Source organism: Paenibacillus sp. LX16 (genome assembly GCF_036252815.1).
GTDB classification, from domain to species: Bacteria; Bacillota; Bacilli; order Paenibacillales; family Paenibacillaceae; genus Paenibacillus; species Paenibacillus polymyxa_B.
In genome coordinates, this window is sequence record NZ_CP141152.1 from 2542672 (window position 1) to 2600342 (window position 57671).

General features: G+C 44.7%; 51 protein-coding genes and 1 pseudogene (2 of these 52 only partly in view). 36 read left to right on the forward strand and 16 right to left on the reverse strand.

The genetic code is table 11. The features are described from left to right. From T3H97_RS11465 to T3H97_RS11480, 4 genes and pseudogenes are all read left to right on the forward strand, one after another. On the forward strand, nt 1–3924 hold the final stretch of the coding sequence (locus T3H97_RS11465; RefSeq protein WP_328802583.1) for a non-ribosomal peptide synthetase. 7290 nt of this gene lie to the left of the window's left edge; the window shows 3924 of its 11214 coding nt (coding positions 7291–11214); its start codon lies beyond the left edge, outside the window; its stop codon occupies nt 3922–3924. Nucleotides 3925–4189: 265 nt separating this feature from the next. Beyond that, on the forward strand, nt 4190–6091 hold the full coding sequence (locus T3H97_RS11470; protein WP_328802584.1) for a serine hydrolase domain-containing protein: 1902 nt from the start codon (nt 4190–4192) through the stop codon (nt 6089–6091). 98 nt (nt 6092–6189) lie between these two features. Continuing rightward, nucleotides 6190–9225 (forward strand): endonuclease, encoded by a 3036-nt coding sequence (locus T3H97_RS11475; RefSeq protein WP_328802585.1) that lies wholly within the window; start codon nt 6190–6192, stop codon nt 9223–9225. 322 nt (nt 9226–9547) lie between these two features. Further along, nucleotides 9548–9675, forward strand: a pseudogene (locus tag T3H97_RS11480) (GNAT family N-acetyltransferase); the annotation flags it as partial. Nucleotides 9676–10030: 355 nt separating this feature from the next. Here T3H97_RS11480 and T3H97_RS11485 read toward each other — a convergent pair. Continuing rightward, nucleotides 10031–10567: a TetR/AcrR family transcriptional regulator gene (locus tag T3H97_RS11485; RefSeq protein WP_025721149.1), complete on the reverse strand. Its 537-nt coding sequence runs from the start codon at nt 10565–10567 to the stop codon at nt 10031–10033. A 287-nt stretch (nt 10568–10854) separates the two neighbouring features. Between T3H97_RS11485 and T3H97_RS11490 the strand changes: the two genes are divergently transcribed. Next, nucleotides 10855–11646: an SDR family NAD(P)-dependent oxidoreductase gene (locus T3H97_RS11490; protein ID WP_025721146.1), complete on the forward strand. Its 792-nt coding sequence runs from the start codon at nt 10855–10857 to the stop codon at nt 11644–11646. A gap of 435 nt (nt 11647–12081) precedes the next feature. Here the strand turns inward: T3H97_RS11490 and T3H97_RS11495 are convergent, their stop codons facing one another. After that, nucleotides 12082–12435, reverse strand: coding sequence for a hypothetical protein (locus tag T3H97_RS11495; RefSeq protein WP_272640611.1), 354 nt, complete (start codon nt 12433–12435; stop codon nt 12082–12084). A gap of 365 nt (nt 12436–12800) precedes the next feature. Here T3H97_RS11495 and greA point away from each other — a divergent pair, with 365 nt between their 5' ends. Continuing rightward, complete coding sequence (greA, locus tag T3H97_RS11500; protein ID WP_272640612.1) at nt 12801–13280, forward strand: transcription elongation factor GreA; 480 nt, start codon at nt 12801–12803, stop codon at nt 13278–13280. A 132-nt stretch (nt 13281–13412) separates the two neighbouring features. On the opposite strand, the gene T3H97_RS11505 is transcribed toward greA, so the two are convergent. Further along, nucleotides 13413–13952: a transcription repressor NadR gene (locus T3H97_RS11505; RefSeq protein ID WP_328802586.1), complete on the reverse strand. Its 540-nt coding sequence runs from the start codon at nt 13950–13952 to the stop codon at nt 13413–13415. Next, complete coding sequence (locus T3H97_RS11510; protein ID WP_103047506.1) at nt 13949–15103, reverse strand: IscS subfamily cysteine desulfurase; 1155 nt, start codon at nt 15101–15103, stop codon at nt 13949–13951. The genes T3H97_RS11505 and T3H97_RS11510 overlap by 4 nt, the downstream gene beginning before the upstream one ends. Before the next feature lie 165 nt (nt 15104–15268). On the opposite strand from T3H97_RS11510, the gene nadA reads away from it, so the two are divergent. From nadA to T3H97_RS11530, 4 genes are all read left to right on the forward strand, one after another. Beyond that, on the forward strand, nt 15269–16375 hold the full coding sequence (gene nadA, locus T3H97_RS11515; protein ID WP_328802587.1) for a quinolinate synthase NadA: 1107 nt from the start codon (nt 15269–15271) through the stop codon (nt 16373–16375). Nucleotides 16376–16500: 125 nt separating this feature from the next. Next, nucleotides 16501–16830 (forward strand): hypothetical protein, encoded by a 330-nt coding sequence (locus tag T3H97_RS11520; protein WP_223830783.1) that lies wholly within the window; start codon nt 16501–16503, stop codon nt 16828–16830. Next, the gene (gene yidC / locus T3H97_RS11525; RefSeq protein ID WP_328802588.1) at nt 16796–17629 is read left to right on the forward strand and encodes a membrane protein insertase YidC; all 834 of its coding nucleotides are present in this window, start codon (nt 16796–16798) and stop codon (nt 17627–17629) included. Before T3H97_RS11520 ends, yidC begins: the two co-directional genes overlap by 35 nt. 600 nt (nt 17630–18229) lie before the next feature. Further along, nucleotides 18230–18904, forward strand: coding sequence for a phosphatase PAP2 family protein (locus T3H97_RS11530; RefSeq protein WP_134902317.1), 675 nt, complete (start codon nt 18230–18232; stop codon nt 18902–18904). A gap of 41 nt (nt 18905–18945) precedes the next feature. Here T3H97_RS11530 and T3H97_RS11535 read toward each other — a convergent pair whose 3' ends face one another. Then, nucleotides 18946–19596 carry an undecaprenyl-diphosphatase gene (locus T3H97_RS11535; RefSeq protein WP_328802589.1) on the reverse strand — a complete coding sequence of 217 codons (651 nt, stop codon included), beginning with the start codon at nt 19594–19596 and terminating at the stop codon, nt 18946–18948. A 147-nt stretch (nt 19597–19743) separates the two neighbouring features. Here T3H97_RS11535 and T3H97_RS11540 point away from each other — a divergent pair, with 147 nt between their 5' ends. After that, nucleotides 19744–20454, forward strand: coding sequence for a response regulator transcription factor (locus tag T3H97_RS11540; RefSeq protein WP_328802590.1), 711 nt, complete (start codon nt 19744–19746; stop codon nt 20452–20454). After that, entirely contained in the window at nt 20454–21830 is a 1377-nt protein-coding gene (locus tag T3H97_RS11545; RefSeq protein ID WP_328802591.1) for a sensor histidine kinase, read from the forward strand. The genes T3H97_RS11540 and T3H97_RS11545 overlap by 1 nt, the downstream gene beginning before the upstream one ends. An 81-nt stretch (nt 21831–21911) precedes the next feature. Here T3H97_RS11545 and T3H97_RS11550 read toward each other — a convergent pair whose 3' ends face one another. Further along, nucleotides 21912–22385 (reverse strand): C40 family peptidase, encoded by a 474-nt coding sequence (locus tag T3H97_RS11550; protein WP_025721127.1) that lies wholly within the window; start codon nt 22383–22385, stop codon nt 21912–21914. Nucleotides 22386–22738: 353 nt separating this feature from the next. On the opposite strand from T3H97_RS11550, the gene T3H97_RS11555 reads away from it, so the two are divergent. Both T3H97_RS11555 and T3H97_RS11560 read left to right on the forward strand, forming a co-directional pair. Then, nucleotides 22739–23752: a glycosyltransferase family 4 protein gene (locus T3H97_RS11555; protein WP_328802592.1), complete on the forward strand. Its 1014-nt coding sequence runs from the start codon at nt 22739–22741 to the stop codon at nt 23750–23752. Between the two features lie 26 nt (nt 23753–23778). Next, a complete protein-coding gene (locus T3H97_RS11560) occupies nt 23779–24525 on the forward strand; it encodes a succinylglutamate desuccinylase/aspartoacylase family protein (protein ID WP_328802593.1) in 747 nt (248 codons plus the stop codon). Nucleotides 24526–24627: 102 nt separating this feature from the next. Here the strand turns inward: T3H97_RS11560 and T3H97_RS11565 are convergent, their stop codons facing one another. After that, nucleotides 24628–25971, reverse strand: a complete 1344-nt coding sequence (locus tag T3H97_RS11565) for a sugar phosphate nucleotidyltransferase (protein WP_328802594.1) — start codon at nt 25969–25971, stop codon at nt 24628–24630. Nucleotides 25972–26030: 59 nt separating this feature from the next. After that, entirely contained in the window at nt 26031–26867 is an 837-nt protein-coding gene (locus T3H97_RS11570) for a DUF6492 family protein (protein WP_328802595.1), read from the reverse strand. A gap of 208 nt (nt 26868–27075) precedes the next feature. On the opposite strand from T3H97_RS11570, the gene T3H97_RS11575 reads away from it, so the two are divergent. Then, nucleotides 27076–27951 carry a YheC/YheD family protein gene (locus tag T3H97_RS11575; RefSeq protein WP_328802596.1) on the forward strand — a complete coding sequence of 292 codons (876 nt, stop codon included), beginning with the start codon at nt 27076–27078 and terminating at the stop codon, nt 27949–27951. Nucleotides 27952–28037: 86 nt separating this feature from the next. Here the strand turns inward: T3H97_RS11575 and T3H97_RS11580 are convergent, their stop codons facing one another. Continuing rightward, the gene (locus tag T3H97_RS11580) at nt 28038–28520 is read right to left on the reverse strand and encodes a DinB family protein (protein WP_328802597.1); all 483 of its coding nucleotides are present in this window, start codon (nt 28518–28520) and stop codon (nt 28038–28040) included. Between the two features lie 137 nt (nt 28521–28657). Here T3H97_RS11580 and T3H97_RS11585 point away from each other — a divergent pair, with 137 nt between their 5' ends. Both T3H97_RS11585 and T3H97_RS11590 read left to right on the forward strand, forming a co-directional pair. Beyond that, nucleotides 28658–29206, forward strand: a complete 549-nt coding sequence (locus T3H97_RS11585) for a CGNR zinc finger domain-containing protein (RefSeq protein WP_328802598.1) — start codon at nt 28658–28660, stop codon at nt 29204–29206. Nucleotides 29207–29401: 195 nt separating this feature from the next. Beyond that, nucleotides 29402–30181, forward strand: coding sequence for an ABC transporter ATP-binding protein (locus T3H97_RS11590; RefSeq protein WP_250261452.1), 780 nt, complete (start codon nt 29402–29404; stop codon nt 30179–30181). A gap of 17 nt (nt 30182–30198) precedes the next feature. Here the strand turns inward: T3H97_RS11590 and T3H97_RS11595 are convergent, their stop codons facing one another. Together T3H97_RS11595 and trhO are read right to left on the reverse strand one after the other, a co-directional pair. Then, nucleotides 30199–31125, reverse strand: a complete 927-nt coding sequence (locus T3H97_RS11595) for an AEC family transporter (RefSeq protein ID WP_272640888.1) — start codon at nt 31123–31125, stop codon at nt 30199–30201. Between the two features lie 209 nt (nt 31126–31334). After that, nucleotides 31335–32228 (reverse strand): oxygen-dependent tRNA uridine(34) hydroxylase TrhO, encoded by an 894-nt coding sequence (gene trhO / locus T3H97_RS11600; RefSeq protein ID WP_165179719.1) that lies wholly within the window; start codon nt 32226–32228, stop codon nt 31335–31337. Between the two features lie 210 nt (nt 32229–32438). Between trhO and T3H97_RS11605 the strand changes: the two genes are divergently transcribed. The 3 genes from T3H97_RS11605 (at nt 32439) to T3H97_RS11615 (ending at nt 37416) form a co-directional block, all read left to right on the forward strand. After that, a complete protein-coding gene (locus tag T3H97_RS11605) occupies nt 32439–33728 on the forward strand; it encodes a glycoside hydrolase family 27 protein (protein WP_328802599.1) in 1290 nt (429 codons plus the stop codon). A 257-nt stretch (nt 33729–33985) separates the two neighbouring features. Beyond that, nucleotides 33986–35029: a carbohydrate kinase family protein gene (locus T3H97_RS11610; protein WP_061830151.1), complete on the forward strand. Its 1044-nt coding sequence runs from the start codon at nt 33986–33988 to the stop codon at nt 35027–35029. A gap of 647 nt (nt 35030–35676) precedes the next feature. Continuing rightward, nucleotides 35677–37416 (forward strand): proline--tRNA ligase, encoded by a 1740-nt coding sequence (locus T3H97_RS11615; RefSeq protein WP_328802600.1) that lies wholly within the window; start codon nt 35677–35679, stop codon nt 37414–37416. Here T3H97_RS11615 and T3H97_RS11620 read toward each other — a convergent pair. Further along, entirely contained in the window at nt 37413–38159 is a 747-nt protein-coding gene (locus T3H97_RS11620; RefSeq protein ID WP_328802601.1) for a spermidine synthase, read from the reverse strand. The two genes, T3H97_RS11615 and T3H97_RS11620, sit on opposite strands and share 4 nt — an antisense overlap. 236 nt (nt 38160–38395) lie before the next feature. Between T3H97_RS11620 and T3H97_RS11625 the strand changes: the two genes are divergently transcribed. The 4 genes from T3H97_RS11625 (at nt 38396) to T3H97_RS11640 (ending at nt 41393) form a co-directional block, all read left to right on the forward strand. Beyond that, nucleotides 38396–39115, forward strand: a complete 720-nt coding sequence (locus T3H97_RS11625) for a YebC/PmpR family DNA-binding transcriptional regulator (RefSeq protein WP_013310214.1) — start codon at nt 38396–38398, stop codon at nt 39113–39115. A 170-nt stretch (nt 39116–39285) separates the two neighbouring features. Beyond that, on the forward strand, nt 39286–39870 hold the full coding sequence (locus T3H97_RS11630) for a TetR/AcrR family transcriptional regulator (protein ID WP_328802602.1): 585 nt from the start codon (nt 39286–39288) through the stop codon (nt 39868–39870). A gap of 165 nt (nt 39871–40035) precedes the next feature. After that, nucleotides 40036–40464 carry a nuclear transport factor 2 family protein gene (locus T3H97_RS11635; RefSeq protein WP_250261447.1) on the forward strand — a complete coding sequence of 143 codons (429 nt, stop codon included), beginning with the start codon at nt 40036–40038 and terminating at the stop codon, nt 40462–40464. A gap of 74 nt (nt 40465–40538) precedes the next feature. After that, a complete protein-coding gene (locus tag T3H97_RS11640) occupies nt 40539–41393 on the forward strand; it encodes an NmrA family NAD(P)-binding protein (RefSeq protein ID WP_328802603.1) in 855 nt (284 codons plus the stop codon). A gap of 82 nt (nt 41394–41475) precedes the next feature. Here the strand turns inward: T3H97_RS11640 and T3H97_RS11645 are convergent, their stop codons facing one another. The 4 genes from T3H97_RS11645 to T3H97_RS11660 all read right to left on the reverse strand — a co-directional run bounded on the left by T3H97_RS11645 (nt 41476) and on the right by T3H97_RS11660 (nt 44393). After that, nucleotides 41476–42666: an oxalate decarboxylase family bicupin gene (locus T3H97_RS11645; RefSeq protein WP_328802814.1), complete on the reverse strand. Its 1191-nt coding sequence runs from the start codon at nt 42664–42666 to the stop codon at nt 41476–41478. Between the two features lie 88 nt (nt 42667–42754). Beyond that, nucleotides 42755–43234, reverse strand: coding sequence for a Cys-tRNA(Pro) deacylase (gene ybaK / locus T3H97_RS11650; protein ID WP_250244980.1), 480 nt, complete (start codon nt 43232–43234; stop codon nt 42755–42757). Nucleotides 43235–43251: 17 nt separating this feature from the next. Further along, on the reverse strand, nt 43252–43587 hold the full coding sequence (locus T3H97_RS11655; protein WP_328802604.1) for a ribosomal protein L7/L12: 336 nt from the start codon (nt 43585–43587) through the stop codon (nt 43252–43254). Nucleotides 43588–43691: 104 nt separating this feature from the next. Further along, a complete protein-coding gene (locus T3H97_RS11660) occupies nt 43692–44393 on the reverse strand; it encodes a GntR family transcriptional regulator (RefSeq protein ID WP_328802605.1) in 702 nt (233 codons plus the stop codon). 218 nt (nt 44394–44611) lie between these two features. Between T3H97_RS11660 and dpaL the strand changes: the two genes are divergently transcribed. The 12 genes from dpaL to T3H97_RS11720 form a co-directional block, all read left to right on the forward strand. After that, entirely contained in the window at nt 44612–45832 is a 1221-nt protein-coding gene (gene dpaL, locus T3H97_RS11665; RefSeq protein WP_328802606.1) for a diaminopropionate ammonia-lyase, read from the forward strand. Nucleotides 45833–45871: 39 nt separating this feature from the next. Next, nucleotides 45872–47122: a Zn-dependent hydrolase gene (locus T3H97_RS11670; protein WP_328802607.1), complete on the forward strand. Its 1251-nt coding sequence runs from the start codon at nt 45872–45874 to the stop codon at nt 47120–47122. Between the two features lie 301 nt (nt 47123–47423). Beyond that, entirely contained in the window at nt 47424–48332 is a 909-nt protein-coding gene (locus T3H97_RS11675; RefSeq protein WP_103047530.1) for an ROK family protein, read from the forward strand. Nucleotides 48333–48367: 35 nt separating this feature from the next. After that, nucleotides 48368–48976, forward strand: coding sequence for a DUF1349 domain-containing protein (locus T3H97_RS11680; protein ID WP_328802608.1), 609 nt, complete (start codon nt 48368–48370; stop codon nt 48974–48976). A gap of 209 nt (nt 48977–49185) precedes the next feature. Continuing rightward, the gene (locus tag T3H97_RS11685; protein ID WP_103047575.1) at nt 49186–50601 is read left to right on the forward strand and encodes a glycoside hydrolase family 1 protein; all 1416 of its coding nucleotides are present in this window, start codon (nt 49186–49188) and stop codon (nt 50599–50601) included. A 306-nt stretch (nt 50602–50907) separates the two neighbouring features. Further along, the gene (locus tag T3H97_RS11690) at nt 50908–51288 is read left to right on the forward strand and encodes a VOC family protein (RefSeq protein WP_103047532.1); all 381 of its coding nucleotides are present in this window, start codon (nt 50908–50910) and stop codon (nt 51286–51288) included. Between the two features lie 99 nt (nt 51289–51387). Beyond that, nucleotides 51388–51975, forward strand: a complete 588-nt coding sequence (locus T3H97_RS11695; protein ID WP_328802610.1) for a sugar O-acetyltransferase — start codon at nt 51388–51390, stop codon at nt 51973–51975. Nucleotides 51976–52129: 154 nt separating this feature from the next. Continuing rightward, nucleotides 52130–52681, forward strand: coding sequence for a phosphodiesterase (yfcE, locus tag T3H97_RS11700; protein WP_103047534.1), 552 nt, complete (start codon nt 52130–52132; stop codon nt 52679–52681). Between the two features lie 118 nt (nt 52682–52799). Next, the gene (locus T3H97_RS11705; RefSeq protein ID WP_103047535.1) at nt 52800–53831 is read left to right on the forward strand and encodes an agmatine deiminase family protein; all 1032 of its coding nucleotides are present in this window, start codon (nt 52800–52802) and stop codon (nt 53829–53831) included. A gap of 29 nt (nt 53832–53860) precedes the next feature. After that, entirely contained in the window at nt 53861–54736 is an 876-nt protein-coding gene (aguB, locus tag T3H97_RS11710) for an N-carbamoylputrescine amidase (RefSeq protein WP_025721082.1), read from the forward strand. Nucleotides 54737–54877: 141 nt separating this feature from the next. Next, a complete protein-coding gene (locus tag T3H97_RS11715) occupies nt 54878–55408 on the forward strand; it encodes a hypothetical protein (protein WP_103047536.1) in 531 nt (176 codons plus the stop codon). A gap of 281 nt (nt 55409–55689) precedes the next feature. Next, nucleotides 55690–57671 carry the 5' portion of an NAD(P)/FAD-dependent oxidoreductase gene (locus tag T3H97_RS11720; protein ID WP_328802611.1) on the forward strand. Its footprint extends 40 nt past the window's final position, so only the first 1982 of its 2022 coding nucleotides appear in the window; its start codon is at nt 55690–55692; its stop codon lies off the right edge, out of view.

Consider the following 57671-nt stretch of genomic DNA (forward strand, 5'->3'; position numbering starts at 1 on the left):
AGTGTGGAGGGCTTGGACAGCCTCTTATCTGAAATGGGTGCGGCAGGTGAGATCGACAATGTATATGCACTGACCCCCATGCAGAAAGGGATGCTGTTTCACAGCCAGCTAGATAGTCAAGCAGCTGCGAATGACGCATATTTTGAGCAGGTATCTTATGATATGCGAGGTCAGATGGACATTCGGGCTTTTGCAGAAAGCCTGAATATTCTGGTTCGACGACATGAGGCACTGCGTACACATTTTTATTTTGGCAGAGATACGGAACCGTTGCAGGTGGTGTATCGAAATCGGGATTGCGGCTTTCAATATGAAGATTTACACCATCTGGATGAGGATGAAATAGATTCCTGGGTGGAAAATTTCAAGCTACAAGATAAAGCACGAGGCTTTGATCTGCGTCGGGATGTCCTGCTGCGTGTAGCGATTTTACGTACCGGAGAAGACAGCTATCATTTTGTATGGAGCTTCCATCATATCGTCATGGACGGCTGGTGTCTGTCCCTTATAAATAAAGAAGTGTTTGAAAGCTATGCAGCACTTCAGGAGGGCAGAGTACCAGAGCTGGCACCGGCAGTGCCGTACAGTCGCTTTATTGAATGGCTGGAAGCGCAGGATCGCAAGGCGGCAACCGACTACTGGAACAGCTATTTATCCGGATATGAGCAACAAACAGCATTACCAGCTGTAAAATCCGGTCGCAAGAGTGGAGGCAACACGGCTAGTGATTGGGTTGCGGTTTTGAAACGTGAGTTGACCCTCCGGGTGGAGGAGACGGCTAAGCGATATCAGGTGACCATGAATACATTATTACAAACTGCATGGGGGATTGTGCTGCAAAAATATAACAACCACAGTGATGTCGTATTTGGCAGTGTCGTCTCAGGTCGTCCATCGGATATTATCGGGGTAGAGGATATTATCGGCTTGTTCATTAATACCATTCCTGTTCGCATTCTTAGTGAGGCAGGGGAATCTTTTGCAGAAGTTATGAAGAAAACGCAGGAGCAGGCGCTGGCTTCTCATGCGTATGATACGTATCCACTGTTTGAGATTCAGGCATTGACCGACCAGAAACAGGATTTAATTAACCATATTATGGTGTTTGAAAATTATCCGGTGGATGAGCAGGTCGAGGAACTGGGAAGTGACGGGCAGGAAACATTCCCGATTTCCAACGTGGTGGCTGCAGAGCAGACTAACTATGATCTGAGCGTAGTCGTTATGCCGGGAGAATGCATCAAGATTCGTTTTATGTATAACGCGTTAAGTTATGATCAAACAGGCATTAAGCGTCTGCATGAACATTTTGTGAATCTGTTGGAGCAAGTTTTGCTTAACCCGCATGTTTGCGTAGAAGAGCTGGAACTGGTTACAGCGGCGGAAAAACAACAAATTACAGGAGAGTTTAATGACACTGCCTCTGCATATCCAAGCAATCACACGATCCAAAAACTGTTTGAGGAGCAGGCAGAGCGTACGCCGGATCATATTGCTGTAGCTTTGGGTCATCAATCATTGACCTATCGGGAGCTCAATGAGACAGCCAATCGATTAGCGCATACGCTGCGTGATGCAGGGGTGAAACCCGATGAACCTGTTGGCATTTTGACGGAGCGCTCGCTGGATATGATTACGGGAACACTCGCTATTTTGAAGGCTGGTGGCGCGTATGTGCCGGTAGACCCTCAATATCCGGAGGACCGTATCCGTTATATGCTGGAGGACTCGGGAGCTAAGCTGCTGCTGGCTCAGCAGGATTTACTGGATCGTTGCTATTTTGACGGGCAGATTGTCAATCTGAATGAGGATACGTCCTACAGTGCAGATGCTTCCAATCTGGGTATAGATGGAGCGGGTAATCATGCTGCTTATGTCATTTATACCTCAGGTTCAACAGGTAAGCCTAAGGGTGTCGTAGTTGAGCATCAAAGTGTCGTGCGTCTTGTCCGCAATACGGATTATGTGCCATTTGATGAATCGACCCGAATGCTGCAGACTTGCGCGTTTGTATTTGATGTATCTACGTTTGAAATTTGGGGCGCGCTGCTGAACGGTGGTCAGCTTGTTCTTGTGCATAAGGATGATCTATTGGACGCGGCCAAGCTTAAAGAGACGATACGGGATCATCGCGTCACCATGATGTGGCTGACCACACCGTTATTTAATCAGCTTTCACAGCAGGATAGTAAACTTTTCGGCGACGTGAAGTATTTGCTGGTTGGTGGTGATGTTTTGTCTGCACCCCATATTAACCGGGTCCTGCGCGATAATCCGGACATGAACATCATTAACGGCTATGGGCCAACGGAAAATACAACCTTTTCGACGACGTATCACATTACGGAAGAACAGCTGGATTCTGTGCCGATCGGACGCCCCATCCGCAATTCGACGGCGTATGTTGTAGATTCGTCATTTAACCTGCAACCGGTCGGAGCTTGGGGTGAGCTGGTTGTCGGCGGAGACGGAGTTGCACGTGGTTATCTGAATCGTCCTGAGCTGACGGCTGAGAGATTTCTTGCTAACCCGTGGAGGGACGGAGATCGCCTGTACTGTACGGGAGACCTTGTTCGCTGGCGTGAAGACGGCATGCTGGAATATGCCGGACGGATTGATCAACAGGTTAAAATTCGCGGTTACCGGATTGAACTGGGCGAGGTGGAGGCGCGGCTGGCAAGTGTACCGTCCGTGCGGGATAGTGTTGTTATTGCTTTGCGGGATGGAGCAGGTCAGCAGCAATTATGTGCTTACTTCACTGCCGATGAACAGCTGACCATCCGTGAGATTCGAGCTGCGATGTCGGCCAGTCTGCCGAGCTATATGATTCCATCCGCATTTGTACAGCTGGATCGGTTTCCGCTGACGACAAACGGCAAAATCGACCGCAAAGCTTTACCTGTGCCGGACAAAGGGCTGCACACGGGTATAGAATATGTCGCACCGCGAACCGATGTGGAGCAGTTGCTGGCATCCATTTGGCAGGAAGTGCTTGAAATTCCACAAGTGGGTATCCATGATGACTTTTTCACGTTGGGTGGGCATTCCTTGAAAGTACTGGAGCTTATACGCAAAGTTCACCTTGCCACAGATATTGAGCTCCCCATCCGTAGTGTTATGGACTTCCCGACTATAGAAGAGCAGGCGCTCACATTATTGAAAGCCGATCTGGAATACAAGGCCGATAGTCCAATCATTCGGTTGAATGAACACGGTCCGATCTCCATCTTCTGCTTTCCTCCTATGCTTGGATACGGGCTGTCGTTCGCGGAGCTGGCGAAACAACTGGATCAGGACGCAGTCGTGTATGGATTGGAGTTCGTGGATGATGCTGCGGATGAGCAGGCCATGCTGGCACGTTACGTTGATTTGATCGTCAGCACGCAAGCGCAAGGTCCGTATGTGCTGCTTGGTTATTCCATAGGTGGTAATCTGGCGCATAAGGTTGCTGACACACTGGAACGTCAAGGTCATACTGTATCCGATATTTTTATGCTCGATTCGGTCAAAAGGGCGGAAGCCCTGCCCTTCACAGTTGAAGAAACAGAGCATGAAATTCATGACATGCTGGAACAGGTTCCCGACTCCTACCGTGAGCTGTTGAATGAAACGTACCAACGTAAAATGATCGCTTACGCGGTATATGGCAACCAGCTTGTGAACACAGAGAGCGTTCAGGCGAATATTCACGGCTTTGTCGCCGTTGGATCGGAAACGGTGAGGGGTACAGGAGATAATCGACTTTTATGGAAAGATGCTACACAAGGTAGCTATGAAGAGCATAGCTTGATTGGCAATCATTATGAACTGCTGGAACCCGGATTTATCGAGGAAAATGTAAAAAGTATCCGTGCCACCATACAAAAGATAACTCGGAACACGGACAAAGACATGACACAAGACTTGGCACAACATAAATCTTGAAAATCTACGGTTGATGATGTAACAAACTGAATCACTAATTTTTAATCTGTAACACATGAATCCTGATCGACAGGTAAGAAGCCTTCTGCTTACGCGACTCGATCAGGATTCGCTTTATTATGTGCACTCCCGCGATGGGAAGTGCGATGATTCCATAGCGCCATGCTGATAGCTCCCATACGGAGTATAAATATCTGCTCGCTATGCAATCACCGCACGGTTCAAATCATTAAATCAACTTCATACGTAAGGATGGTACTTCAATATGAAGAATAAAGGCATTTGCTACCTATCCGCATTTTTAGCAGCGTTGTTTCTCTGGAACCTGCTCATTGCTTCGGCATGGGCAACTGACAGCATAACACCTGATTCATTGGAAAAAACAGTGGACGATATCATGAATACAGAATTGGAAAAATTTCATATTCCGGGGGCGGCGGTCGTCGTGACCCAGGGAAACCAAATTCTTTTTAGTAAAGGCTATGGATATGCAGATCTGGAGCGGAAAGTGGTATTTGATCCAGCGAAGACCATTGTTCGTGTCGGCTCTCTAACCAAATCATTTAGTGCAAGCGCCACGATGCAGCTGGTTGAGCAAAACAAGCTTGATTTGAATGAAGACGTGAACAGCTATCTCCACAGCTATAAAGCTACGCAATACCAAAACCAGCCTTTCAATTTGCATCAGCTTTTGACACATACCTCGGGATTGGATGAAGCGCTGTACAACATTAACAGCTCGACTCGGGCAGGCGTTTTGCCCACAGAGCAGTATCTCAGCACGTATTTTCAAAATCAGCCTCCCATCCGCAAACCTGGAATTCAGTATGATTACAGCAATGTCGCCTACGGTCTGATCGGTAATATCGTGGAGCAAGTAAGCGGTCAGGGACTGAATGATTACCTCCGTACACATCTGTTCCAGCCAATGAATATGCCCAGCGCGACACTGGAATTGCCATTAAATCATCCTGCAATGTCCCAATCGTATCAGTGGAAGGATGGAGCGTATTTGAAACAGCCTTTGTCGTATATCAATCTGCCGGGAGCAGGAGCGTTGAACGTCACACCCAACGAGTTTTCCCATTATCTGATCACTCATTTAAACCAAGGCAAGTATGAGGGCAAAGTGGTGCTCCAGCCACATACGGTAAAAGTGATGCATGCACAGCAATTTGCAGTCGATGCACGCTTGGATGGCGTGGGCTACGGATTTTTTCGCGGTCAATTGGAGACGGGAACACCTATGCTGTGGGCTACCGGGGAAATTGATGATTTTATTTCCGAAATGGTACTGATTCCGTCCCAAAAGATCGGTATTTTTGTGATCATTAATTCGGCTGACACGGACACCCTGCTTCATGGAAAAGTCATCCATGCGATAGCCCAAATGCTGCCCTCAGAGCCGCAGGCCGTTTCGCAGTCACTAGCTCGTTCTTCCACCCAAGTGAAGCTTTCGCCAGAGATTGAGGGCGTATATCAGGTGGATTCTAATCCTGTTCATGGGTGGGGAAAATGGATTCGGATACTGGGAAACATTACATACACCGTGCAAATTCAAGATGATCATACGTTAATTGTTAAAGGAAAATACCCAAATGAGAATGAAGCAACAGACAAAGTTTTTCAAGCAGCAGGCGATGGATTGTTTGTGGAAAAGGGGGGCCAGCTTAAAATTTTGCTGTATCAGGAAAACGGTACGTGGATGATGGTTGCCCCGGATAGTAAGACCATAAAGCAGACGACACTTTGGCACCGTACCTGGACCCTGCTTGTCAGCTACGCTGCCGCCTCCTTATTTTTCATCACAACCTTGCTGATTTGGATCGTAAGATATGTGATCAGAACTATCCGTAAAACGAATAATCACATTTCGTCCAACCTTGCATTCATTGCGTCACTAAATACGATTTTTCTCGGGGTGCAGGTCATCTATGGTAACAATCAGATCGTGTATGGCTATTCCGCGTGGTATATCTGGGGAATTTGCACGCTGCCGCTCATTTCAGCACTCATTGCCGTGTGGGTGTTAATCGTGAATGGCGCAAAGCTGATTACAGGGGAAAGAAGAACCCGGGCTGCCGGGAAAATCCTATTTGCGGTACTCACATTGCTGCATACGGTGTATCTTTTTTATTGGAATTTCCTTCCTATTCATTATTCCTAAAGATTTACAAAACAATGCATATTCGAACATAAATGAATGCTAAAATTTGTATCTGATGCCCCCCAGAGGGCTTTAAACCAACAAACAGGAGGAAAAGAATGGGAATCTTTCGTCGTTTTACATCCCGTAGCTTCAAATACGCAACTGCTATGGTTTTCACTTTATCGTTGTATGCTGGTGTTGCCGGCAGCATGCAACCGGCACGGGCAGAAGGTCCGGCGGACCCAGCCCCCTTCATTGCAGCGAAAGTGGTCAATGACAACGCTGGTAAAAAAGTGCTGTTTGATAATACACATGGACAGACAGCTGGCGCAGCAGATTGGGTGATTGATGGTGGATTTTCAGACTTCGGCCAAGCCCTTGCGAGCAATGGCTATGATGTACACGAGCTTCGCCAATCCACGCCTATTACTTACAATGATCTAAAGAATTATGATGTATTTGTTACGGCAGAGCCGAATATTCCTTTTAAACAGAGCGAACAGGCTGCAATGGAGCAGTATGTTAAAGCAGGCAATAGTATTTTTTTCATTGGAGATCATTATAATGCGGACCGCAACAAGAATCGCTGGGATGGATCGGAGAGCATTAATGGCTACCGTCGTGGTGCATGGGAAGACCCTGCGAAGGGAATGAGTGCGGAAGAAAAAAGCTCGGCAGCGATGCAGGGCGTAGTCAGCTCAGATTGGCTGGGCAGCCAGTTTGGTGTGCGCTTTCGCTACAATGCATTAGGCGATATCACGGCCAATCAGATTGTCGAGCCAGCGCAGGCGTTCGGCATTACAGCTGGAGTGAGCAATGTGGCAATGCATGCAGGATCAACACTTGCAATTATCGACCCAGCGAAAGCCAAGGGAATCGTATATCTTCCTAAAACCAATCAGGCTTGGGGCAACGCGGTAGATCAGGGCGTTTATAACGGAGGCGGCATTCCGGAAGGACCTTATGCAGCTGTATCGAAAGTAGGACTAGGCAAAGCTGCTTTCATTGGGGACTCGTCTCCTGTCGAAGATGCAACGCCAAAATATTTGCGCGAAGAGACAGGAACCAAGAAGACAACGTATGACGGCTTTAAGGAACAGGATGATGCCGTGTTACTGGTCAATATCGTAGACTGGTTGTCCAAGAAGGAAGAGTATACCAGCCTGACAGAAGTGAAAAGCTTACAGCTGGATCAGCCGACGGCATTACTGCCCTTTGAAGAGCCACAGACTTCCACGGAACCACAAGCCGAGCCTTGGTCGGCTCCCGCAGCCGGCTACAAATGGTGGGATCAGCGAACATTCAAAGCAGGGTCCTATGGCGGATCTACAGCCAGTGCGCAACCAGTGTACAGCATCGTTCGTCAAGAGCAGCTGCCCAATGCACAGCCTTTTCAAATTCGGGTTACTGCCGACCAACTGGCTCCTAACAGCACGATTAGCGGATTCAGCACAGGTATTTATGTAGCGGGCGGCAATCAAGTAGCCCAAATTCAAAATCCGGATGGAAGCTGGCCAACCTCTTACGGCTATAGCGGAACATTTAGCCTGGAGTCCAACGGCAAAGGTCATGCCTATAAGGACTTGACGGTGCGGATCAAGCCGGGAACCAGTGGTTCCGCTAATCTTAGACTGAGGCAAAACGGCAGCAATCTGCTGACCCAATCCGTCGTGCTGGCTGATGTCCCGGCCCAGCCGTTGCCTGAGGAAGGCAATACGGTTCCAGCTCGTATCAGTGTCGCAGAAGCACGGAGTCTCCCGGCTGGCAAAGTCGTGACCTTAGAGGGTGTTGTGACGACAGAACCAGGTGCATTCGGTGGTCAAGCCTTTTACATGCAGGATGAAAGTGGCGGTATTTATGTATATCAGAACCAAAGCGGCTTTCACCAAGGGGATCGAGTAAAGCTTACAGCAAGCTTGGCACTGTATAATAGTGAGCTAGAGTTAACCGATCCAGTGGCAATTGAAAAAACGGGAGAAGGACAACTTCCGGAAGCTGTACAAGTCATCGAACTCAGTGATGCGAACCAAGGACAGTTGGTTGAGCTTCCTACGGCAATGATTCGTAATGTGATAGACGCGACTCCCGCAGGTTCGTTTGAATTTGATGCAGTATCTGGTGAAGTAAGTCACCATGTGCGCGTCGATGCACGTACAGGCTTAACACGGACATCTTTTCCATATCAAGAAGGACAGCAAGTGAAGCTGAAGGGAATTTCGGCGATTTTCAAAGGGAATTATCAGTTAAAACCGCGTGGACTGGATGATTTTTCAGCTCAGGCAGGCGCAGCTTTGCAGGAAGTAGAGCTTTCACTGGATCAAACGACCCTCAACATTGGGGATACGGCAGCGACACATCTCAAGGGTACGCTGACAGATGGCAGCGAAGCTGATTTAAGCCGCGCTTCTGTTCAGTATATCAGCAGTCATGAATCCGTTTCGCTGGATACGTATGGAGAACTTAAGGCCCTCAAAGAGGGGAGCGCGGAGATTACAGCCAGCGTCACCTTGGACGGTCAAACAGTGGTATCCAATCCTGTAACCGTTAGAGTCGAAAAGACTGCTGTAGGTGATGTGCCGGGAAAACCTGTGCTGTCGCATGATAACGGGCAGGACACCGGGCTGAAGGATGGCAACTACAACATCACCATGAATCTGTGGTGGGGTATGAATGGTGATGAGCTCAAGTTGTATGAAAACGACAAGCTGATTGGCACCCAATCGTTGCAAGCCGCATCCCCTGGAGCACAGCATGCAGTCATTCCTGTTACACGCAAGACCAATGGTACCTACAAGTATACTGCAGAACTGATCAACGCTTCTGGTAAAACGACCAGCGACCCGTTAACTGTCGAAGTGACCGATGCTTCCCCTGGCATTCCAGTGCTGTCTCATGACAATTGGGACGGTGACGGCACCTACACCCTTACAATGAACATGTGGTGGGGCACAAATGCGACAAAATACAACTTATATGAAAATGGAGAACTGATCGACGCCCAGGATCTGCCAAGCAAAAGCCCGCAGGCCCAAAGCGCAGTCACTAACATCCAAAATCAAAAGCCGGGTACATATGAGTATCGGGCCGAGTTAGTCAATGCTTCAGGAGAAGTTTCTAGTCAAACGATAAGTGTAGAAGTAAAGGGCCATTAAGTAGAAATGATGGGCCGTTAAAAAGTAAGAGCATCTATTGACTGTCCGAAGAAAATAAAGTTCTAGACTGAAAAATAGAGTGTTAGACTCGGAAAATAAAGTTTTAGACTGAGAAAATAAAGTATTAGACTGCCCGCGCTTCATTAAGCTAACAGACAGGTTAGTTTAATAAATTCTACTTTATTAAGGTAAGTGTACAGATGTATAATAATGTAATTAGATAATGTAGAGGACTAATAATAATGAGGACTATTGCTGCAACTGATTCGCACTATGAATATATTAAAGAACATGACCATCATATCTTAGAAAACTTAATCTTTTGGTTATGACCTCCACATTAGCGAATGAAGGAGCTCAGCTTTATATAGGAAATTAGGTTATCGAGATTCAGGGTGCTTAATACTTGAAGATGAGCCTTTGGAAATCTTGCTTACTAAGAGCCTATAATTACATTAGTAGATATCGATTACGCTAGCGGGAAACATAGCACAATAACCAGGGAGCGGATTGCCAACGCGGCAGCTGCTCCCTGGTTTCGTTGAAGTAACGGGCAGTTTAACGCACACAAGTCCATGTTTTACTACGTCTATACATGGAATCCTTTTTGCATTGGGGAGATAACAAAAAGTAGAATATTTACTTGTGAACTTCATCGGCGTATAGTGCAACGGTTACTAAAAAACCAACCCCCGAAACCAAAACAGTTCCGGAGGTGATTGCTTTACTTATTTCTCCCTTTTTAAATAGCCTTCCGTTGTCCACTTGCCTTTGGAAGCACAAAGTTTTCCAGAGGTCTGCTGACCTACACCTTAATGGCTTTCCAACACGCATCCAATGTCTGCCGAATCTGCTCCTCGCCAAAAGGATATTTTCCTCCCAAATATCCCCTTATCGAAGTAGCAACCATGCCTTTGATGAGATGACAGCAAAACATTGGATCCATTTCGCTGACGATGCCCTGCCTCTGACCTTCTTCAATAATTCCAAAAATCTCAATCATCGCAGGATTCATCATATTTCTCACTTCTTCGTAGATGTAAGGAGAATCGCTGTATCCTTCCAGAAACAGGATTTCTTTGGGAAAGCTCAGCCCGTAATCCACCATGCGTCTCAGAATGCCCTTGGATCGTTCATAGATAGTAAGATTAGGATCATAGCCGGTCATGATCACCTCTCCCATGTGGATGAGTACACTTTTATAAAGCTCACTAACCAGCTCTTCTTTGTTATTAAAATAATTATAGAAGGTGCTGGAGCCGACATTGGCTCGTTTGAAGATTTTCGGAAAAGTAACGGACTGTATGCCCTCTTCAATGATCAAGTCCAGCGTTGCAACCATAATATCTTCTCGCTTACCCGTGTTTACCCCTCCCTTTACGGAAAATAATTTCTAGTTGATTATAGTTTTGTGACATCACAATGTCAATATTGGAATTATAGTTCCGTCAAATTTAGTAATAATTCAGTAATTTTTATTGTATTAAAAGAAAAACCACATAAAATAGAATGGTAATTCTAAAATTATTGACAACTACATCTTCAACCCTTATTGTGATATTAGAAAATATTTTCCACAACCAATTCGCAATGTTCATACAACTATTTATAAATCAGGAGGTCATATCAATGGTCAATTATAAAGGCAAAGTCGCACTTGTTACAGGTGCTTCATCCGGCATAGGAGAGGCATACGCGAAGGATCTCGCCGCAAGAGGCAGCCATGTCATTGTGGTTGCACGCTCGAAGGATAAACTGGAGGTTCTCGCAAAGGATTTGAAAGCTGCCTATGGAGTAAACACCTATGCTTTGGTCAGTGATCTCTCTAAGCCCGGGGCTGCTGGAGAACTGGCAGAACAAGTTAAGGCGCTTGGCCTGAAGGTGAACATTTTGATTAACAATGCAGGGTTCGGCACGCACGGTCGGTTTGAAGAAATCCCCATGGATCGTTACCGAGAAATGGTTAATCTGAATATCACCTCACTCATGGATATGACTGCTCAGTTTTTACCCTACATGCAACAGCAGAAGGATGGCATCATTGTTAATGTTTCTTCTTTTTTGGCTTTTTATCCATTCCCTTATATGGGGGCTTACGCCGCTACCAAGGCGTTTGTGCTATCCTTCTCGGAATCGCTCTGGGCTGAGAACCGGCACTTGGGGATTCGTGTTCTGGCGCTGTGTCCGGGAGCGACCAAAACAGGATTTTTCGATGTGGTCGGTACTACGGATATGCCGGGAGGCGTTACGGGTACTCCTCAGTCCGTTGTAAGGACCGCCTTTCGTGGACTTGAGAAGAATCGCAGCTATGTGGTAGACGGTATCGGCAATTACTGGATTGCCAACAGCGCCCGCTTTGTCACACGTAAATTTATGGCTGCCTTCTCTGAGCGTCTTGGACGCCCTGCATCGAAGAATTAAAAACCGGTATTCTTGGAGAATCATTTTTCGTATATGGAATATTGAACTAACAGAAAACGTTAGTTGAATGACAGCAGCGGTAGTCTAAGACTTTATTTATTAAGTCTTGGTCTACCGCTGCTTCCTCTAATGGATCAGTCTAAAACTTATTTGTCATGATCTGACGATTCTTCAAATCAAAAACTCCATTAAATCAATGGTCTCAGTCTAATACTTTATTTTCACCGAACATTGACCTCGTGAGAGTCTATAGATGCTTTTTTATTTTTTTACGAAGCGGGAATTATCATTTATGATTGGGTTGGCGAAGCGGAAAGTCCCTCTATATCTGAGGAGCCATAGAAGAACATGGCAACTAGAATCACAATAATGACAACCTCTGCAAAATATTCTCCATCAAACTCACTCACCGCATAAGTCTCCTTTCGCCACTTGTTAATTATTTATTTTCTGTGAAAAGGCTTGTATCACCTGGTCCAGTGTCATATTCCCGTTATCATTTAAAAATTTCACCATATTATCGACATTGGATGGAGTGGATGCTAGTGTTTTGTATTTTCCTGTGAGTCCTAAAAACAATGTTGCTTGTCTGTATAAAGTCACGGAATCGACGTTTAGTTTTCCTGTTAGTAGGAGGGCTGCCACAAGGACCTCCACATTTTTTCCTTGAAGCGCGGAAAAGATAGCCGAATTACTGTTTAATCCATTTTTCTTTTGACCGTTAGGTGGGGATTTGGATTTACGATTCCCGTTCCCATTACCATTACCATTCTTTCCTAAGGAAGCCATTGAATCTTCCTCCCGCCATATACTGTTCTTGCCTGGTTTTTATGAAAATTCGGGACAAGGACAGCGGCACTACAGTGCTCATCAAAATACGTTATGATCATACGATATGCGAATAAGAGAGCATTGGTTACTATAAGAATCACCCTGGCTGAAGGCAGTTGGCTACTGTTATCCAGTAATTTATTTCGCATGTTGGTCCGATTTAGAGTAAACTACAATAAAGCAAGCCAAATGAGCAATTGCATAAATCCCAGAGCGTTTTCAATCAGCAATGTTTAGACTGAAACGGTTTAGTTCGTTTATTGTATTTTTGAGCGTTGAATTGGAATTAAGCAAAATGCTGAAATAGGAGTTGTAGATAAAATATGTCGAATGAAGAAGTATTGTTAACTAAAGAGGGATTGGTCAAGCTGGAGGATGAGCTCAAGGAACTGAAGACGGTAAAACGCAAGGAGCTAGCCGAACGCCTTAAGTTGGCTATCAGCTACGGCGATTTGAAAGAAAATAGTGAGTATCACTCAGCCAAGGACGACCAAGCGTTTATGGAAACCCGCATTCTCATATTGGAGAAGATGCTGACCAAAGCCCGGGTCGTGGACGAGAGTAATTTAGACCTTAGAACCGTTAGTATCGGATCGACTGTCATTCTGAATGACATCGAATTTTCGGAGAAGATGGAATACAAAATTGTAAGTCCTGCTGAGGCGGATGTTCTTGATAACAAAATTTCCTATGAGAGTCCTTTAGGCAAGGCACTTTTGGGAAAAGAAGTGGGCAGTATCATTCATGTGGATGCACCCATGGCTGTAATTAAATATGAGCTGCTTGAAATTAAGCTCACATAGTTCATTCCCGATTCCCTTATATGAGGGGGCCGGGATTTTTTATTTCTCTCTGCTTACATACCGTCCATGTGGAGCACAGTTGCACTCCACATGGACTGGACAGGATTTTCTTTACTCCGCTAGCGCACTAAGTTAGTCCGTCATTAGGAAGCCTGCTTGCTCCAATGCAGCGCAGGCATCATTAATTTTATCTTCATCCGAGGCATTCAAGGTGTGCAGGTGGATGCCTCCCGTCAGCTGGGACAAATAAGTGGCCTGGGTGGAGCTGATTTTACGGATAAAATCGTCCACTTCCTTGCGAGTTCCAACCCGTATCGGAGCAGTCAGATCCCCGTATACCGGGTGCTCAACAATAACATCCTGCACACTTACACCGTAGTCCACAATCAGCTTTAGTTCCTCTTCTGTCTGTTCAGGTCGATGTTTACACACAATAATACGTGAGGCTAAGGGAGTTGTCTGACTCGCAGGCTCCATATAAATGTATCCTTGACTTGTTGCAAGGATAGGCTCTTGGCTTGCTTTTAACAGGGAAATATCCTGTACAATTACTTGTCGGGAGACGGAGGATCTGCGCGCCAGTTCGCTCCCGGTCAGTGGTGATTCGCTCTTGAGCCACAATAGTAGCTGTTCGCGGCGATCCGTACCTGACCGTTTTAAAGATTCAGTCAACGGGATAAGCTCCTTTCTTTTCGATGCGTCAGGTCTGTCAAAATATCTACCAATACATTCAATTCCTCGATGGTGGTCGTTCTTCCGAAAGAAACACGGATAAATTGTAACGCTTCACGGCCGGATGCTCCAAGCGCCTGTAAGGCAGGCGAAGGATCGTGGTGTCCGGCAGCACATGCGCTTCCAGTTGATATACAGACACCTCTGCGATTACATTCCAGCATAACATATTGTCCCTCGTAACCGTGAAAAAAACATCCTACGATATGATGAAGCACTGCTTTATTCTCGCTTTCCTGTACGGCCCAACGTAACGGAATGGATCTTTCCTGGATTTTCGTAATAAAGTGTCTTCTCAGGGTAGTATATCGCTCCTGATGCGACTCCATCTGTTCGGTCATCATTTCTGCCGCCGCGACAAAGGCTGCAATCCCGGGAACATTAACCGTTCCAGGACGAAATCCGTTTTCATGTAGTGTATCAGGGTACACGGGACGCCACGGGGTTCCGGGTTTGAGGTATGCAGCACCGACACCTTTGGGGCCATACACTTTATGGCTCGATACAGAGAGTGCATCTACTCCCATGGCTTCAACATCTACGAGAATATTTCCAAATGTCTGTACCGCATCACTGTGCAGCAAAATACCCCGTTCGCGTAGCAGGGGAGATAAGGCAGCAAGGTCCTGAACCAGTCCCGTTTCCGAATTAGCGTGTTGTACGGAGACAAGTCCGGTGTCTTCTCTCAGGTGAGGTAAAAGAGCTTCGCGAGTCATTCGTCCTTCCCGATCCGGTTGCACAATGGTCAGTTCATAGCCCTGACGTTCCAGCAAAGTAGCAAGGTTGTACATCGAGTGATGTTCCAAAGCGCTCATGATCCAATGCTTTTTATGCTGCGGCAACCCGTTCAGGATCGATTGCACAACCAACATATTGGATTCTGTTCCCCCTGTTGTAAAATAGATGCCTTCCTTTTGCCCGCCAATCATATTTGCTATTCGTTGCCTGCTGTAATCTAGCGTGTAGGCTGCTTGACCGCCCGCATCATGGAGGCTGCTGGCATTTCCGAACATTTCCTTATTTAATACGTTATACATATTTAAAGCTTCGCCACACATAGGTGTGGAAGCGGCATAGTCCAGATAAATCACACCAAATCCTCCCTGCTTAAAATAATTCCATTCAAAAACTCTTGAGATTATTGTAGGCATGTGTAAATATAAGTGTCAAGACACTTGTAAACATGTATGTACACAAAGCGGTTATCTGTTCGTGAGAGCGGGAACGATCAGCCGCATCGATATGGAGGGATTCTAATGTCTATGCTTGACGTTTTACAAGGAAACCGAGGGCTTATGCCAGAGCATTATAAGACACTGACAGTTGCTGACATGGAGCAGCGAGTGGTCGAGCTGAAACAAAAATGGGGACCCAAGCTGCTCATACCGGGCCACCACTATCAGAAGGACGAGGTTATTCAGTTTGCTGATATAACAGGAGATTCTCTACAGCTTGCTCAAATGGCTGCACAAAATCAGGAAGCAGAGTTTATTGTATTTTGTGGGGTACATTTTATGGCGGAGACAGCGGATATGCTGACTACTGATCGACAGACTGTTGTCCTGCCGGATATGCGTGCAGGCTGCTCGATGGCAGATATGGCGAATGTGGAGCAGACAGAACGAGCATGGAAGCATTTACAGGAGTTGGTAGGAGATACGATCATTCCGTTAACGTATGTAAATTCCACAGCAGAGATCAAAGCCTTTGTAGGACGGCATGGCGGGGCTACCGTGACTTCTTCGAATGCTAAGCAAGTGCTGGAGTGGGCGCTGAAGCAAAAGGAACGTATTTTGTTTTTGCCGGATCAGCATTTAGGTCGCAATACAGCTTACGATCTTGGAATTCCGCTAAATGAAATGGCCGTGTGGAATCCAATGACAGATCAGCTTGAGGCTGAACAGGACCCGGCAACTGTAAAAATTATTTTATGGAAAGGACATTGCTCTGTTCATGAAAAATTTACAGTAGATCATATTCGCAACGTCCGCGAGCGTGATAAGAACATCCGGGTCATCGTTCACCCCGAATGTTCTTATGAAGTCGTACAGCTCGCAGATTGCGCAGGCTCCACAAAATTCATCATCGATACCATTCGCGCAGCAGAGCCGGGAACCCAGTGGGCTGTTGGCACAGAAATGAATCTCGTGCAACGAATCAAGCAGCAGTACCCTGAACAGCAGATTGAATCGCTCAATCCCGATATGTGTCCCTGCCTGACCATGAACCGGATCGATCTTCCCCATTTGCTGTGGGCAATGGAGCAGTTTGATCGGGGTGAGCCTGTGGGTGTGATTCGTGTGGATGCTCAGATCAGACAGGATGCTGTACTGGCATTGAATCGTATGCTTGCTATCCGTTAACCTTTTGCTGTTCCAGCGAGAATGCTGCTTGAAATCTTTGGTTTGTGATCCAACCTGTATCTCTAATTAAAGATTAGTCTCTTGTCTAGTTTTCGTGCTATAATTGTGGCAACAAACCGAAGGAGGTGAATCCCTTGTTTGAGCTTCAGGACCTACTCCCTTATTTATTTACAATCGGCTTGCTGTGCACAGTGACTTATACGTATCTCGCTCATTTGCACGGCAATGTACCCGAATGCTGGGTAGAAGGCGGGCCCGTGCGGTCTCATGCTTCTCCACAGATGCCAATGTCTGCCCGTGGACAGGACATGCCTGTCCGGCTGGCCCGACATATCCGGCGTAAGGAAGCGCCGGATGAAGATGCATCCGATTGTTCTCCCTCGTTGAACGATGGCACAGCCAATCAACGAGGAGGAACATATGAAACGATTCAAGGGATTCACCTTTTGGGGTAAAAAAGAACGGATATTTGGATTAATGGTAGTATTGGCGGTGGTCATGCTGCTGTCTGGTTGTGGTGCGAATGCTGCGGAGATAAATGCACAGACACCCGGATTTTTTAATCATTACGTGGTGTTCCCGCTTTCTTGGCTTATTCAGCAATTGGCGCAATGGTTTGGTGGAAGCTTTGGGCTGGCGATTATGTCTTTGACATTCATTGTCCGCCTGTCCTTACTCCCGCTTATGATGCGTCAAACGCGTGCCCAGCAGGGGATGAAACGTAAGATGAGCGCCATGCAGCCCGACTTGGACCGAATTAAGAAGAAGTATGAAAACAAGAAAGATACCACCAGCCAGCAGAGTATGCAGCAGGAAATGATGTCACTTTACAAAGAGCATCAATTCAATCCGCTTAATATCGGTTGTCTGCCTATTCTCATTCAGCTCCCGATCTTGAGCGGTATGTACACTGCAATCCGCTTAACCCCGGAGCTGGCGTCTCACTCCTTCCTATGGTTCCGGCTCGGACAGCCGGACTGGATTTTGGCAATCGTCGTAGCAGTTGTATACTTGGCACAGGCCAAGCTTTCTCAGCTTCAGATGACGCCTGACCAGCGCAAGCAATTTGCGATCATGGGCTATCTTTCACCGATTATGATGGCGGTCTTTTCCTTCAATGCCCCTGCTGCCATGCCATTATATTGGACAGTAAGCGGCACCTTTTTACTGCTTCAGTCTCTGTGGTTCCGCAGACGCTATCCAATAGAGGAAGCAGAGAGTAAGGTTAAACTTGGAAAAGTCACACCAACCTAATAGAAGATGATGTTTGTTTAACTTGGGAATTGCACTTGTAGTATGCCACGTGTAATCATAGGATGTCATTCGAGCCGTTTATAAGGCTTAGATGGCGTCCTTTTTTGTTGCTTTTTCGCTACCTTCCGCTTGCGATGTTGTAGTCAATATGAAATCTTTAATCAAATAAGGGAGGAACGATGCTATTGCATGAGAAGCATGCAAAAAGCACCAGGCTATATACAAAAGCTGAATTGGACAGAAAATGAATTTTCCCAAGGTTTGACTTACATACAATTAAGAAAAGATAATAAACCAGTAGGATAGGATTCATTGAATATGCGCTGGGTGAACAAGCATGAAGCGCCGTTCATGCGGACTTGTGATTCATTGTTTATGGATGGGTGTAATGGGTTTGGGATTAGGCTCTCAACTCATTCAACGTTGCATCGAAGACGCTGTTATGTTGGTAAAAAGGGAGTGGAAGTGATTACCAACAGGGATGCGCCTAATTCTTTTAATGAAATGATAAGAGAAAAGTGGGCAAAGTAAGACCTATATCTAAGCTAATGCTGGACTTTGTTTTATCACGTAATGAATATTATGGAGGAACTACAGAAAATGAAGCAAACATCAACAAAGCTGCCCATTTCCTTGGCTCTGCTCACATGTATAGTATGTGCATTCGGTTTTGGCTTAGTCGCATTATGGGTGAGTGACCATCAAGTTCGGCGTTTTGACCAGGAAATTATTTCGGCTATTGGACAACTGGAGTCGCCCGCCATGACCCGTCTAATGAAATTTTTTACCATGATCGGCAGTGGGATTCCAGTTGTGATCATCATTTTAATTGCCATGTTCGTGCTCTATAGAGTATTGGGACACCGCAGAGAACTGCTTTTTTTGGCGGCGGGTGTATTGGGATCGGTAATGCTGAACACGATACTAAAATTGCTTTTTCAGCGTGCGAGACCGGAGATTAACCGTATTATTGAAGAGAATGGATACAGCTTTCCGAGCGGACATTCCATGACAGCTTTCAGCATGTACGCAGCGCTGACATTTTTAGTGTGGAAGCATGTCCCTTCTAGGCTGGGGCGTATCCTTCTTATTGTACTCAGCAGCCTGCTGATTGTAGCAATCGGGACGAGCCGCATTTATTTGGGCGTACATTATCCGAGCGACGTTGTGGGTGGCTATTTTATGAGTGGCTGCTGGATGGCGGCTTGTATTTGGTTTTATCAGCGGTACGAAAAACGACGAATGCTACCACTTCGCTCCAAATCGACAGCATAACGGGTAGCATAAATAATAAAGCTTATAAAAAAGCAGACGCTTTAGCGTCTGCTTTTCATTTGGACAGAGGAAGTGTGTTCAGTCATCTTAGTACTGCCCTGTTTACCAGGCTTGAGCCCCAGCTTCTGCTCCCATTTTTGATAAAATATAATAGCCGCTTGCATGAAGATGCCAGGAAGCTTCCGGCTTCGAATGAATTGATGAACGCCGACGGCACAACCTGCACCAATAAGCGCACCTGCCAAAATATCCGAGGGATAATGCACTCCGGTCCACACGCGGGATACTGCGATGAGTACAGCCAAGATAACCCAGAGGACACGAAATTTTTGATGATGAATCCATAAAATGGTAGCCAGTGCAAAAGCTCCAAGTGCATGGTTACTCGGGAATGAAGCATTAGGATCATGATGAATAAGCTGAATGACTGAATGTCCGACAAAAGGCCGATCTCTGTAAAACAAATGTCCAAGGCCCCAACTAATTACAAAGCCGATACAAACCGTTATAATGGCTTCTAAAACTATCATCCGATGCGGCATTTTAAAGGTGAACCAGTAAATCAGCAAAGCCACTCCGAATAAATATGGTGCATATTGCGCCAAGAAAAGCATGGTTCCATTCAAAAAGGCGAGGGAATTAGCCAGTTCATTGATCCAGTGAAATAAAGCATAGTCTACATTAATTAACATGAATAAATTACTCCTTAACATCAAAAAATTGAATAACAAAGTTATATTATAGAGCGACTACACGGATAAAAGCTTAAAATCAAATAAAAAATGAATGTCATTTCCATTACTCATTTGTTTTTTCTATAGAAAATAGGTGGTTTTGCGATGGAAAAGTCGGTGCTGGTTATTGATGATGAAGAGAAGATATCCAGATTGCTTCAGTTGGAGTTGTCCCATGAAGGATATGCAGTTGAAATCGCACAGACGGGCAGAGAAGGATTGGAAAAAGCCCTAGCTGGTAAATGGGATATCATCATTCTGGATGTCATGCTGCCGGAGATGAATGGGGTCGAGGTGCTGAAGCAGATTCGAAAAGTGGACAATCATACACCAGTAATTATGGTCACTGCACGTAACACGACTCCTGATAAGGTTTCAGGTCTGGATGAAGGTGCCAATGATTACATTACGAAGCCCTTTGAGATCGAGGAGTTATTAGCGCGGATGCGGGCCAGTATGAGGCATCAAATGGAGCCAACAGCTACCGCTTTACAAGAAGACGATAAGCCGCTGTCTAGGCTCCAAGTGGACAGCTTGGTGTTGGAACGCAAGACACGGTTAGTGGTGCGGGAGGGCAATCGAATCGAATTGACGCCAAAAGAATATGATCTGCTTCTCTATCTGATGGAGCACAAAAATCAGGTATTGCAGCGGGATCAAATGATTCAGGACGTATGGGGATTTGATTTTGTTGGTGATACGAATGTCGTAGATGTGTATATCCGGTATGTTCGTAAAAAAATTGATCATGGATACAAAAAGAAATTGATAAAAACCGTGCGTGGCGTTGGGTACTGCATTCGGGAGGAAGACTAGTGAAGCTTCGGACCAAAATAACCCTGCTCAGTTCTATTTTAGTGATGTCGATACTCCTGTTTGTGGATGTTACAGTTCACCTATTGTTCGTCAAAATCGCTACGCGAAATGAAAGAGAAGTGCTGCAAAATAAATGGACTGAAATCATTGCCGAAACCGGACACACCATGATTCTGAAGAATGCATGGAGTCCAAAACTGAAAGATGAGCTTTCCGGAGATACTATTCTGAGGGTGTTTGATCAGCAATCCCGACTTCTGTATGAAGTAAGTCGCCAGTCCCGATTTAAGCTGGGCGATATACGTTTTAACACTTCACAAAGTTCTCAACTGACAGATGTACAGGGTCATAAAATTCTGGTAATCCATCTCCCTGTGCTTTCTCCAGAGGGTAATCAGAAGGGGACTCTGGAGATTGTTGAAAAATGGGATGCACTCGAAACCAATCTCGATATTTTAAATACGATTCTAATCACATCCACTGTAGGGGCTATGTTGCTAAGTTTGGTAGGGAGCACGATTTTGGCGAATGCGATATTACTGCCGATTTCAAGTAGTATTCAAACGATGCAGGAAATTGAAAGAAGCTTGAAATTCAAAAAAATCCCCGTTGATGGTCACAATCAAGATGAATTGTCCCAAATGACCGCTACTTTTAACCGAATGATGGAGAGATTAGAAGAAAGCTTTCAGAGTCAGCAGCAGTTTGTTTCAGATGCCTCACATGAGCTGAATACGACACTTATGATTATTGAGGGCTATGCCAACATGCTGCGGCGGTGGGGCACGCGCGATGAGGACATTCGTAAGGAATCAATTGAATCGATCTATGAAGAAACTCAGCGAATGCGTACGATGACACAGCAGTTGCTGACTCTTGCCTCCTCACAGCAGAAAGACCCTGAGCCGCATGAGAGGATCGAAATGATCGGTTGTTGTCAACAGGTAGTAGCGCATCTCAAGTCTGTACATGATCGTCAAATTTCGATTTTAACAGAAGAGAAAGAAATTTGGCTGGATGCCAACCTGACAAAAATGAAGCAGTTGCTAGTGATCCTGCTGGATAATGCATTAAAATACAGCTCGGATGAGATCGAAATAGGGTTATCTACAGATGAAAAGGATGTCTATATCCAAGTTAAGGATTATGGGATCGGAATACCTGAGGGCGAGATCAAGCGGGTCTTTGAACGATTTTATCGGGTAGATAGCTCCAGGCATCGTAAAACCGGAGGAACCGGGCTAGGGTTGCCAATTGCCAAGGCAATTACAGATGCCCATCAGGGTACGATACGCATGGAGAGCGTAGAAGGAGAAGGAACGGTAGTCATCGTCACGCTGCCTCAAAGACAACAGGAAAGGCTGTCCCTCCAGTAGAAATATCTACTCGCGGAACAGCCTTTTTATTGTTACTTGTAAGTTAAGCATTCGGTGGATGGAAATCATCTAAAATTTATGCTAAAGGACACGACGTGCTGTTGTGTAATTGCGACTCCACCATCCCGAATTTAGATCTGTAACCGTTACGCCGCCTTTACCATACGTATGCAGAATTTTGCCGTTTCCCATGTAAATGGCTACATGATGAATTGGTGCATAGAAAAAGACCAAATCGCCTTTTTTCAGCTGACTACGCGGTACGAAAGTGCCAACGGTTGATTGCTGTCTGGACGAACGTGGAAGCTTGATACCATTTTGTCCAAATACATATTGAGTGAATGAAGAGCAGTCAAAAGAGCTTGTATTGCCAGCTGGGGCTCCATGCTCATAACGCACGCCCATAAACTGGGAGCCTTTAGAAATAATCCGATCAGCTTTACTTGCCGAAGCAGCATGAGTGGTGGCTGGTCCGACGACGAAGCTCCCTGCGCTCAATGCCAAAGTCATAGTAAAGCAAATACCCATCCACAATTTTTTAGAAGTATGTTTCATATATAAATTCCTCCGTTATTCGTATTGTGTTGATGTCCTGAAATGACAATAACACAAATAAAATATCCGGAATTTACCACTCATGGTTACAAACCTGTTACCCCAACGCTTTGTCGTCATTTATTAGAAAACGATGAGAATTTTCTCCTTAATTTTGGCTTGACAAATTGCATAGACTCCACTTATAGATAGGCTCGTATGACAAAAAGCGACTTGCAGACGATTGGCACAAGCAATCACGCAAAATATACATACCTATATACTACAATTTATAACTTGTACGGGAGTATGCTCTGATTCCCGTTGACATTGTAAGGATCACACCGTATTTCCGGTCAGGAAGGGGAATTCGTATGGCTTCAAAGCAGAATAAAGCACTCAAAAAACGGCGTCTAACCATTGTTCAGGTCATTTCCAACTATCCCGATGCACAGCCGGTACCCTCCAACAAGGGCGGAACGGAAAAGGTCGTGTATGAATTAACGGAGGAATTGGTGAGACGAGGGCATCATGTATCTCTTTTTGCCGCCCGTGGGAGCAGGAGCAGCGCGCGGTTGATTCCCTATCCCAAAGGTTTGAAACATAGTCAGATCCTCCAATATGTACTCCGGCATATGCCTTCCGACACACATATCATTCATGATCATACCTTTCGTTCTGCTGTGGGGCGTAGGAAGCTACCTTGTCCATCGGTATGCACGGTGCATCTTCCAGTGAAGAGACACGGTAAAAACCCGGTATATGTCAGTAAACGAGCACGTCAGCTGATGGGCGGAGGTAAAGGATTTTACATCTATAACGGCATTAACACACATGATTACGAGTTCAGCAATGAGAAGCGCGGCTATTTGCTGTTCATGGGCAGAATCATACGGGAAAAAGGTGTATTGCAGGCCATTCAGGTTGCAGAACGAACAGGAAAAAGACTGCTTATTGCAGGTCCTATCAAAGCCCCTGTTTTTTTCCGTCAAGAGATTCAGAGACGAATTCAGCGTAATCCGAATATTCGGTATGTGGGGGCAGTGGGAGGCGATCAGAAACAGAAGCTGCTGAAGCATGCGGAATGTCTATTGTTTCCGACATTGTGGGAAGAGCCATTCGGACTCGTAATGGTCGAGGCCATGGCTTGTGGAACACCGGTGCTAGCATTAAAAAACGGCTCCGTTCCCGAGGTACTCTTGGGCTTTCCACAGTTGATTTGCAAATCAGTTAGCCAAATGGCACGAAAGGCACAGCAAAAAAATTATCCGTCACCAGCGCAGCTTCGTTCATATGTCAACCAAAGGTTTACCAACAAACAGATGACCAGCAACTACTTGAGACTATACCGTGAAATCATCCGTCGGCGAGAACAGAAGAGAGGGTAACGAAAGCCTGTACGGAGGTGATGGGGATGCAGGTCAAACGTTATATGCTTGGAAAGGGTTCTTCTTGGGCAACTCCTTATTATGTAGCGACAGGGGGACAGACAGGTCCGTGTGCGATGGTGGTGGCGGGGATACATGGTAAAGAAATAGCAAGCATACGAGCTGCTGAGAAATTGGTAAAGCTGTTGAATCAGCAAAAACTGCGATTTAGCCAGGGTAAGCTTATAATTGTACCGATTGTAAACCAAGAGGCTTACCGCAAACGGATTAGAGGAATACCTGATCTTAATCGAACCTTTCCGCGCAAAAAAAAGCAGCTGGCAACACAACCACTTTCCGTTGCTCTATTCAAATTAACACAAAAGCATCAACCTGAATGGTATCTCGACTTGCATGAGGCCAACGGATTGTCACAAAAGGATGCCAAGGTGCTTGGTCAAACGCTAATCTCCAATAAGGCCAATCCCGTGGTTCCTACGGTTCGTCGGATTATTAAGCGAATGAATCGCTCCATCCAGGTGAGCGACCGACATTTCAACATTCGGTTGCATGAGCTTCCAGGTTCCTCCCGCACTGCTGCAGCCCGTATTTTAGGTGCACGTGCGGTTACCGTGGAGACGGGTTGGAGCCTGCCCAAGAAAGTACGCATACACTATCAGTTGGAGATCGTAAAGCATTTTTTAAAAGAAGCCGGAATAGTCAAAGGCAACGAGGTTTATTTATCTGCCAAGGTTAGAACTGTTACCTCCAGAAAATATTGCATTACAAAATAAAATCGCTTCTGGAGCAAGGATTTTTCACCTTGCTCAGGAGCGATTTTTATGTGCGACCTTCGTTCAGAATCCGTGGCGTGCTGATATTATATCTATGTGTTGTCAGGCCTCGGATTTATAGAAGGCATTCACCAAGCTGTTCCCCAGACGTATCTCAATCAGCTCCAGTGGTGTATCCAGATCGGCACGGATCGTGTGATACGTATCAACCGGAATGCTAAATACAGAACCGCTTGCGGCAGCAAAACGTTCTCCGTTCAGCATGACCTCTCCACGACCGGACACAATCGTCCATACTTTAAGTCCACTGCCGTGAATACGGCCATTCAAGCGGTGATCTGGCAGTACCGTCAGCCGTATGGCAAGTATATCGTTCAGACTCCGATGATCAAATTCGTCCAGCACCCGGTAACTACCCCAAGAGGTTTCACCATGCATGGGGTGAAGCTGAAGTTTACCTAGCTGCTCCTTGATTACGTGGGCATGGCTCTTGGACGCAATGAGAATGCCGTCGGGACTCGCAGCAGCAATAATATCTTCCACGCCAATGACATGAATTGGATAGGGTAGCTCATTGACGATGTGCGTGCCACGAGTCTGCCCACTAATCTGTCCACGCCCGATCACTTGGCTGCTTAGCTGCTCTGTTAGAGCCTGCCAGTTGCCGATGTCGTGCCATTCGCCATCGTAGGGCAGGACGATGGCATGTTCGGCACGCTCTGCAATCTCCTCGTCGAAACTGCGAACCGGGAGGCTATCATACATTGCGCATAATGCTTTATCGTTCAGCGGCAAATAACTTCGCTCCATACAGGACAGCATATACCGTAATGTAAAAGCGTAAACACCACAGTTCCACAGCGCGCCCTGATGAATAAGCTGTTGTGCCCCGGAGAGATCCGGCTTTTCTGTGAAGCGGGCAACTTGCGCATAGGAAGTTTTCCCTTCCCGTATCATTTGCAGACCCGGAACGACATAGCCGTATTGGTCGGAGGGATGAGTAGGCCTTGTCCCAAGCATAGCCAGATCGGCTCCGCTCTCAAGCAATAAGCCGGAGAGCGCTGCTATGCTATGGAAGAAATTCTCTCCCGCAAACATGTCCGCTGGAGCAATGCAGAGAACTTCATCCAGCCCCGTGCCTCTGGTGTGAAAATAAGCAGCCGCCAGTGCAGCTGCGGTGAAGGTTCCCCGTTTGGCAGGTTCGCCTAGAACGGGCAAACGACCTTCTGTATGGCGAAAGGCTAGATTTACCTGACTCCGATGAGCCAGAAGCAGGGCTGAGGAATCCAGCCCGGCTAAGGTGAGCTGACGGTACACCCGGCTGAGCATAGATTCCTTTCGCCCGTCAGGAGCGGACAACAACCGGAGAAACAGCTTCGACCGGATTTCGTTGGATAGTGGCCATAGCCGTTTTCCGGCACCACCGCATAACAATACGATGCGCACGGACGTTTCCTCCTTCAATGCAGATCTTTGGACTGCATCATTTTGCAGGATTTTAAGAACTATTTTAGCGATGATTCAATCTTTGTTTTTGGAGTAAGCTGGTACACCTTGCGTTGATGAAAAGATAAGGAACGATAGCTCTTGGCCAAGACATCCAATTGTTTTTGCGACAGGGAAGAAGCCCGACTATGAATCGCTTTATTCAATGACTTGCGCAAAATCATCCGAGAGGGTTGATTGCTGTATAAATAGTTGGCATACGTTTCATATTCGGAAAACCCAAACTGTTTTGTCCGGTCTATACTGTGGATAATTGCGTTGTACCAAGGTTTTCCATGCCGGGCCTCGATAACTTGCTTGAGCTGGGTAAGCCGCGCTTTTTCAAAAAGCATATAGTGAGTAACAAAGGACTTTGGTGAGGGCGCTTTAACGCCCATCAACTTGTGATGGGTGCGAAAATACTCAGGCTGGCTCCAGCTGCGGTAGTAAAAAATCGTTTTTCCGTCTTTACGGAACGTATGTGGACGAATCAAAATCGTGTCCGCGTCAATGACGAGAAAAAAAGAGGCTTTACTGATTTTGTCGCCATTCATTTTGAGCAATTGTTGATACAGCCAGCCTGAGCGGTCCCAGCGCGTTGTTCCGTAATGAATATGTTTTTTGGTGATGGGCAGCACCGTTTTTTCGTCTATAAATGTACATTTCTTGTTTGCGCATAGACAGCGAATCCCGGTGCTTTGCGGTGAAACGATATAAATAGTTCCAATTCGGTGCTGAACGTGACGGCGCAGACTGTCAATCACCAGCGGTAGTGTGGCAATATCTTTATCAATTGCGGGAATCAGAACATCGATTGTAAGGGAACCCTCTCGTGGCCCATCCGATTGCGCTGACATGTTATTCACTCCCTATATGTGCAAATATACGCTCCCAGCGTCTCCCAATATCGTATGCTTGGACAGGCGTTTTCGACCGGGCAAGGTCAAACGTCCATTTCTATGCAGGACAGGGCTGATGAAGCTTCGAATGGGGAGTTAGCGCATACGATAGATTGATCTTTTTTAACAGGAGCGTTCTACCTGAAAGTAGAGAGGAGAGGGGCAAGTGAATTCTTCACAAGCGCAGGCGTTGCGCAGCAAATGGCATAAAACCCAATTGTTGCTCCAGCATGGCAGCATCAAACCTTATGTACCAGAAACTCGCAAATATAACAAAGCAAATTTGAAGTCAATGCTGGAGAAATACGGTATGGTCTATGTAAAACCCGAGCGAGGAACCTTTGGTAAAGGTGTAATGAGAGTAGAGCAGGAGGCCGGCCAGCGTTTCGCCTATCAATATGAGGAAACGCGTCAAGATTTTAAACATTTGGATGCACTATATACCAGCCTATCGAAACATACGGGGAAGAAAAGTTATCTCATTCAAAAGGGAATCCATTTGCTACGCCATCAAATGCGTTATTTTGATATCCGGGTCATGGTGCAGCGTAATGAAAAAGGGCTATGGGAGTCTACCGGAATTATTGGACGTCTTGGTCATCCCCGTAAAATCGTGACCAACTATCATAGTGGTGGTAAGCCGATGGCCTTGGAGCAGTTACTAAAATCCCATTTATCGCAAGGCAAGCAGGGGGAGCTGGTTAAGAAACTAAATGAACTGGGTCTTACCATCGCCAAACAACTACAAAAAACATATCCGAAATTCCGGCAAATTGGTGTGGACATTGGACTGGATCATCGCTTTATCCCGTGGATTATTGAGGTGAATACGAAGCCGGACCCCTATATTTTTAATCAATTAACAGATAAGTCCATGTACCGTAAAGTGTTAAGCTATTGGCAGCTGGCTAATGAAAAAAGGAAAGTCTCCGTCCCAAGCAAAGATACAAATAAAGATACAAATAAAGATAAGAATAAAGACAAGAGTAAAGATAAAAATAAGAATGTAATTAAAGATTCAAAAAAAGAAAAAATATCTTGACTAGTGGATTGCTTCATTGCCAGCAGTTCATACAGAAAAAAGGATGAATTTTTCATAATTCATCCTTTTTATTTAAGATTACATTTTTAAGCTCGCCAAGTCCCCAATTGTTTGCGTATAAGTACGATTTGTCCGCTATGATATGCATCGTGCAGCGTCCACCGCGATAATTTAGCACCGAGAGTGTCGGAGCCGAGAGGCTTATCTAGATCAGCATCATTCAGAGCAGTAATGGCGACAAGCAGTTGGTTTACAAGAGCCTCCGCTTCTTTCAGCGTCTCGTGCCATCCTTTATGGTCTTCAGCATCCCCTGGCGGACCGAATGTCTCATCGTTGCTTATTTCAGTTGAACTTATAGGTCGGTCAGTTAAACGTCTCAAAATACGCTCATTGTAATAATTAATGTGACGAACCGTTTGCCAAATCGTGTTTCCTCCACCTGGTGGTGTCCAAGTGGCCTCCTGTGTATTCACACCGTGAAGTGCTGCGGCAAGAGGAACAATCCATTCTTCCTTATCCCATGAATTTTCTCGTTGCAATACCAGCATATTTACTCGATCTCGGCTCACCTAAACCAACTCCTTTTGTAGGGATGTAACTAGCTAAACATAGGATAAATCGTTACAATTAACAATGTAGCATGACAAATTAAGATTTGCAACCAGTTAAAGTGATTTTAGTGGTTACAGATGGTGGGGGAACTCTTTTGAATACACTTTGGACTGATTTTGTAAACAGCGAATGGCACGATTGGAGGGGGAGCGGACGTTCAGAAGATCGTTTGTTGAAGCCCGAATGGCAAAATGAATTTCTTATGCGGTGGCAATTTACCGCTTCGGTCCCAGCCAGTGCGGAAGATATCGAAGAAATGCAAATTCTCCGGCGGGAATTACGTAGCCTCGCTGAGCACCTGACTTCTGGCGGACAAATGACAACTGATCTGGTGGATATGATTAACCGAAAGATGATGGAAGGGGGGCCGGTCACTCGCTTATTAAAGCAACAGGATGAGCATTTCAGCATTGTGCTGGAACCCGTGGCAAATGGTTGGAAAAAAGTGCTAGCAGAGGTTGTAGCCGATTTTGCCCAGACATTCGTCAATAGCGGCGGCTCCAGAATTCGTATTTGCGATAATACCGATTGCCGATGGGTATTTTACGATGATACCCGAAATCGGTCAAAGCGATTTTGCGACGATAAGATGTGCGGGAATTTGATGAAGGTACGCCGTTTTCGTGAGCGTAAGAAAAAGTAGATGGAGCGAGAGAATTTACATGAGCAGTACATGGTGAGCCCACTCCTATATGAACAATGGAGTGGGCTATTTAAAATTGAACAACCTGTGACCCTGTGCTATGCTTACATGAAAGAGAAGCTAGACGTACTAACGATGATCTTTACTATGCGTATAAACATCTGATGATACGATGAATAGAAAGGATGTACAGCCATGAATTCTGTCATTGAACTTAATAATGTAAGCTGGAAGAGAGATAACCGCACCATACTGGACCAAATCAATTGGCAGGTAGCTGAGGGAGAGCACTGGGCTGTACTCGGCTTGAATGGGTCAGGTAAAACAACGATGCTCAATATGATTAACGGTTATATATGGCCAACCACAGGTAGTGTCGGTGTATTGGGTCATACCTTTGGGGATGTGGATCTGAGGGAGCTACGCAAATCTATTGGTTGGGTCAGTTCCTCTTTACAGGAAAGAATTAATGGGAGTCAGCGTACGCAGGATGTTGTCATTAGCGGCAAATTTGCATCCATTGGACTTTATGATCAGACGACGGATACAGAGTATGAACAGGCCGTCCAACTTATGACGCAACTGGGGTGTGCTCATCTCGTGGATCGGTTGTATCAGGGATGCTCACAGGGAGAAAAGCAAAAAGTGCTTATCGCCCGCGCATTAATGGCCTCGCCCAAGCTACTGATTTTGGACGAGGCGTGTAATGGTTTGGACTTTTTCTCCCGGGAAGCATTGCTGGATAGCATTCGCCAGTTATCGGAGTCGCAGGCTTCACCGAATTTACTGTATGTTACACATCATATCGAAGAAATTCTACCGATGTACACGCATACGATTCTAATCCGCCGGGGCACGGTATTTGCCAAAGGTAAAACGACTGATATTCTGAGTAGTGACACGCTTAGTGCTTTTTTTGAAACGCCTGTACAAGTAGAATGGAGACAGGATCGTGCATGGCTCTCTATGGTGTAGAGAGTCTTTTTTTCTCGCTAACCTGCTACCAACATAATCAGAATAGGCAATATCAGGAATGAGGCAAGCGTGCTCCACAGGATGCAGGTGGAAACCAGTTTTGGCGATGCATTAAATTTTTCTGCTAAAATGACAGCATTCACAGCAACCGGCATCGAGGCCAAAATGAAAAGAACGGAGAACAAAAGGCCTGAAATTCCGAGTATCAGCATAGCAAGACAAGCCGCAAGCGGGGAGATCAGTAGCCGAATTGTTAGTCCGGTGTAGCTGGCTTTTTTAATAGACGACTCCAGTTTGAATATTTTTACATAAGCCATCTGGGTACCAAGGATCGCCAGCACGACCGGAGAATAAGCGGCAGCAATCATCGAGACGCCTGACTGAATCCCTGAGGGAAGATGCCAGTCCAGTAGCCGCAGTCCCATGGCGAGTAGAGCTGCATAGATCGCAGGAAGTGAAAACACCGACTTAACAGCACTTTGAACAGAAAATTCAGAGCGGGCTGCAAAGTAAACGCCAATGGTATTGACCATGATCATCTGGATGACGACATACACGGAGGCTTTATCCAGACCGAGCTGCCCAAAGGCAAGTAAAATAAGGGGCAGGCCATAATTTGCACTATTGGTCAGCGTCGAGATTAAGGTAAGTCCAGCCGTTTCCGGAGTGCTCAGTCTAAAGATTTTCCCCGCTAATTGTGCAATTCCCCACAACAGCAGCAGGTTCAGTATTGAAAAAGCGGCAGTCTGCGCTACATCATGCCAAGAAAGCTGTGCTTTGAGTAGCGTGTCCAGAATCATGGCGGGGCTTAAAAAATATAAATACAAAGTCGAGAGCGGTTTCGTTTCCAGCTTCATGAATTTTCCGAGTAAAAATCCGGCGATCACTGGAATGGACAGCGGAACGATAACGGATAATAGAGTTGAAAGTACGATTTGTATCATGAATTCCACCCATCCTTTCTGTAATGACATTTTCCATTATAAGGCGCTACTTTCGAGCCCGTCCAAGATGAAAACACAATCAAGGTCATAGGTATATACTATGAAGCCTTCGACACTTATTGTGAAAACAATAAAAGGGATGCCCTATTAGCCGTTTATCATGGCTGTGGGCATCCCTTTTATTATAATGAACCAATGATACTGCCGATTTATGCAGTAGCAACGGTTTCCGCTTTGGTTCGACAATCATCGGAGCAATAGTGCTGATGCTGTTCTTCGCAATCCGGACATACGATATGCTGGAGATTGCACACCGGGCAGTTGATATAATGATCGCTTGGCGTTTCACAATGGAAGCACTTGCCGACAATGACGTCTTCATCCGTATGATTGATCGGAATGGAGATTCGTTCGTCAAATACGTAGCATTTACCGTCAAACAAACGTCCTTGTACTTCCGGGTCCTTGCTGTAAGTCACAATGCCGCCATCCAACTGGCCTACATCGTTAAACCCTTCTTTGATCAGAAGACCGGACAACTTTTCGCAACGGATACCTCCGGTGCAGTACGTCAGGATTTTCTTGTCTTTGAACTGAGTCATATTGTCGCGAATCCATTGTGGAAATTCACGGAACGATTCGACTTCAGGGCGAATAGCCCCGCGGAAATGACCGATGTCATATTCATAGTCATTACGTCCGTCCAGAACAACTACATCTTCAGCTTGAAGCTGTTCATAAAACTCCTTTGGTGACAGCCGCTTACCGCTAATTACATTAGGGTCCAGTTCATCCTCATGACGCAGCGTAACTAGCTCCTGACGATGGCGTACAAATATTTTCTTGAACGCATGACCGTCAGACTCATCTATTTTAATAACAATATCGTGGAATTTCGGATTGGCGCGCAAATCACGCATATATTGCTCCGTTTGCTCTACTGTACCAGACAGTGTTCCGTTGATTCCTTCTGCAGCAATCAAGATTCTTCCCTTGATACCCAGCTCCTTGCAGTAAGCCAGATGCTCTGCCGTAAAGGTGGCAGGGTCTTCTATGTTGACATATTTGTAAAACAACAAAATTCGATAAGCATGTTTACACACGTAAAATCACCCTCTGATTCAAGTCAAAGTTTTTTAACAAGCAATTTTAAATGTACCACATTCTTTAAGTTAGTCAACTTAAATGTATAAAAAGTGGAAATGGAAAAGATGACGAGCGACAAAAGTAAGGGTTTACATTATAATAGTAACGTAGTAATGAGGGGATTTCTGGTAGCAGGATGAGTTTTACAAGGTGAAAGGATGAATGAAATGAAACATCATTTGACAGCGCATACACCACCTATGGGGTGGAATAGCTGGGATTGCTACGGTGCAGCAGTACGGGAAGAGGAAGTACGGGGAAATGCTCAATATATGGCGGAGCACCTGAAGGAATATGGTTGGGAATATGTCGTGGTGGATATTCAGTGGTATGAGTCAGGAGCAGTTTCTTCACAGTATCGCCCGTTCGTCCCATTGGAAATGGATTCATTTTCACGTCTTATTCCAGCGGTGAATCGTTTTCCTTCGGCAGCAGATGGACGAGGCTTCCAAGCTCTTGCGGAATATGTACACAGTCTTGGATTGAAATTTGGTATACATATTATGAGAGGCATCTCCCGTCAGGCGGTGCACCAGGATACCCCAATTTTGGGAACCACATCCACGGCGAGACAAATTGCGCATCCCAACTCTATTTGTCCCTGGAACACAGATATGTATGGGGTAGATGCATCCAAGGAAGGCGCACAGGAGTACTATAATTCGTTGTTTGACCTATATGCGGAATGGGGTGTGGATTTTGTCAAAGTAGATGACATTGCTGCATCACGTCTCTATGGTATTCATTTGGCGGAAATTGAATTGATTAGGCGGGCTATCGCCCAATGCGGACGTCCGATGGTGTTGAGTCTATCACCTGGTCCTGCGCCGCTGGAGCATGCATCTGATTTAATCGCAAACGCGAATATGTGGCGTATGACTGATGACTTCTGGGATGTATGGCCTTTACTGTATGGTATGTTTGAGCGCTGCGAGAAGTGGGCGGAACATGTAGGTCCGGGTCACTGGCCGGATTGCGACATGCTGCCACTAGGTCATCTGGGTATTCGTTCGGTAGATTCGGTGGATTCCGGCAGCCATGACCGATGGACACGCTTTACGAAGGATGAGCAGCTAACGATGATGACCTTGTGGAGCATTTTCCGGTCTCCACTGATGTTCGGGGGAGAACTGCGGGATAATGATGCATGGACCCTTTCCTTGCTAACGAATGAAGAAGTGTTAAATGCTCATCGCAACGGTTTGAATGCGCGGCAGGTGTACAGAAAGGATGAACATATCGTTTGGACTTCACATAACGGGGAAGGTCATGTATACGCAGCTTTGTTTAATGCTGGAGATGAAGCTTCAAAGGTGCGTGTATCCTTAAAAGACCTTGGTATTGAAGGACAGGCAAATGCCAGAGATTTGTGGAACCATGTGAATTTAGGTGTTTTAACACAAGAACTGTCCGCAGATTTACCTCCTCACGGAGCAGCTCTATTTATTTTGAAATAGAGGATTTTGCAAAATCCTGAATAACATAATGTAAGGAAGAACTATGCTGCAATTCCAACCCAATCACCTTATCGTAAAAGTGGAAGGTAAACTTTACGATAGGGTGATTTTTTTGCATGGGTAACTTTTGGATATTTTAACGGACTCGACATTATTCTTGGGAATTTGACATTTGGAACGTGTTAATTTTATAGGGTGCCTATTTCTGTACAAATTTAAATCATTCTAGCGAATAGACTCGAGAAAGGAGTCAAATCATGAAATTAAAAAAAATCCACAAAAATGAACAGGACGAGCCTTGGCCCTCTAGCAAACCAATACTATGTATCGGGGGGGCCAATCTGGATCGTAAAATCATGATTAAAGGTACATTTCAGCTTCATACCTCCAATCCAAGCAGTACAAGGCTGCAATCTTGCGGTGGGGTAGCACGAAATGTAGCCGAAAATTTAGGGAGGTTGAGCCAACGGGTCAGCCTGCTAACTGCGGTTGGGGACGATGCGGAAGGTGAATTTATTATCGAGCAGTCCAGCCGTTACATGCACGTGGTTCCTCTGCAAGTCAAAGGTGAACCGTCAACTGGGGTTTATACTGCCTTGCTGAACGAGCGTGGTGAACTGATTGTAGCGACAGCAGAAATGGAGATTTATGATCAGATTCGTCCTTCAGTAATTTATGAAAATACTCCTTTAATCGCCTCGTCCCGACTCGTTCTGCTGGACACTAATTTCTCTATGAACGTAATTGCTGCCACCATACATGTCTGCCATGAACATCGGGTTCCGATTGTCGTTTCTTCGGTATCGGCCTCCAAGATGAGAAAGCTTCCCCGGAATTTGCATGGAGTGGAATGGCTGGTATGTAAACCGGTGGAGGCTGAAGCTTATTTGGGGCTAGAACTTACAGATGATCAGCATATGTTGGATGCCACCCGGATTTTTCACAAACTTGGGGTTCAAAATGTCATTTTTATCTGTGGTGCTGATCGAGTTTTGTACGCCTCTCAGGATGGAACTCATGGACAAATTCCTATGCATCCCGTTCAAGAGGTCATTGATGTCACAGGCGCAGATGATGCTTTTATTGCCGGGATGATTTATGGAATCACCCAAGGTTATCCTATGGAGCAAGTGTGCCAATTTGGAATTAGCTGTGTCGACTTGACCCTGCAAACGGATCGGACGGTTTCAGAGACCCTTTCTATGAATAAACTCCATTCTAGGTTTCAGGAGCTGTATGGCACACATTCGCAAAATTTTGTGTTTTTCAAGGGCGTGTATTTTAAAAAGGAAGATACATAAGTAATTAAGAGAACTCTACCCTACAACAGCTCGTACTGGGAGCTACACGTACGTAATGGCCTCAACCAATTAATTGGTAAAAGGAGCATGTTGTCTGATGGACAGCGTGAAATACGTAATTGTTTTTCTGCCACAGTGCCTCCTTTATTTGCTTTTAAAGGGAGGTTCTTTGGTAGAGTCCGCTTTGTTCTGGGTTTTCGCAGGTGTATCCGTTCTAAAGTCTGGCCACTCATTATGCAATAGGGTAACCAACGGAATTTAATTATCTTGAAAATTAAATATCGTTCATGTCCCTGGCTGATCTCAGATAGACGATTATCTCCTTGACTAGAAATTACATTTCGTGTAAAGTGGTGAAAATTGTAATATATAGGAATAGTGTAGACCAAGGATCAAAGGTTCAATACCCGCTGTACAGAGAAGAAACTCATGGGCTGAAAGGTTTCTCGCCGCGAATGAACGTTTCCCTGCCTTGCGAGCTGTAGCGGTTTGTAAGATAAACCGTTACCGGCTAGACGCCGTTATCTGATGAAGGACCGTTCCGTGTATGGCTACGGTCAAATTAGGGTGGTACCACGACACATTCGTCCCTGACGGATGTGTCTTTTTGCGTACATTTTATCGTCCATACAAGGAGGTAGCTACACATGCGCCAAAGCCAATTATTACTGACAACCTTGCGTGAAGCACCCGCAGATGCCGAAGTGATCAGTCATCAGCTTATGCTGCGGGGAGGATTTATCCGCCAACTGGCGGCTGGAATGTATACCTACATGCCATTGGGCAGACGGGTGCTCAGAAAAGTAGAGCAAATCATACGAGATGAAATGGATCGCGCCGGAGCTGGGGAGCTGCTGATGCCTGTATTGCAGCCAATGGAGCTATGGCAAGAATCAGGGAGATACGATGTTTACGGTCCTGAGCTGATGCGCCTGCAAGATCGACATGATCGAGAGTTTGCATTGGGGCCTACACATGAAGAGGTCATTACGTCTTTAATACGAAATGAAGTGAATTCTTATCGCAAATTGCCTGTAACCCTGTATCAAATTCAAACCAAATTTCGGGATGAACGACGTCCTCGATTTGGTCTGCTTCGCAGCAGAGAATTCTTGATGAAGGATGCCTATTCGTTTGATGCACATTGGGAAGGACTAGATCATACCTATTGGACTATGTTCCAGGCATATCAGCGTATTTTCACCCGCTGCGGTCTGTATTTTCGTGCAGTAGAAGCAGATGCGGGTGCCATTGGTGGCGAAGGTGAAACCCATGAATTTATGGCTCTAGCTGATATTGGAGAGGACACCATTGTAGCATGCACCTGCTGTGAATATGCAGCTAATCTTGAAAAAGCCGTGGCGCGGTCGACGGAGAAAATAGAAATAGCTCCAGTCGCAGATGAAAATGAACATGTCAGCCATCCTTCTTTTGATACAGCTAAAATGGAAAAATTCCATACTCCAGGCCTACGTACAATAGATCAACTGGTTGAATCGCTTCACATAGAACCTGAAGAAATCATCAAAACACTGATTTATATGGCTGACGATCAACCTGTTGCTGTAGTTGTCAGGGGTAATCATGAGGTTAACGAAGTGAAAGTTAAACATATTTTAGGTAGTGAAAAATTCGAAATAGCAAGTGCAGACACCGTGTCAAAAGCGACTGGAACCCCCTCGGGGTTCATAGGCCCATGCGGATTGACGATCCCTGTGTGGGTAGATTACGCCGTTGTCCAAATGTCCAGCGGTATCGCAGGCGCGAATGAGCTGGATTATCATTATCGACATGTGAATCCAAGGCGCGATATAGATCTTCGGCATGTGGCTGACTTGCGGAATGTAATAGAAGGGGATAGATGTCCTCGATGTGACGAAGGGGAATTGAAACTTTATCGTGGGATTGAGATCGGACACGTGTTTAAGCTGGGCACCAAATATAGTGAGAAGCTGGGTGCGACTTTTCTGGATGCATCTGGAACGGAGCAAACGATGATTATGGGCTGCTACGGTATTGGGGTTTCCCGAATCCTTTCTGCCATTGTAGAGCAAAATCATGATCAGAACGGAATGATATGGCCTCATGCGCTGGCCCCGTTTCAAGTTCATATCATTCCGATTTCTGTGAAAGACAGGCTTCAGATGCAATTAGCCGAGAAATTATACAACCAACTGCAGGATCACGGTGTGGAGGTGCTGCTGGACGATCGGGAGGAACGGCCCGGGGTTAAATTCAAAGACTCTGATTTAGTAGGTATTCCCGTGCGCATCGTCGTTGGTAAAGATGCCGAGCACGGGAAAGTAGAGTTAGTGGAACGAAAAAGCTGCAACAAAGAGACGATTCATATCGAAGATGTAGAGAGACGGATATTGGAACTACGCTAAGCATCTGTATCCCGTAGAATATGGCCTTCTCCAAGTGTAATCTCATGAAAGTCCGCCATCTGACGTGCCTGAAACCGGATTGGCTTGTCCCGACCTACCATAATGATATTTTGAATGTCGGCAGCGCCTTCCGAGGGGAGCGAGAAAGTTGTGACATAGGCGAATTCTTCACGCAACGTTGTGTGAATGGCATTGATTAGGTGGTCGTGTTCACTTTTGCCCATTAAATTCATGATCAGGGAGCCTTCGGAATCCAGCTTTTCTTTGGCCATCTTGAAAAATTCCCAGGATACTAAATGCAAGGGTGTACCCTGCTCTGTGAAGGCATCCAGAATAATATAGTCATAAGCATCAGGCGCTTCCTTCTCCAGAATGCGTCGTCCATCGCCAATAGTTACATTATCCTGATCGTATCCAAAGAATGTTCGGCTGAACTCTACGACTTGTGCATCCAGTTCGGCAATCTTAAAGCGTTTATCTGTAAAATGACCTGCTATTGTACCTATACCGTGCCCAATAACAAACACGTCTTCAAATGTCGGATCGTTCAGTTCCATGAGATGGATGATTGCTCTCGGATATTCGAACAGAATGCGTTGCGGATGATTCAAGTCCAGCGCGCCTTGGATGGCTGTATTTGAAAACTGCATCACCCGAAATAATCCCTTTTCACCGTACAGCTCGGTGGTTTCGTATACTGTGATTTCATGATTATGGCTCAACTTTTTGTACAAGACATCCAATTAAATGATCTCCTTCAAGTCAGACTTCCTCCTCATCTTAGACATGGATAGGGGGATTGTCCATAGATGAGGAGAATTGAAAGTTCATATTTCCAAGCATTCCTAATTAGGTAGAATTGTTTATTTTTCCATAACGGAGTTGTTTGAACTTGTTCGTATGTCCTTTAGGAGATATAATATACAAGGATATAATGAAGTTCGTTGTGTATATTCATACAGGAAGAGAGCGGGATATTATGGGACGTAAGTGGAATAACATTAAAGAAAAGAAGGCATCCAAGGATGCTAATACGAGTCGTATATATGCTAAATTTGGCGTGGAAATTTATGTGGCAGCCAAACAGGGCGAACCTGATCCTGAATCCAATCGGGTATTAAGAGTCGTTTTAGAACGTGCAAAAACGTACAATGTACCCAAAGCAATCATTGACCGTGCTATTGAAAAAGCAAAAGGTGCTGGCGATGAAAACTACGTAGAGCTTCGTTATGAAGGTTTCGGACCGAACGGTTCCATGGTCATTGTAGATGCACTGACCAATAACGTTAATCGTACAGCATCGGATGTGCGTTCTGCTTTTACTAAAAATGGCGGTAGCCTAGGCGTGAGCGGATCTGTAGCCTATATGTTTGATTCAACAGCAGTTATTGGTCTGGTGGGTAAAACCGCAGATGAAGTGCTGGAGCTGCTAATGGAGGCAGATGTAGAGGTGCGTGACATCATTGAAGAAGATGAAGCCGTCATCGTATATGCAGAGCCTGACCAATTCCATGCTGTGCAGGAAGCTTTCAAACAAGCAGGAGTGACTGAGTTTACCGTTGCGGAGCTCACCATGCTTGCTCAAAATGATATTTCTCTTCCAGAAGATGCACAAGTTCAATTCGATAAATTGATTGATGCATTAGAAGATTTGGAGGATGTTCAGCAGGTTTACCACAATGTAGACTCTGAGGAATAGTCGGATTGCATCATTTACATCTGAGCGTTTGTATAAAATAAACATTCCTAAACCATCGTATTTCGGTACGATGGTTTTTTTGTATATAAACTTATAAAAAATCAATTTTATTTTCTTGACTGATCAGTCTGTAAAAATTATAATCATAGGCAAGGAGGTGAACATAAGGTTTGGGAAGAGCAAAAGAATTTGATACTGAAAGTGTTCTACGAAAAGCTATGGCTGTATTTGGAGAGCATGGCTATGAGGGAACTTCTCTGACAATTTTACTGGATCAGCTGGGTATAGCGCGGCAGAGTCTTTATGATACCTACGGAACGAAATATGATTTGTTTTTTTCGGCTATTCAGCTTTATATACGTGACAAGACCGAAGCCGTAGTTCATCTGCTCAGTCAACCTGGGAGCATTAAGGATGCAATAGCGATGATTTTTAATGAATCTGTTAGAGTGTTGACGGATAAGAGGCTGTCCAAGGAATGCTTTATTATGAACAGTGCTATTGAACAGGCTCCGCATCATTATGAGATCAAAGCTTTTATTTCTGAAAACACTGAAAAGCTTGAACTTGCTTTTTACGACGCCCTAGTCCGCGCCCAAAAAGAGGGGGAGATTCATGCTACGGAATCTGAGCTATTGTCAATCGCCAGATTTCTAAATCATGCCCGACTATCGTTGACATTTACCGCCAAGACAGGCGCGAGCACTGAGGTGCTTAGAGATATTGTGCGTACAACGCTGTCGATTTTAGATTGATCTTTATGAACGCTTAATAGCGTTTATTTTTTGAACATTCCAGACTGATTGGTCAAATTTTTTTGAGTATTATAGACTGTTCAATCTAGAATGCTTATGTTTATTTTAGCGTCTTGAATTCGTTTTTTAAGCAGTAACTAAAAATATATTTGCGAGGTGTCTACCATGACAATCAATCCGAATACTGACGAAGTAAAACAGCAAGCGCAAGCAGTCATGCATAAATTTACGAGCAACCTGTTAGAAGAAAATATGGAGCAATGGATTTCATTATTTGATGATAACGCTGTTTTCGAGTTCCCTTATGCACCTAAGCATTTTGCACAAATGCTTCAGGGCAAAGCAGCAATTTACGAGTACATTAAGGAGTTTCCTAATATACTTCGGATTCAGCATTTCTCTTCACCAATTATCCATACGACAACGGACCCGGATTTATTCGTGGCCGAGTTCGCCTGTGAGGCGCAGGCTGTGAGCACAGGTAAACCGTATAATCAAACCTACATTTCTGTTATTAAGCTGAAGAACGGAAAAATTATTCACTACAAAGATTACTGGAACCCTTTAGTAGCTCTTGAAGCCCTGGAATCATGAATGAAAGAGTTCAAGCCTCATGGGGATAAGGATATTTAGGCGAAAACAAAAAATTTAAATAGGAGTTGAATTTCATGAAAGACAGAAATATAGCGTTGATTACAGGAGCAAACGGCAAAACAGGTAGCCGTGTAGCCGCCAGACTTACGCAACTTCAGCATCCGGTACGTTTGGCAGGACGTGCTCATCCTGCCGAATGGGAAGGGAAAGATTATGTATATTTTGATTGGTATGATGAATCAACACATGCACAGGCGCTGATGAATGTAGATAAAATTTATTTGGTAGTACCTGTGCTGGATGTCAATCCCGCCAAAGTGATGATTCCTTTTATTGAGAGGGCCTTGAGAGAAGGAGTGCAAAGGTTTGTGCTGTTAGGGAGCGCATCTGTGCCTGAGGACGGACCAGTATTTGGACCTGTACATCAAGCACTACGTAGATTAGCTCCAGAGTGGGCTGTATTGCAGCCATCCTACTTTATGGAGAATTTTACAGAAGGTCAGCATGTAAGTACCATCAAAAACACCAGCACGATTTATAGTGCGACAGGAGATGGGAGAGTAGGTTTTGTCAGTGCAGATGACATTGCAGAAGTGGGAGTACGAGCTCTGATTGACGATAAACCACATAACACAGCTCATGTCATCACTGGACCTCAGTCACTAACCTATGGCGAAGTCGGTAAGATTATTGGGAAGTTAACAGGCCAAGCGATCCAGCATATCTCGTTGCCTGATGAAGAGCTAAAAGCGGGCATGGTTCGAGCTGGAATGCCTGAAGAATATGCAGATATGCTGGCGGGATTGGATAGAAGGATACGTGAAAATGGAAGTGAAGATCAAGTTACTCATACCGTAGAGCGTGTCACTGGGCGCCGTCCGATATCATTCGAGCAGTTTGTGCAAACACACGTAGACATCTGGAAGTAATCATGAAAGGGGCAAATGAATAACCCATCATATTCAAGAAGAGGATTCATTGATCTAGTGGCGAGCGTGATACCGTTCCCGGTTACTTCTTTTTAGGGTCATAAGAATAACCAGGATATTTGACGACGGGCCATTTTACCTTTCGTAAATTAGAGATTACATCAACACCTACATGTAAATTACTCTGAATCAGTTCTGTGGGGGTAAGAGCCATCCATTGATTTAGTGAAACATCCGCAAAACGGTCACTCTTAAACATTTCAAGAAACCATAATGAGCTAGAGCCAGTATTTTGAATGTAATGACCGTAAGCAAAAGGCACATATCCGACATCTCCGGCTCTAAAATCAAATGTGCGGGCAGCGCCATTACCACCAAAGACAGTCATCCGTCCTTGCCCTGTAAGATAGTATTGCCATTCGTCGTTATTGGGATGCCAGTGCATTTCTCGCATGGCTCCGGGCTCAATCTCAACAAGGGCAGCAGCGATGGTTTTGGATATCGGAAAATTGGAGGAGTCAACGATTCGTACGCTTCCGCCCGGTGTTTTGATTGGGGGCTGGGCTAGTAATTCATGCTTGAAGGATTGGGGCAACGTCCCGTAAGGAGAGGGAACCGCTTGGCTTTGAATTGAACCGGGAATTGAATCCTGATAGATGTATACTTGGTCTTGAGGAATTGCTGCAAAATCAGCTTCTGGTACACCAAAATTTGCAGAAAGTACGTCTTTGGGAGTATGTGCGAACCAATCCGAGATGGATAGGGTGTTCAGATCGGAGAAACTGCCATCATCAAAAACCAGCAGAAATTCACAGCCATCCTCAAGCCCCTGTATAGAGTGCGGAATGCCAGGAGGAAAATACCAGAGATCCCCGGGACCCACATCAGCAATAAAATTACGTCCATTTTGGTCAACTGCCGTAATGCGAGCACTTCCCAACAGCATATATGACCATTCCGCCTGCTGATGCCAGTGAAGCTCACGTACACCACCCGGTGTCAAACTCATATTCACCCCGGCAAGGGTTGTAGCAATAGGTAATTCTCTTACCGTAACTTCTCTTGACCACCCACCATGATTAAGCTGCATATGGGCATCAGAAAAAGAAAATCTCATATTTGGAATGAGACCATTGTCCGTTACGGGGGGAACCAGCATATCGGGATTCTGTAGATCCCTCATCACATCACGTGGACCCTTGTCGATGCCCCCAGCACCATCACTTCTGATGGGTTGGGGGATTCTTACATTTTTCGGGCAATCATTATGCATCATTAGATCTTCCTCTCCAGGTTGAAGCTTGATGAAGTATGGGATAAGAGAAAATACGCATAAAGATTTTATGATCATGTGGTGAGTTTTATGCTGTATGCGTCAGATCTGTAAATTGAGCCTGAATGATTTGAGCTAAATCGTGTGGACTCAACTCCAGTTGGGTCCCAATTTTCCCACCGCTCACAACGATGGCTTCCAGTTCCGATGCAGGCTGGTCGATAAAAGTGGGGTAGAGCTTTTTCATTCCTATGGGGGAGCAGCCACCGCGAATATATCCCGTAAACTTTTGCAAATCCTTAACTGGAAGCATTTCAATTTTTTTCTCTCCCGCGGATTTGGCTGCTTTTTTGAGATCAAGCTCTTTATGTACAGGGATTACAAAAACAAACAGATTTTGTTTGCTGTGTGCAACCAAAGTTTTGAAAACCATTTCCGGGGCTCTCTCGATTTTCTCAGCCACATTCATCCCGTCTATTTTTCCATCTTGATGATCATAACTCAAAATATTGTATTGTATATGTTGCCTGTCCAATATGCGCATGGCGTTTGTTTTGCTGGCACTCATCTTATTTCTTCCTTTCTTTAGAGTTTTTCCAATTGATCGACATAATCCTTTGCATCCTTAAGGGAAAGATCCTTAGCGGTTCTCAGCTCTTTTATGGCTTGAATCTTTTTTCCTTCCCTAATTAGCAGGAGCAACCTTTCATTGATATCTTCTGAAGCTCCTGCATCTAGAACATGTGAAGGAGTGGCGGCAATAGTACCTGACAGCGATGTTCCTTGTATTCCTGAACGATTTTCAAGACGCTCCACGTCGGATTTCAGGTCATTAAGACGCGATTGAAGGCTATAGACCTTAATTAAAAGTATGACGGAGAGGAGCAACGCGATTATTGCTGTATACTCAATAGCTGACAACAGAATCCCCCCAATTTCACTTCGTTTTATCGCAAAGATGCCGCACTAAAAATTTGTTTCTTATTTCTAGTATAGCATGATGATGGAGGAGAAGAGGAAGAGGCTCATTCCTCTTGAAACGGTAGCACGGTTTCGTCCTTTCCTATATCCATTTTAGATAATCGGCGTTGAAAACTTTCTTTCCAATTCGATTCAATCATGTCGGCGGCCGCTGCGAAATTTTTAGCTATAAGCGCACTGATTATTTTTTGGTGTTCTGCAACTGATGACTCTGCGCCCAAAAAACCGTCAAAGTATGTCACCTCATAACGGCGCAGCTTTTTTTTCAATCCCTCCAGCACATAAATCAATTCTTCATTTGCCGACAGATCAATAATAACCTGGTGGAATTGAGCATCATATTGTTGCGCAAGGATTGCATTTTCTTCCTTTAGCGCCCGTTTGAGCTCTCCATTTAATATTTCTAATTCCTCAATGTGCTTAGATTCAATATTTTCTTGAGCAAACGAAACAGCAAGCTTCTCAAGTGACCCGATGATGGGGTACAGCCGATAAGCCTGTTTAATATCAACAGGTGCTACCTGCGTCCAGCTATTGGCTTTAGTCTGAACCATCCCTTCTTCTTCCAATCTTAAAATAGCTTCACGGATAGGTGTACGGCTGGCTCCTAGAACCTCCGCTAATTCTTGATCCTTTAACTTATCTCCAGGCTTTAAAACACCACTAATAATCCATTCTTGTAGCTGAAGGTATACTTGCTCACGTATAGATGAACGCTTAACTTTGGTTGCATGTTTGGATAGCAATGATTAGACCTCCTTCGTATTTTATTTGAATGTAATATATCACATACAATTCATGAGTATCAATGATTGCAGTCCGATTTCATACATATTTCATATCGCAAACCAAGTTGACAGTATATAGCTAGATGGGTAACATGTAATATATCACATGCAATATTTTATTGATTAAGCTAAGACATTTAATATTTTAAGAATAGAAGGAGACATGTATGCAGGACATGACAGCATTAAAATACATGACAAATGAGAAGGCGCGTAAAGTAGAATTTAAGAAAATATCAGTGGGATTTATGGATAGGAATATGGCCCAAAAGGTTAGAAACTTCCATAAAAGTTTTCCTGAATATGAAGTCACTCCACTGCACAGCTTGAAAAATTTGTCATGCAAGCTCAATGTAGGGAACATATGGATAAAAGACGAATCCTACAGATTCGGATTGGGTGCTTTTAAAGTATTAGGTGGGTCCTTTGCTGTCGGCAAGTATCTGGCAGATAGACTGAATATGGATATTTCAGAGCTTTCTTTTGAAAAGTTGAAAACCGAAGAGATTAAGGGACAATTGGGCGATATTACTTTTGTAACAGCTACAGATGGAAATCATGGTAGAGGGATTGCTTGGGCGGCTAGCCAGCTAGGACAGAAATCTGTCGTGTTTATGCCAAAAGGATCTTCTGAAGTTAGATTAAATCATATCAGAAATGAAGGGGCAGAAGCCTCTATTACGGAACTAAACTATGACGACACTGTTAGGTTGGCCAGCACCTATGCTTCTGAGCATCGTGGGGTTTTGCTGCAAGATAGTGCATGGGAAGGCTATGAAGAAATTCCAACTTGGATTATGCAAGGCTATGGGACGTTGATAGATGAGGCATTGGAACAGATCCGAGTGGCTGGAGATGATTATCCGACGCATGTATTTTTACAGGCAGGTGTGGGTTCATTTGCAGCAAGTATACTGGGATATTTGATATCTCATTTTGGTGAAAAAAGACCGACAACGGTTATTGTTGAGCCTAATGAAGCAGCGTGCATCTATAAATCAGCGGCGGAAAATGACAGAAAACCTCATGCTGTAACAGGTTTTATGCCCACGATTATGGCTGGACTTGCTTGCGGGGAACCTAGCACAGTGGCTTGGGAACTATTGAGAGATTATGCGGATATGTATATCACCTGTTCGGATTTTGTATCGGCAAAGGCAATGAGGATGCTTGGAAATCCATTACCTGGTGATCCCCAAATTATATCTGGTGAGTCTGGCGCTGTTGGCTTAGGTGTTTTGAGCTTGTTGCGGAAGCAAGAAAATCTAATAGAAGCTGCAGCTCAGCTACAATTAAATGAAGACTCCAGAATCCTCATCATAAGCACGGAAGGGGATACAGATCCCGAGGCATACAGACAAATTGTATGGGAAGGCAAGTATCCTTCTTTTTCATGAGAATGAGCAAAACTTTTAAAATGAAAAGAGGAATGCAAAATGGTATTTAAAAGTTCCAACCTATGCATTGATGAAGCACGTTTACTGGATGGGATTCAATCGCTTGGCCGAATGGGACGTGACCCTGAGCAAAAGCTGACCAGACTGGCAGCTTCTGCTGCAGACATGAGTGGTCGTGACGCCTTGGTAGCCTGGATGAAGGAGGCTGGTTTGGAGGTTGTGGTTGACCGTATTGGAAACATCTTCGGCATATGGAAAGGTGCAAATGATCCTCAACTAGCTCCGGTGCTGATTGGGTCGCATATTGACACAGTGATCAATGCCGGTGTGTACGATGGTTGTTATGGTGTGCTTTCTGGTCTTGAGGTTATTCAGACATTGCAGGTTTCTGGCTTTATTCCTGCTCGCTCTATTGTTGTGGGTGCTTTTACGAACGAGGAAGGGGTTCGTTATGCTCCTGATATGATGGGTTCGCTGGTATATGCAGGTGGACTCTCGCTTGAGGATGCATTGGCCTCTGTGGGAACAGACGGCACTATATTGGGAGAAGAGTTGGTGCGCATTGGGTATGAAGGAACAGAGGAGCCGGGTTTTATGCTGCCACATGCTTATGTGGAGCTTCATATTGAGCAGGGCCCGGTACTGGAAAGTGTCGGCGTTCCAATTGGTGCAGTTGAGAACCTTCAAGGAATATCCTGGCAGCGCGTTACTATTGAGGGGGTTGCCAATCATGCCGGGACTACACCAATGTCGATGCGCAGAGATGCGGGACATGCAGCAGCCAGTGTCATCACATTTTTAAGAGACCGGGCGACAAGGTCGCAGACGCCTACGGTGGCTACGGTTGGTTGTCTTAGCATGGAGCCTAATGCGATTAATGTTATTCCTTCACGCGCCACGTTTACTGTTGATTTGCGTGATCCTGATGAGCAGAGATTGCAGGCTGAAGAAGCGGCGCTGACCGAGTATCTTAGAGAACTTGCAGCTTCCGAAGGGGTAACCATCACCACCGAGCGAATGGCCCGTTTTAAGCCGGTTGCTTTTGATGCCAACATTGTGGAGTTGATAGAGGCTGCTGCCATGCAGCGCGAGCTGCCCTCCAAGCGAATGACATCCGGCGCTGGTCATGACGCTCAAATGATGGCTCGCATTTGTCCGGCAGCTATGATCTTTGTCCCAAGTATTGGCGGCATTAGTCATAATCCGTGCGAATACACGCCGAAGCCGGATCTGGTGGCCGGAGCCAATGTACTATTAGACGTTATTAAACATCTTGCTGGTGATGTATAATACGAGCTATTTCATCAATTTAAAACCAATAAATCAAACGGGGTACCCATGGTTCAAAATCTGCGGTACTCCGTTTTTTCTTATTCAAATGAGTACAAATTGACTTTTTGCAGGCAGAGCGTTATATTACAACTTATTATAAACCTTTTAATAAATACTGGAAAAGGAGTGTATTCAAATACAACCAGTCTCCAATAATACCATTCGGGTTAAACAAATTAATGTAGAGTTAGTTAAAAACACACTGAAATCCAAGGAATATGCAACCAAGTCATCCATAGCCAGTATCACAGGTCTTAGTGTGGCAACCTGCGGAAATATTCTAAATGAGCTTCTTCAAACCGGGGAAGTATTAGAGACGGAATTGGAAGAGTCGAACGGCGGACGTCCAGCTAGACGGTACAAATATAACGCTGATTATTCTTATATTATCTGTTTAAATGTGAAAACGGAAGGCGGTATACATTCTCTTACTTATGCTGTAGCCAATTTGCTTGGTGATATCATCATCGAGAATACTTCCATAGTTCCCCATATTGATTATGAGGTCATAGAAACCCAAATTGGAGAGCTGATTAATAACTATGGAAACGTCAAAGCCATTGGGATTGGCATCCCTGGGGTTGTTCATCAAGGGATTATCGATGTTTGTGATCTCGACCTGCTCATAGGAGTCCCTGTAGGTCCACGACTTCAAGATAAATACGGATTAGAAGTAACCATTGAAAATGATATGCATTTGACAGTCTACGGATTTTATAACATGCAGAATTATGATGAGGATAAAACCTTTGCTATTGTTACGTTTCCCAAGGACAATTTCCCGGGAGCGGGTTTTATTGTCGACGGACATTTGTTAAAAGGAAATACCAAGTTTGCGGGGGAGGTGTCCTTCTTACCCTTTGATTTAACAAGAGAGGAACAGCTTAAACAGTTAAATAGCACAGAGGGATTTGTTCCTCTGGCGATCCAAACGATAACTTCCATTATTGCGATTATAGACCCTGTATCTATCGCTTTGACTGGAGAGTTATCCAAGCCGACTCTGTTGGACGATATTTATAACGGCTGTCTAAAAGATGTACCCAAAGAACATATGCCCGAGATTTTTGTGAAAAACGACACGCATGATGAATACATGTATGGGTTGATTTCGGTGACCCTTGAAAGTCTGACGTACAATTTGCAATTGGTGGAGAAAAGGAAATAGGACATCGTTCAATAAAGCATGAGAGGATGAGATTAATGACTCAAAAATCGATTGCATGGACTACAGGGACATGGACTAATCACCCTGTATCATCCATAGAAGAAGACCAGTTTCTTAAAGTTGAAACCAGAGAAGGAAGCGACTACTGGGAAAAAACTTTGTATGGATTTGAACGCAGTAGCGGACATTCTCTGCTTACAGACTGGGAAGAAGGCTCTGCCATCGAAGTCACGTTTCAATTAGGCTCATTTACGGAGCTTTACGACCAAGCCGGTATTATGTTGTATCAAGGACAGCAAAAGTGGATTAAAGGTGGGATTGAATTAAATGACGGAATTCCTCAATTAGCTGTCGTAGTCACAGATGGCTATTCCGATTGGTCATTAGCTCCTGTACCTGAGTGGGTAGGGAAAAATGTCACGATTCGTGCTTCACAGCTACAGGATGCAGTTATCATTAGAGCCCGAACCGAAAATCAAAGCTGGCGCACCGTACGTGTAGCACGTTTTCCTTATGAAACCGGACAACAGGCGGGTCCTTTTGCCTGCGCGCCGACTCGAGCCGGCTTTCAGGTTATCTTTACACGTTGGGTAAGCACTGAACCAGATAGAGATATTCATGTAGATCCGCCAATTAAAGAATAGTCATCTTACTCAATAATAGAAGAGCTGTAAATATGGGATTACTTATTGGAGATAATACAGTTATAAGCTCTAGAAGTTTTTTAAATAATACTTGACATGAAACGCGTTACAAACCTTAAGATTCATTTAGAAGTACTTATAACACATTAGCATAGAGGTAACGTATTTCTATCTAGTTAATGAAAAACATCAGCAAAGGCGGAGAAAATATGAGTACACAGTTTCCAAAAGATTTCCTGTGGGGCGGAGCAGTTGCTGCTAATCAGCTCGAAGGCGCTTATCAAGAAGATGGAAAAGGCTGGTCCATTCAGGATGTAACTCCTCGTGGTGGTTGGGGGCCCGTTACGGATGTACCAACAGAAGATAACATGAAATTGATCGGTATTGATTTTTATCATCATTATAAAGAAGATATCAAACTTTTCGCGGAAATGGGCTTCAAAGTATTCCGTACTTCTATCGCATGGTCACGTATTTTCCCTAAAGGTGACGAACTGGAGCCTAACGAAAAAGGCTTGCAATTTTATGATGATTTGTTTGATGAACTTCACAAATATGGAATTGAGCCACTCGTTACATTATCTCACTATGAAACACCTTTACATTTGTCCAGAGAATACGATGGTTGGGTAAACCGTAAGCTTGTTGATTTTTATGAGCGCTATGCTACAACTGTATTTAATCGCTACAAAGATAAAGTTAAATACTGGTTGACTTTCAATGAAATCAACTCCATTCTTGAAGCACCATTCATGAGTGGAGGAATTAGCACACCAAAAGATCAACTTAGTGAGCAAGATCTTTATCAAGCTATTCACCATGAGCTTGTAGCGAGTGCAAGAGCGGTAAAAATCGGTCATCAGATCAACCCTGATTTCAAAATTGGCTGTATGGTGCTGAGTATGCCTACTTATCCGCTGACACCTAATCCAGACGATGTGATTGCTGCGATGGAATTTGATCACAGAAACATGGCATTTGCCGATATTCACGCAAGAGGTCAATACCCAGGTTACATGAAACGTTTCTTTAAAGAAAACGGAATTTCTATTCACTTTGAACCAGGTGATGCCGAAGATTTGAAGCATACCGTTGATTTTATCTCGTTCAGCTATTATATGAGTACTTGTGAGACAGCTGACGAAGCTAAAAAAGTCAAAGGTGAGGGTAACATCCTTGGTGGTGTCATCAATCCGCATCTCGAGGCAAGTGAGTGGGGCTGGCAAATTGATCCGCAAGGTCTGCGTTATGTCCTGAATACGTTCTATGATCGCTTCCAAAAACCATTGTTCATCGTTGAAAATGGCCTGGGCGCCGTTGATGAACTGATCACGAATGAAAAAGGCGAAAAAACGGTTGAGGATGACTACCGAATCAACTACCTGAATGATCATTTGGTTCAAGTTGGAGAAGCTATTGAGGACGGAGTAGAGGTTTTGGGCTATACGTCTTGGGGATGTATTGACCTTGTCAGCGCATCGACCGCTCAGCTTAAAAAACGTTATGGCTACATTTACGTAGACCGTCATGATGATGGCAGCGGTACACTTGAAAGATTTCCGAAGAAATCGTTCCATTGGTACAAAGAAGTTATTGCTACGAACGGTGAAAGCTTGAAACGTTAATTTATAAATAAACCAGTGATTAAGTATTAAAGGCTTATAGATAGCGACCGCTTCTTCTCTTTTACGAAGCGGTCGCTAATTTTTTAGGGGTATTAGCAACCGAATTACAAGCTGAAGACGAAAGAGCTTTCATGAATGATTCGTAAGCGTTATTTATTGATAATTGATGATAAATAGATTGGACAAAAATGAAGTACTGAGATATATTAATACTTATTAAAACATTAATAATAACTAAAATAAAAAATTGAGTCCAGTATAAATTAATGATTTTTTAATGATGAGGGCTGCAGAAGGAGGAAAATAATGAAGATTGAACATGTAGCGATCTGGGTGAGAGACTTAGAAAAGATGAAAAGCTTTTACGAGCAATATTTTGATGGAAAATCTAACGATAAATATTATAACGCTACAAAAGGATTTGAGTCCTATTTTATCACCTTTGAGGATGGAGCAAGGTTAGAGGTTATGCGTAAAACGGGAGTAGATCATTCACCACAGATAAATATTACGGGCTGGGCTCATGTGGCATTTTCCGTTGGAAGTAAAGAACTGGTGAATGAAAAGACAGAGCAGCTCATGCATGCAGGATATGAAGTAGTGGGCCAGCCAAGATTGACAGGTGACGGCTATTATGAAAGCGTAATTAAAGATCCAGAAGGTAATTTGGTGGAAATTTCAATGTGAGTAGCTTTCCAGTTCTGAAGAGTGAGCATGTAGAATCCTACAATGAAGCTTTAAAAGAAATCTGAGTTCTGTATCTAAATAAGCAAAGCGAGGATGGCTATGACAGAAAAAGAAAAATCACAACTAGGACTTCTATACAATGCTAATTATGATGAAGAGTTGATTGAAGAACGTTTATACGCCAAAAGTCTCTGCCACGAATATAATCAGCTTCATCCTAGAAATATCGAAGAACGAGAAACACTCATCAAAACTTTACTTGGGAAGACAACTGATAGATTCTCGATTGAGCAACCTTTCGTGTGTGACTATGGCTATAACATTGAAATAGGTGAAAATTTCTATAGTAACCATAATACGATCATGCTTGATGGGGCAAAAATCGTTTTCGGTGATCATGTGTTTATTGCTCCTAACTGCGGATTTTATACTGCGGGTCATCCTCTTGATGTAGCACAACGTAATGAGGGATTGGAGATTGCTTTTCCTATTACAGTTGGCAATAATGTGTGGATCGGTGGTAATGTCAGCGTTCTGCCTGGTGTTACTATAGGCGATAACTCCATTATCGGTGCAGGAAGTGTTGTTACCAAAGATATCCCTTCTGGTGTGATCGCTGCTGGAAACCCATGTAAGGTAATCCGTAAAATCACCGAAGATGATAAGACCAAGTACAAAAGGAACTAATAATAAACTACAGCTCACTCGGAGCTGTAGTTTATTGTCTTAAAAGAGTGTTACCAAACAAAAGAACAATTTTGCACAGATTTGTTCAGGGAATAATGCAATAATGTACTTAAGTGGAATATTTTTTAGCCTATTCAGAAAGGAAAGAACAATCATGAAATTGATGTTTATATCAGATATTCACGGCTCATTACACTGGTTGCAATTGGCACTGGAAAAGTACAGGGAGGAGAAAGCCGATCGTCTTGTTCTGCTCGGAGATTATATGTACCACGGACCACGTAATCCGTTACCAGAAGGGTATAATCCGGCAGAAGTGGCAGCTCTGCTGAATAAGTACAAGTCCCATATTGCGGTTTCTGTGCGCGGAAATTGCGATGCAGAGGTGGACCAGATGCTACTGGAGTTTCCTATGATGGGTGATTATGCTTTGTTGCACCATGAAGGACGGAGAATCTATGTCACGCACGGACATGGCTTTAGTATCGGAAATTTACCACCACTGGAAGCGGGAGATGTGTTCATCCAGGGACATACTCATATTCCGGTAGCAGATGTGGAAAATGGGATCTTTATACTGAACCCCGGTTCGATCTCGCTGCCAAAAGAAAACTATCCATCCTCTTACGGTGTGCTGGAGGGAGCACAATTCACTGTGAAGGATTTTGATGGGAATACGGTGAAAGCAATCACGTTTTCGAAGTAATTTATTCCAATGTAACTGTAAATTATTAAAACTTTTCCGCTTCGATTGAGACAAAGATCATATTATTGTATGATAGGAGCGGAGTCTACATTATGAAAAAGAAAGAGAGCTTCAATACATGCAAATTAAGGATTCACATTATAAGATGCCGCCTGAATGGGCGCCACATGAACGCACGTATATTTCTTGGCCTGTAAAATCTTCAATGGTTTACCCGAATATGCATGCTGATGTATGCAAGGGGTATGCCGGAATTGTACGCGCCATGGCGGAATTTGAACCAGTTACTGTGGTCGTAAATCCGGATGATCTGGAGAGCGTTAAGGCGCTTGAACTTGGGGAACGGGTAGAACTGCTGCCGATTGAGCACAGCGATGCGTGGCTGCGTGACAACGGCCCTACTTTTCTCACAGACGAGCATGGTCAATTGGCAGGTGTAAACTGGAAGTTTAACGCCTGGGGCGGCAAATACGCTCCATGGGATCTAGATGACCAGGTTGCGCCGCACATTTTGGACCAACTTGGAGTTCCACGGTTTGATGCACCGCTTGTGATGGAGGGCGGCTCACTGCACGTAGACGGCGAAGGCACACTGATTACAACCGAAGAGTGTTTGCTCAATCCCAACCGAAATCCGGAATTAAGCAGAGAAGAAATTGAACGGTATGTATGTGAGTATACAGGTGTCGAGAAAATAATATGGCTAAAACGTGGTCTTAGTGGCGACGAAACAGATGGTCATGTGGACAATATTGCTTGTTTTGCAGCTCCTGGCAAGGTCATTATGCAAGTATGTGATGATCCTGAGGATGAAAATTACGAAATCACGCAGGAAAATCTGCGCATTCTGGAGCAAGCAACGGATGCCCAAGGCCGTAAGCTGGAAGTGATTCGGATCGGTCAGCCTCCGCGCGTGGATTATGAAGATAGCCGATTGACACTGAGCTATATTAACTTCTACTTTGTGAATGGCGGCATTATTTTGCCGGTGTTTGGCGGTACTGCCGCTAAGAGCGATCTTGCAGCTGAGCAAGTGCTGGCAAATGTATTTCCAGATCGCATCATTCGGACTGTAGACGGTATGGCGGTCATCCGTGAAGGCGGTAACGTACACTGTACGACCCAGCAGATGCCTGCTTTAAAGCGTTGAACGATACAACATCTAAAAGGAGGACTAAAGTGAGAAAAGTAAAAGTGGCAGCGACTCAAATGAGCTGCTCTACCAATATCGAAGAAAATATAAGCAAAGCAGAGAAGCTAGTACGTGAAGCGGCTGCGCAGGGCGCACAAATTATTTTGCTACAGGAGTTGTTCGAGACTCCATATTTCTGTCAGAAGGAAAAGTCTGATTATTATTCGTATGCAACTGAGCTGGAGCACAACAAGGCGGTTAACCATTTTAAGAAGATCGCTAAAGAATTACAGGTTGTGCTGCCCATCAGTTTTTATGAAAAGAAAAACTACGCGCGTTACAACAGTCTTGCTGTCATTGACGCAGACGGTGAAGTGTTGGGTAAATACCGCAAAAGCCATATTCCGGACGGTCCTGGGTATGAGGAAAAATTTTATTTTAATCCGGGCGATACCGGTTTTAAAGTATGGAATACACGTTATGCCAAAATTGGGGTAGGCGTGTGCTGGGATCAATGGTATCCTGAGGCGGCCCGCTGTATGGCGCTCATGGGTGCAGAACTTTTGTTCTATCCGACAGCTATTGGCTCGGAACCGCAGGATTCTGCCATTGATTCCAAAGATCACTGGCAGACCTGCATGCTGGGTCATGCTGCTTCCAATCTGATTCCAGTCATTGCTTCCAATCGGATCGGAACTGAAACAGACGAGGACTCCAGTATTACATTCTACGGTTCATCCTTTATTGCCGGGCATCAAGGTAACAAGATCGCAGAAGCGGGTCGTACCGATGAGGAAGTGCTTACTGCTGAATTTGACCTGGATGAGCTGGAAGTAGGACGGATTGAATGGGGCATTTTCCGTGACCGTCGTCCTGAACTGTACAATATGATTGCCACCTATGATGGTGATTTAAAAGTCTAATCTGTATACGAATAGACAAGTCTCCCTTGACGTCAAGCTGAGGTGTTTCCTTTCATTGGACTCACCCGGCTTTTCGGGCAGGGGATTTTTGGTTTCTGAATGGAATACTTCTAGTGATGGATAGGAGGAAGGAAAATAGCAATGAGGCGTAAGGGTATAGACCAATCGCTCGCACAGTTCACAACTTCGACAGAAGAAGATCAAGAGTGGGAATACTCGCGTGAAAGAGATATGGCTATTCTGGGATTGTGGGATGAATACACATTATCTGCTCAGCGTTTATGTGAACAAATGGCTACCGAAACCCACCAAATCAGACCTTCTGAGTATGATCCGTTCCCAACTCAGTTTGAATGGCTGAAACAGGAAGAAACAGACTTGATTATTGATGGAATATGGTCAGCTGATTTGCATGGTGATCATTGTCTGTTTATGAATATTGGGGAGCATCACCCAGAACGGCATACATCTATTGAGGCTTGTATTTACGATACCCAGGTGATCGACGAAGGATTTTTTCTTAAATATCTGAACACCTCTCCTAAAGCCACAGCCTACGTACCTTTATTCAGAAAAAATGGATATGCCACAATGTGTGGGCTGCTGGACAGATATGTTAGGGAAGGGATTATGGAGCGTGTACCCAACGGTTTTAAAAGAACGGATCGGTAGGTGGGTCCGGAATATAAGCATGATTTTTTCACACAAAAGGAACATTCCTCACAGGATTGTTCCTTTTTATGTCTAAATCCAGTTAATCTATAGACTGAAACTATGATTCTCTACATAAAATAGCATTAGAATTTATGGATTAGATGATATAAAATCAAGTCATAAGGAATGATCGTACTCAATAACATCTCGATATTCCCGAAAGTGAAAAAAATCACATATGTGAATGCTTTAATGGAAACTTGAGCATGAAATTTGTAAACTCGCAAGGAGGAAGAACAATGAACCACTATCCTGCTATCTTTGAACCTCTAACCATACGACGCATGACCTTGAAAAATCGAATTGTTATGCCCCCGATGGGAACTAACTTTGCTGCCATGGACGGAAGCTTTGTTCAGGATCATATTGACTATTACGTGCAACGGGCCAAAGGTGGTACCGGCTTGATAACAGTAGAAAATGTTTGTCTGGATTTCCCGATGGGTACAAACGGAACAACCCAGTTGCGTATGGATAACGATCAGTTTATTCCCGGACTGTTTAGATTAACAGAAGCCCTGCACTCTTATGGAGCTTGTGTTTCTGTACAAATTAACCATGCGGGTGCTTCGGCTTATGCGGGACGACTGAACGGAGTTCAGCCTGTATCTTCTTCGAATATTCCTTCTAAAAAGGGCGGAGCGACTCCAAGACCTTTGCAAAAAGAAGAAATTTACGCCATTGTGCGCAAATATGGAGAAGCAGCGGGAAGAGCGCAACGAGCAGGATTTGACTGTGTTGAAATTCATGCGGGACACTCCTACTTGCTGAGTCAGTTTCTTTCGCCGATGTATAATAAACGTACGGATGAATTTGGCGGCAGCGCAGAAAACCGTACCCGTTTTGCCAGATTAGTCATTGATGAAATTCGTTCAGTGGTGGGCCCATTTTTCCCTATTTGCTTACGTTTTAGCGCGGAAGAGTTCACAGAAGGTGGGAACACACTGGAAGATACACTCGAGTTATTGGAGTATCTTAATGATGAGGTAGATATTCTGAACGTATCTGCTGCTCTGAATGATTCTATCCAGTTCCAGATTGACGGGATGAACTTGCCGGATGGTTGGCGCTCATATATGGCCAAAGCAGTAAAAGAAAAATTCGGGAAGGTCACGATGACCTCAGGTAATATTCGGAACCCACTGGTTGCGCAGGACATTTTGGAGAGAGGTGACGCTGATCTTCTGGCTATGGGTAGAGGCTTGATTGCAGAACCGAACTGGGTGCTTAAAGTGCAAAACGGCTACGAACATTTGCTTAGAAAATGTATCTCTTGCAACATTGGTTGTGCGGATCATCGTATCTCCAAAAGTAAACCGATTTGCTGTACGGTAAATCCGGATCTCTTCAAGGAAGCTGAATACCGGAAACAACGTGTAAAAAACAACGTTCAAGTTGTTGTGATCGGTGGGGGTACCGCTGGGATGGAAGCAGCATGTACGGCAGCTGAAGTAGGCTGCAAAGTAACCCTCTTCGAGGAGAAACCAGAGTTGGGCGGCTTGGCTCGTGATATTGCCCGCTTGCCAGACAAAACACGCATCAATGATTTCCCTGATTATCTGATTCAGCGCACCAAACAGTTAACCAATCTGAACATTGTAACAGGGACCCGAGCCGATCTGGCGATGATTAGTGCCCTGAATCCTGATATTATTGTCAATGCGACGGGAGCCACACCACTTCTTCCGCCCATTGCAGGTTTGCATGAGCAACTGGGCAAACCGGGCACAAAAGTGTTCTCCATCTTTGATCTTTTGCACAACATGGAGAAATTCCAGGATTTCGAAGGTAAACGTATTGCTGTAGTTGGTGGCGGAGCTGTGGGACTGGATGTCGTCGAATATTACGCAGAGCGTGGAGCACAAGAGGTTTCCATCATTGAGATGATGCCGCTACTGGGTAAAGACCTGGATATGATTACTCGCATTTCCATGATGAAAATGGTAGAGGAGCGGGAAGTGAACGTCCATACGGAAACAGCTTTGACAGAAGTGTGTAGCGACCGCTTCAAAGTAAAGCATGGAGAACAGGAGTTTGAGATTCCTTTTGATCTTGGATTCGTATGCTTGGGTATGCGTTCATACAGTCCGCTGATGGACAGCTTGCTCGAATATGGTAAAGAACATCAAGTAGAAGTTATTAATATCGGGGATAGTAAACAAGCTCGTCGTATTATTGATGGCACACGTGAAGGTCGCAATATTCTGAAAACCATTCAACG

Bases quoted from the DNA above. Each gene is read 5' to 3' on its own strand.
- yfcE (WP_103047534.1), top strand. From the start codon at position 52,130: ATGAAATTGATGTTTATATCAGATATTCACGGCTCATTACACTGGTTG.
- T3H97_RS11605 (WP_328802599.1), top strand. From the start codon at position 32,439: ATGAAACATCATTTGACAGCGCATACACCACCTATGGGGTGGAATAGC.
- T3H97_RS11615 (WP_328802600.1), top strand. From the start codon at position 35,677: ATGCGCCAAAGCCAATTATTACTGACAACCTTGCGTGAAGCACCCGCA.
- T3H97_RS11715 (WP_103047536.1), top strand. From the start codon at position 54,878: ATGAGGCGTAAGGGTATAGACCAATCGCTCGCACAGTTCACAACTTCG.
- T3H97_RS11640 (WP_328802603.1), top strand. From the start codon at position 40,539: ATGAAAGACAGAAATATAGCGTTGATTACAGGAGCAAACGGCAAAACA.
- T3H97_RS11705 (WP_103047535.1), top strand. From the start codon at position 52,800: ATGCAAATTAAGGATTCACATTATAAGATGCCGCCTGAATGGGCGCCA.
- T3H97_RS11610 (WP_061830151.1), top strand. From the start codon at position 33,986: ATGAAATTAAAAAAAATCCACAAAAATGAACAGGACGAGCCTTGGCCC.
- T3H97_RS11540 (WP_328802590.1), top strand. From the start codon at position 19,744: ATGGAAAAGTCGGTGCTGGTTATTGATGATGAAGAGAAGATATCCAGA.
- T3H97_RS11475 (WP_328802585.1), top strand. From the start codon at position 6,190: ATGGGAATCTTTCGTCGTTTTACATCCCGTAGCTTCAAATACGCAACT.
- T3H97_RS11530 (WP_134902317.1), top strand. From the start codon at position 18,230: ATGAAGCAAACATCAACAAAGCTGCCCATTTCCTTGGCTCTGCTCACA.
- T3H97_RS11570 (WP_328802595.1), bottom strand. From the start codon at position 26,867: ATGTCAGCGCAATCGGATGGGCCACGAGAGGGTTCCCTTACAATCGAT.
- T3H97_RS11490 (WP_025721146.1), top strand. From the start codon at position 10,855: ATGGTCAATTATAAAGGCAAAGTCGCACTTGTTACAGGTGCTTCATCC.
- dpaL (WP_328802606.1), top strand. From the start codon at position 44,612: ATGACAGCATTAAAATACATGACAAATGAGAAGGCGCGTAAAGTAGAA.
- T3H97_RS11470 (WP_328802584.1), top strand. From the start codon at position 4,190: ATGAAGAATAAAGGCATTTGCTACCTATCCGCATTTTTAGCAGCGTTG.
- T3H97_RS11680 (WP_328802608.1), top strand. From the start codon at position 48,368: ATGACTCAAAAATCGATTGCATGGACTACAGGGACATGGACTAATCAC.
- T3H97_RS11685 (WP_103047575.1), top strand. From the start codon at position 49,186: ATGAGTACACAGTTTCCAAAAGATTTCCTGTGGGGCGGAGCAGTTGCT.
- T3H97_RS11635 (WP_250261447.1), top strand. From the start codon at position 40,036: ATGACAATCAATCCGAATACTGACGAAGTAAAACAGCAAGCGCAAGCA.
- T3H97_RS11535 (WP_328802589.1), bottom strand. From the start codon at position 19,596: ATGTTAATTAATGTAGACTATGCTTTATTTCACTGGATCAATGAACTG.
- T3H97_RS11550 (WP_025721127.1), bottom strand. From the start codon at position 22,385: ATGAAACATACTTCTAAAAAATTGTGGATGGGTATTTGCTTTACTATG.
- nadA (WP_328802587.1), top strand. From the start codon at position 15,269: ATGTCTATGCTTGACGTTTTACAAGGAAACCGAGGGCTTATGCCAGAG.
- yidC (WP_328802588.1), top strand. From the start codon at position 16,796: ATGAAACGATTCAAGGGATTCACCTTTTGGGGTAAAAAAGAACGGATA.
- T3H97_RS11625 (WP_013310214.1), top strand. From the start codon at position 38,396: ATGGGACGTAAGTGGAATAACATTAAAGAAAAGAAGGCATCCAAGGAT.
- T3H97_RS11560 (WP_328802593.1), top strand. From the start codon at position 23,779: ATGCAGGTCAAACGTTATATGCTTGGAAAGGGTTCTTCTTGGGCAACT.
- T3H97_RS11645 (WP_328802814.1), bottom strand. From the start codon at position 42,666: ATGCATAATGATTGCCCGAAAAATGTAAGAATCCCCCAACCCATCAGA.
- T3H97_RS11485 (WP_025721149.1), bottom strand. From the start codon at position 10,567: ATGGTTGCAACGCTGGACTTGATCATTGAAGAGGGCATACAGTCCGTT.
- greA (WP_272640612.1), top strand. From the start codon at position 12,801: ATGTCGAATGAAGAAGTATTGTTAACTAAAGAGGGATTGGTCAAGCTG.
- ybaK (WP_250244980.1), bottom strand. From the start codon at position 43,234: ATGAGTGCCAGCAAAACAAACGCCATGCGCATATTGGACAGGCAACAT.
- T3H97_RS11690 (WP_103047532.1), top strand. From the start codon at position 50,908: ATGAAGATTGAACATGTAGCGATCTGGGTGAGAGACTTAGAAAAGATG.
- T3H97_RS11670 (WP_328802607.1), top strand. From the start codon at position 45,872: ATGGTATTTAAAAGTTCCAACCTATGCATTGATGAAGCACGTTTACTG.
- T3H97_RS11695 (WP_328802610.1), top strand. From the start codon at position 51,388: ATGACAGAAAAAGAAAAATCACAACTAGGACTTCTATACAATGCTAAT.
- T3H97_RS11595 (WP_272640888.1), bottom strand. From the start codon at position 31,125: ATGATACAAATCGTACTTTCAACTCTATTATCCGTTATCGTTCCGCTG.
- T3H97_RS11555 (WP_328802592.1), top strand. From the start codon at position 22,739: ATGGCTTCAAAGCAGAATAAAGCACTCAAAAAACGGCGTCTAACCATT.
- T3H97_RS11495 (WP_272640611.1), bottom strand. From the start codon at position 12,435: ATGGCTTCCTTAGGAAAGAATGGTAATGGTAATGGGAACGGGAATCGT.
- T3H97_RS11590 (WP_250261452.1), top strand. From the start codon at position 29,402: ATGAATTCTGTCATTGAACTTAATAATGTAAGCTGGAAGAGAGATAAC.